The sequence below is a fragment of the Legionella fallonii LLAP-10 genome (assembly GCF_000953135.1).
Classification (GTDB): domain Bacteria; phylum Pseudomonadota; class Gammaproteobacteria; order Legionellales; family Legionellaceae; genus Legionella; species Legionella fallonii.
Genome location: NZ_LN614827.1, coordinates 370,001 through 427,671, shown reverse-complemented (window position 1 = coordinate 427,671; position 57,671 = coordinate 370,001). Strand labels below are relative to the sequence as shown.

Below are 57,671 nucleotides of genomic sequence, written 5' to 3'. Positions count from 1 at the left end.
TTTTTGTTCAGCAATTAAAGCAGATAGAGGCGTTCCAGTTAAATAATAGACCTCTAAGGCTCTTTGAATTCGTTGCGCATCATGGGCATGAATACGAGCAGCCGTATGAGGATCTAAGTGGGCTAACTTTTGATGTAGAGTTGACCATCCATGTTGAGAGGCCTCATCCTCTATTTGCTTACGTATCGACTCATTGGCTTCTGGTAATGCAGACAATCCCTTTTGCAATGCATTAAAGTACATCATTGTCCCACCAACCAGCAAAGGAATTTTTCCTTTCTCGGCAATAGCCTCGCATAATGCAAAAGCATCTGTACAAAACTGGGCTGCGGAATAAGATTCAACCGGATCTTTAATATTAATCAAATGATGCGGAGCTATGTTCAACTCATCAACAGATGGCTTAGCCGTACCTACATCCATATCCCGATAAATCATTGCTGAATCAACACTAATAATCTCAAAAGGATAGTGTTGTACCAACTCACAAGCTAAAGCGGTCTTCCCTGAAGCAGTCGGTCCCATCAAACAAAAAACTCTATTAGACATGCAGTAACATCCTACAATCATCAGCTGATAGAGCCTTAAAGACTCCATGGAACTGGGATTTCTGATTTTGAACTTTTAATAAGAACTGATTTAATGCCATACGCTCTTCAATAGCTAATAATTTAGGATCAAAACGCTGCATCTGGCTCATTAATTCAAGCAAAGAACTAATCTGGATACATTGTAAATCTGCAACAGCTTCTAAAAACAAGCGTAGATCCAGATAAGGTACGTAAATAGGAATACTACGAATCAACAATTTATCCTCTTTAATAGACCATTCGCTACGTATCCCCAATTGTTCTATATAGTGTTGTAGTTCCTCGATTCTTTCTTTTAACTTGAGTGAAAGGGAATAGCGTACTGGCACTAATAAAGGCCGACTCTCCAATGGAGTACTTGCTTGCTGTAATTGTTCCAATAGCCATTTTTGCTGTAAGACCAATACATCGACGATATAAGGCTGTTGCTCTATGAATACCAAACTGTATTGATTATTTAGAGCAACCCAAGAACATTCATCAATATCTGAATAGAGGTTTTTTTTAGCTTGCGCTGAACCCAATGGCCTTAATGGAGCAACATATGATGCTTGAGATGTTAGGGGCTCGGCTAGTTCCAATTTATTCTGATAAAAATTAGATTCATAGCGTTCGTCTGACTCTTCGAGAAAACGATAAGGTCGTCCAACATCCGATGTTTTATTCGTGGACTCAAACGAGTATGCCATGTTTATAGCTTCCCCTGCTACGTCATAAAGTTTCGAATTGAACGAGGAAGTGACGCCAGATGAATCGTCTTGCAATGTTTGCTCTGTATTGTTTTGTCCATCGCTTTGCAAAGCAGCGGATAATTGTGATGTAAAAAAATCATGGACCAAACGAGGCTGTTGAAATCTAACTTCATGTTTCGTTGGATGGACATTGACATCAACCTCGGCCGTATTGATAGTAAAATAGAGTAAACAGGCAGGGAAACGTCCAGGATAAAGCATCCCATCATAAGTTTGTTTTAAAGCATGATTGATCAACTTGTCCTTAATCATGCGCTGATTAATATAAACCCATTGTCTATCATTCTGGCTACGCTGGTAATTAGGGCCGCTAATCCAACCATAAAGGCGCATTGCTCCTCGCTCTACATCCAGGTAAATCGCATCTTTAATAAACGAAGAACCAAATATTTTAGCCATCCTATCTCGTTTTGCTTGTTCGTGAATAGCAGCAGGTAACGATAAAACGAGCTTACCATTATGTTTTACTATTAAATTGATATGAGGCGCACTTAAAGCGAAACGTTTAATGACTAATTCTATGGCTTGAAACTCTAATTTCTCATTTTTAAGAAATCGTTTCCGAACCGGCGCATTAAAAAATAAATCAACAACATCAATCGTTGTTCCTATAGTTCGAGCACAAGGAGAAAGAACATGCTGTCCATTCTGAACCTGCAACATCATTGCATGTTCTTGATGGGCTGTTTTTGAGCTTATAGTCACTTTAGCCACAGAAGCTATGCTCGCTAAAGCCTCCCCTCTAAATCCCATACTATTAATTGCATACAAATCATCAAGTGTTGTGATTTTGCTGGTCGCATGCGCGGCAACCGCCAAGGGTAAATCTTCAGCAATAATACCATGGCCATTATCGCTGATTTTAATTTGATTCAAGCCACCGTAACCTATTTCAATGGAAATAGCATCAGCTCCTGCATCTAAAGAATTTTCTAATAACTCTTTCACTACAGAAGCAGGTCTTTCTATGACTTCACCTGCAGCAATTTGATTGGCAATTGCAGAGGATAATTGATGAATTCTCATGCCCATGAAGAGGATACAACTAATCTTTGTCCAGGTCGCAAGTTTGTTTTACCTGACAAATGGTTCATCGTTTGTATAGAGTGAACGGAAGTATGGTAACGAGCAGCTATTTGGGGCAAAGTTTCCCCGGCCTTTACAATGTGAAATTTATTGTTAATCATTGCTTCTATACGGCTACCATGAGGAGGATTCTCCCAGAAATAAGCCTTAACCCCTTGAAATATTGCCTGACTCAATCGATTTTGGTACGCAGAGTTGGTTAAATTGCTTTCTTCTCTAGGATTAGAAATAAATCCAGTTTCTACTAAAATGGATGGGATGTCTGGTGATTTCAACACGACAAATCGCGCCTGTTCTACCTTGTTATTATGCAATGCAGTAAAACCACTTAATTGCCCTAACACTCGCCCCCCCATTTGCAACGCTGAGTTGATAGTTGCTGTTTGCGATAAGTCAATTAATACAGAACGCACTACCCCATTAGAGTCGTCCAAATCCCCTAAATTCACACCGCCTAATTCAGAATAGTTCTCCTTTTCTGCAATCCATCGTGCCGCTTCACTGGTTGCTCCACTTTGAGATAAGGCAAAAACCGAAGCCCCATTTGAATGAGGATTATTAAATGCATCGGCATGAATGGAAACAAAAACATCGCCATTATATTTTCTTGTAATTTCCAATCGCTCTCTTAGGCCAACATAATAATCACCAGAGCGTGTTAGAACGGCACGCATACCTGGCTGTCGGTCTATTAATTGTTTCAACTTTAGAGTAATGGCTAAAACCACATTTTTTTCCTGGCTACGCCTTGGCCCCTTGGCTCCGGGATCTTTTCCACCATGTCCCGCATCCAAGACGACAATCACATCACGTAAATATTTATTCGAAGGACTATGTGGTACTTTAATGGGTTGTTGATGTGTAATAATAGGCTGTTTGTGCACCACCGGCTGATTTTTTATTGGTGCTTTGGCTTGTTTGATTACAGGTTTCAGTGGTTTATTAATCACTGGGGATTTTGCCTTGCTGACAACACGACCATTGTCGCTACCAATTAAATCGAGGCGTAAACCATTAACGGATCCATTATATTGCCAAGGAGCAGATCTAACTTGTACTTGTTGATTGAGATCAAGCACTAACCTTGTCGACTGAGCATTAGGAGAGCCGCTTCGTACCTGCTTAATCATAGAATTAATTAAGCCTAATCGATTTACATTAACTCCCATCTTCGTAGAATTTAAATCCAGGACCACTCGATTGGGATTAGTCAGAGTAAATAATCGATGAGTAAAGGGACCATTAATGGTTATATAAAGAGTCGTTTGACCGGCTTGCTGCGATACTGAAATATTATTAAGTTGCGCTGCAAATAGAGCAACCGAACTAATCCACATGATGACAAACAAACCCCATGCGCGCTTAATCATTGTTCACCTGCCATGCAAAACAAAATCTCTACAAAAAAGTCATAAACACTATCGCTCAACATCGCTGTACGGTATAGATCAGCGGCGTGACTCAAAAAAAAATAGCGAGGGATCATTTTAAATAGAATTTGTTAACAAGATCTAAAATACTTTTGCCAGCTACACTTAATGCCTGTATTTGCATTTCGCGACCAGCCCCTTTAATACTTAAGTTAAAACGAATATCAACTTGTGGCAAGGATTTTCCCGCATGTTCCGCCCATTCTACAAGACAGACACTTTGGCTAGAAAAATAATCCCTAAATCCCAGATACTCCAATTCATCTTCATGGTGAATTCGGTATAAATCAAAATGATGAATATTAATATTATTGCAGATGTAACTTTCCACCAAAGAAAAGGTAGGACTTTTAATCGCGGACTTAACACCCAAGTTTTTAAGCATTGCCCGAACGATTGTAGTTTTACCTGTACCTATATCGCCACTCAATGCAACCACTAAAGGAGGTGTTAAGCAAAAGGCCCAATGAGCAGCAAATTGCTCGCTGGCTTTTTCATCAATTAAATCCAGGGTGATTACGTTATTATGTTCACTATTTATCATTTTTACTGCAGTTCAAAATACCAGGTAGAATATCAAACAAATCACTAGCTAATATTCCTGCCCCTCCTAAAGTTTGAGCTATCTGATCTCCTGCGACAGCATGGACCCAAACACCTAACTTTGCCGCATCAGATAAAGATAAACCTTGAGCACAAAGACCGGCGATTATACCGCTTAATACGTCCCCCATGCCAGCAGTAGCCATACCTGGATTACCCTTGGGGCACACAAAGGTATGTTCCTCATCAACTTGAATAATTGTTCCTGCTCCTTTTAATACCACTACACCACCATATTGTTGTTGAATGCTTACGGCAGATTGGTATCTATCTGCTTGTATTTCAGCGGCAGAACAGGAAAGCAAACCACCCGCCTCACCTGGATGAGGAGTTAAAACCCAATTGTCATCTTTTTGTGGATGTTCGGATAATAGTCTTAATGCTGAGGCATCAATAACCATGGGCAATTGCGACGTAATCGCCTGTAAAAATAACCCCCTTGCCCAATCGCTTTCCCCAAGACCCGGACCAAGAATACAGACTGTTGCTTTATCTAAAAGAGGCTTCAAGTCTTTTGCTGCTTTCACTCCCCATATCATCGCCTCAGGTATCAGCGGTAATACCCCATGAGCATGCTCGGGCCAGGTTGCTATATTGACTAAGCCGGCCCCTGTCCGCATCGCGGCCTTAGCAGCCAAGCTTACCGCACCGGGCATTCCTGGGCCACCACCAATAATAAGGATACTGCCATAATTTCCTTTATGAGAATTTTTCTTTCTCTTTGGCAAAGGTATTGGCAAGCTATTGCTATTCAATAAAAAAGCACTTGGTTTTAACTTGGCAATACAGGCATCGAGCTGTAAACGCCGACAATGAACTTCACCACAATATTCGGGACCTTCCATGGTATGCATGCCGGCTTTAAATGCAATAAAAGTCAATGTTGCAGAAGCCTTAACACAGAAATTCTCCACAACTCCTGTATCAGCGTTCAAACCAGAAGGAATATCCAAGGAAATGACAGGGAGTCCACTAGCATTAATTTGATGAATTGCTGTAGCAATAACACCATGAACTGGACCTTTTAACCCTATGCCTAGAAGCGCATCGATGATTAATTCAATCTCTGGTTCAAGCGGCTCGTCTGCTGACTGACACTCGACTCCAGCGGCCAAAGCCATTAATGCGGCGGCTCTAGCAGCAGGAGGCAAATCCTCAACGGCTTTGCACTGATATACAATGACAGAAAAACCATGTTCATGAGCCAGACGAGCCAAGACATAACCGTCACCTGCATTATTTCCTGAACCACAAAATATCGCTATATGCTGCACTTGCGGATACAAACGTTGCATGAAAAAAAATGCCTCGGTTCCTGCCTGAGTCATCAATTCGTTTTCATCCAATTGATACAAATGCTGCGCTTGCTGTTCGCAAATCCTAATTTGATCACAACGATAAAGGGCATGATCTGGCTTAATCACTTGTTTGCTCCAAACTCGTTACTAGACCTTTTGCATAACCACAATTTTTGAGTAAGGCTGCATTAAGCATTGGGTTATACGACTTACATCATTGGCTTGGTAGTATTTAGAATATAATCCAACGCAGAGATGTTGATGTTTCATTATAAATGACCTGTTTGGAATATCAATGCACTACATTCGATAAAGAGGTTCAATAATGTTTTACCTAATGTACCACGCATTATACGTAGCACATTAGGTGTATAGTAGAGCAATTATCAACAATCTATGGCAACACGTTACTTCACTAATTTGAGTGATGGTTTATTTCTTGAGCTACCCTCAGAGTCAGGAGAGCTAGAAGACGGAGGCGGCTCTTCACTCTCCTCTATTTCAAAAACAATACCTCTACCATTTTCTTTAGCATAAATTTCTAATACCGCATTAGGAAGAACAAAAATTTGTTCTGTTTCTCCCGCAAATCGTGCAGTAAACACAATGCGATCATTTTCTAACAAAAGCCCTCGTGTTGCAGAGGGGGAGATATTTAATACAATGCGATCATGACGAATGTGTTCTTTAGGAACCTGAACACCAGGATAGGTGGTATCAACAAGTATATATGGTGTTAACTCGTTATCTACAATCCAGTCATAGAAAGCACGAATTAGGTAAGGTTTACTTGATGTCATTGCCATAATATTAAGCCGCCCTTATTTGTCTCTCAGCATCGGTCAAACTTGCTTGAAATGACTCACGTTTGAACACCCGTTGCATGTATCCTATCAATCCCTGGAATTTAGGTTCAATCTCCAGACCTAATTTAGGCAAACGCCATAATAGCGGTGCTAAAGCACAATCTAATAAAGAAAACTCATCACTCAAAAAATAAGGCTTATCAGCAAAAACAGGATCAAGATTGGTTAAGCTTTCCAGTAAGTTGGCTCTTGCCTGATCAGTATTCTCATCTCTATTAATGTAACTCATTAAATAATACCAATCCTGTTCAATTCTGTGCATCATTTTACGAGTTTCTGCACGAGCAACTGGGTAAACAGGTAATAATGGAGGATGAGGGAAGCGCTCATCTAAATACTCCATAATAATACGTGCTTCATAAAGTACAAGTTCTCTATCAATCAGCGTTGGAACAGTCCCGTATGGATTTAAAGCTAAAAGATCTGCTCCAGGCTCATCCTGTTTTACAGGAAGAATTTCTACATTAACACCTTTTTCAGCCAACACAATACGTACTTGATGGCTATAAACATCATCAACGTCCGAAAATAAAGACATTATGGTGCGTTTCGCGACAATTGCCATTAGCAACTCCTTGGATTCATTAAAGCCGGCATCAATAGCATTACCATGCTACAGAACAAAGAACAATATTCTAGCACAGTTTTAACTCTCTGGGTTATTTTGTACTTAAATCAACTCATTTTAACAATTAAAGTACAAAAAGTCGGATTAATAGCTCCCTCATCCTTCTCTGTCATCACTTGTTTTTTAATTGTCGCCAATAAATTTGGTTTAAACAATAAACCACTATAAAGAAAAAAATTAAAAACAGAACAACAAAAACACCTATACGATAACGAATTAAGCGAGCCGGCTCGCTGACGTAGACTAAAAAAGTCACCAAGTCTCTTAAACTGCTATCAAAATCTATTGGTAACATTTCACCTTGTTTTACTAAAAGTAAAGAGTCCCTATGTGTTTCACTATCTTTTACCAAAATCTGTTGTCCCATTAAAGACTCAAGAATATTAGGCATAGCCACATTAGGCACTAGAAGATTATTCACTCCAAAAGGGCGAGAGGCATCGTTGTAAAAACTTTTTAAATAATGATATAACCAGTTAGCTCCTTTTTCTCTAGCGCTTAATGATAGGTCAGGAGGGATAACGCCAAACCATTGCTGCGCATCATCCATAGGCATAGCGATTTGAATGGGGTCATAGATGGCTGCTTTGGTAAAAATTAAATTGTTTAATAAATTCTCATTCATTTGACCAGAAAAATCAATTAACCCCAAATCTTCAGCCATACGATTATAACGCATATAGCGTAAAGAGTGACAACCAGAGCAATAATTCATGAATAATTTCGCCCCTCGTTGCAAACGGTCTTTATCTTGTATATCGATGGAAATCGACGGCATGGACATTTCTGTTGCTGAGACATTTTGCATGAGCAATAATGAAATGAAACCGATTAAAAAATATCCTATACCCCTCATCGTTGCCCTATCCTTTCTGGTACCTGTCGACATACCTCAAGTCTGCTATAAAAAGGCATCAATAAAAAATAAGTAAAATAAATTATTGTACCAATTCGAGCCAATAACAAGCGGAGTGGATTAACTGGAACAGTCCCCAAATACCCTAAAAGAAAAACGCTCATTACAAAAAGCACCAAGCTTGTTCTAGAGAAAATTCCCTTATATCTTATAGAGCGTACAGGACTTCTATCTAACCACGGCAAAAAAAATAAAACGATCAGAGTTAACCCCAGACAGATAACTCCCAGTAATTTATTAGGTATAGCACGCAACACCGCATAAAAAGGAGCCATATACCATAACGGTGTAATATCATCAGGTGTTACTACTGGATTTGCTGGGGTGAAATTAGCGCGTTCTAAAAAATATCCCCCCATCTCCGGCATAAAAAATACTACAGAGAAAAATAAGATCAAAAATCCAAGCACACCAACTGCATCTTTAAGAGTATAATAAGGGTGAAAAGGGATGCCATCCTCGGGTTTTCCTTGCTTATCGAGTATTTTGTTAATTTCTATTCCCTCAGGGTTATTTGAACCAACTTGACGCAAGGCAACAAGATGTAAAAAAACAAGAAAGAATATCAGTGCTGGAATACCGATCACATGTAAGGCAAAAAAACGCTGTAGTGTGGCATTAGCAACAGAGAAGTCTCCTCGAATCCAGGTCACTAAGCCCTTACCTATGTAAGGTATGGCACCGAATAATGAAGTAATTACCTCTGCCCCCCAATAAGACATCTGTCCCCAAGGTAATAAATAACCAAAAAAGGCTTCTGCCAGCAGTAAAATGAACAAAAGCATACCTAAAATCCATACGAGTTCTCTTGGTTTCTGATATGATCCATAAAGTAATCCTCGAAACAGATGTAAATAAATTACGATAAAAAACGCAGACGCTCCTGTAGAATGCATATATCGTAATAGCCAACCAAAATGGACATCTCGCATGATGTATTCAATAGAAGAAAAAGCAAGATCGGTATTCGGTGTATAGAACATGGTTAGCCAAAGCCCTGTAACCAGCTGACTGAGCAAAATGACAAGGGCTATTGAGCCCAATAAATAAAGAAAATTTAGATTTTTAGGGACATAATAATGACTAAAATGCCTTTTCCAAGTAGCAATTAAAGGCAATCGAGCATCTAACCAATAAAATAATCCTTTCATGATGTAACCTTTTATTCAGTATCTTCACCTATCACAATAATATGATTATTAATAAAGCGATAAGGCGGTACCTCCAAATTGATAGGGGCAGGAACACCTTTAAAAACCCGTCCTGCTAGATCAAAAGTAGAACCATGGCAAGGGCAAAAAAAACCTCCCGGCCAATCAGCTCCTAACTCACCTAGAGTAGGTTTATATTTTGGAGTGCAACCAAGATGCGTGCAAATGCCTACCAAAACTAAATACTCTGGATTAATAGAACGGAACTTATTTTTTGCATATTCGGGTTGTTGATCAACTAATGAATCTGGGTCACGTAATAAACTCTCAGCTTGAGTTAAATGTTGCAGCATTTCTTTGGTGCGTCGAATAATCCATACGGGCCTTCCTCTCCATTGGACTACAACTTGCCCTCCAGGCTCCATTTTACTTAAATCAACTTGAACAGGAGTCCCCTTCGCTTGAGCCTTTGCACTAGGCAGCCAAGAAGATATTAATGGGGTAAAAGCACAAAGAGCCCCTATAGTTCCTAAAACGCCGGTAGACGCTAATAAAAAACGTCGCCTACCTTCATCAATGGCGCCGTCTTTATCGTTTTGATTGAGATCAGTAATTTCATTTGTCATGATGTTACCCTTCTCTATACACCTAATGCATGCAGTTAACCACTACTACATGCATTAATGATGTTGAATCTGTAAATAAAAAAACCCCGCATAGCGAGGTTTTTTCTATAATAAAACAAATTAACGTTTTGAGTATTGAGTAGCTCGACGAGCTTTGTGTAGCCCTACTTTCTTTCTCTCAACACGACGTGAATCACGAGTCAATAAGTTGCGAGCACGAAGTCTTCTACGGAATGAATTAGGATTAGGTTCAGCATCTTCAACCAGACCTTTTTCATCATAGGCAACTAACGCTCTAGCTATTCCTAAACGAACTGCGCCAGCCTGACCAGAAACCCCACCACCTGTTACAGTGATGTAAATATCAAACTTGTCAGTTAGATCAACAGTTTCTAAAGGCTGCATAACAACCATACAAGCAGTTTCACGACAGAAATACTCTTTCAAGCTGCGATTATTAACTTTAATCTCACCTTTACCAGGACGTAAAAAAACGCGAGCTACTGAACTTTTTCTACGGCCAGTACCGTAGTATTGCTGCATTTCAGCCATAATACTATTCCTCAATCTCTAGTTGCTTGGGTTGCTGAGCAGTATGTGGATGCTCGTTACCAGCATATACCTTCAACTTACGATACATCTCTCTACCCAATGGATTTTTTGGTAACATGCCTTTTACAGCAAGTTCGATAATTTTCGCAGGATTTTTATCCTGCATTTTTTCGAAAGTGACTGATTTGATACCACCAGGATGACCTGTATGACGATGATACATTTTGTTATTAAATTTACGGCCAGTTACAGTAACTTTTTCCGCATTAGTAACAATGATGTAATCCCCGGTATCAACATGGGGCGTATACTCAGCTTTATGTTTGCCACGTAAACGACGGGCAATCTCAGTCGCTAAGCGACCCAAAACCTTATCGCTGGCATCGACCACAAACCAGTCACGTTTGACTTCATGGCCTTTGGCACTAAATGTCTTCATTAAATAAACTCCGAACCGCCTAAATTGGTAATCTTTCTATCATGGACGGGCGATTTTAACCAAAACAGAAAAATCCTACAAGTAAAAAAGGATAAAAATTTACGATCAATTAATTAAATCCCTATAAAAACACCTAATTCCACTTCTAAAATTGCATTAAAACTTATGCAGAATCTCTATCTATTCATTAAAATTTAATTTTAACCTGGCTATTTAGCTAACTAAATCCCATAGTAAAATCAAATTTCACATCAACTTTAATACTTTGCGTAAGCTTTATTATTTGTATTTTATTACAACAACAATACATTAACTTTTATTCCTCCTCATCCATCTCAGAATGTAGGATGACAGATGAAAAGCAATGCATGTTTTTAATTTATTAATATACTCATTGATCAATCAAAAGCTGCTCTGCAACTTTTCCGGCAATTAAATGGCTCTCAATAATTTGATCGATATCGCTAAATGATGCGTAGCTATACCATACGCCTTCAGGATAAATCACTAAACATGGACCGGAGGCACAACGCCCAAGACATCCCGTTTTACTAATGCGAATCTTTCCCGGACCATGCATATCTAATTCCAGTAACCTGGTTTTCAAATAATCGAAAAAAGGTTCCCCTCCGGAATTAGCACAGCATTGCTTACCAGCAGGTTTCTGATTTGTACATAAGAATACGTGTTTTGTATAATAAGTCAACGAATTATTTTCCTATTGCTTCAATTTTTGTTTTTAACTTCAAACCCGGTTTAAAGGTCACCACTCTCCGAGCCACCACAGGAATCTCTTCTCCGGTTTTAGGGTTTCTACCTGGGCGCTGAGGCTTATCCCTTAAGGTGAAATTCCCAAATCCGGATAGTTTGACATGTTGGCCACTTTCTAAGGCATGCCGCAACTCTTCAAAAAAATTTTCTACTATTTCCTTAGATACTGGTTTAGATAACTCTAATTCGTCACACAAGTTTTCTGCCATTATAGCTTTGCTTAGTGCATTCACGATTATTCCCTCAGTATGATTGAAAATTCATTTTGTAATGTCTTGATTATAGCACTAATTAACGAGTTGATCTCTGCGTCAACTAAAGTCCTACTATCATCTTGCAATGTCATCGCTACGGCTAAGCTTTTTTTACCATCAGGAATACCTTTCCCCATGTATACGTCAAATACGTCAAAAGACTTTAACCAATTTTCTTTGATACTTGCTCTAATAGCCGTTTCAATTTCCATGGCATTAATCTGTTTATCAACTAAAAAGGATAAGTCCCTTCTAATTTGAGGGTACTTTGAAATAGTTTTATAGCGCGGCGCGCTGGAATTAATTAAAACGGCTAAATTGATTTCAAATAATATAACATCATGCTGAAGATCGAGCGCATCCATTAATTTGGGGTGGAGTACACCTATCCATCCGGCATGTTGGCCATGAACAATTATTTGTGCTGATTGGCCAGGATGCAATGCATCATGAGTAGCAGGGATAAACTCAGCTTGCTCTATTTTTAATGATGCGAATAATGCCTGCAGGTCTCCTTTTAGATCAAAAAAATCAAAATAGCGCGTCGTTTCGCTCCAGTTTGCATTTCCTTGTTCGCCCACCAATAAACCAGCAACACAAGCTCTTTCCTGCAATTGTCCTTGATTGACATCAAAGACGACACCTACCTCAAAAAATTTAATCGCATTCTGCTGTCTATGAATATTATAAATCATAGAAGCAAGTAATCCAGGCCACATCCCAACACGCATTTGCGATAACTCTGATGAAATAGGATTAAGCAATTGCATAAACTCTTGCTGCGGATAAATGGCTTGTTGTAATTCCGGATCCACGAAACTATAACTGATGGTTTCATTGTAGCCGCGGCTACGAAACCAGGTTGCAAGTTGTTGCGCAATTCGCTCATTAGAACTTGACTGTCCCGCCTGAACCAACGTGTTCATAGGCTGAGCCTTTAAATTGTCGTAACCATAAAGTCTAATGATTTCCTCAACCAAATCAACATCTTGCTGAATATCAAATCGATGCGTAGGAATTTTCACATCAAAAATACCGTTCATATCCTGAAGAAGGGTAACACCTATCCCCTCTAACAAGCTCTTCATTTCTTCTAGAGAAATAGAAAGTCCAGTTATTTTCTGCACTTTAGCGGTATCAAATGAAAATGCATTTTTTACAGGCAAATACTCTGTACTACAAGACTCAATCACCGGGCCAGCTTCACCACCAGAGATAGATAAGATCAATGATGTTGCTCGTTCAAGCGCCCTTGTTTGCAAGTATGGATCAACACCACGCTCAAAACGTTGAGAGGAATCGCTAAATAAACCATACTTCCTAGCAACACCGGCTATGGTTACTGGATGAAAATAAGCACTTTCTAAAAATACATTTTGCGTGTGTGCTTGAACTGCACTGTCAGCTCCCCCCATAATACCTGCCATTGCTAAAGGCTTCTCGTCATCAGCAATGACCAATACTTTATCACTTAACGTAATTTCCTGCCCATCTAAAAGTTCTAAATGTTCCGATTCGTTACTAAAACGAACATTTATTCCTCCTTTCAGCTGAGACAAGTCAAATGCGTGCATGGGCTGGCCTAGCTCAAGCATCACATAATTCATCACATCAACAACAGGATGAAGTGTCCTAATGCCACCTCGGCGTAACCGTTCAGCCATCCATAAAGGAGTCGTTGCCTCTGAGTTAATATTACGAATAATCCGCCCACAATAACGAGGGCAAGCTTCAGCATTTTTTAAATTAATAGCAAGTACATCATCTACTGATGGGGTAACAGTATCAATAGACGGTTCAATTAAAGGCAATTTATTTAATACAGATAGTTCGCGAGCAACACCCAAAACGCTAAAACAATCAGCACGGTTAGGGGTTAAATCGATGTCCAATACATGATCGTCTAGAGAGAGATATTCACGTAAACTCATACCTACTGGAGCATCATCCGCTAACTCCATGATGCCATCAGACTGTTCAGCAAGACCTAACTCGGTAACGGAACACAACATCCCTTGAGACAACTCTCCGCGTAACTTAGATTCTTTAATTTTGAGGCCACCAGGTAATTGTGCGCCGACCATTGCCAAGGCGACCTTTAGGCCCGGTCTTACGTTTCTGGCACCACAAACGACTTTTAATACCTGATCTGCTCCGGCGTTAACATCACATAATGTCAATTTATCAGCATCTGGATGAGGTTTAGTACTGAGTACTTCAGCAACAACCACCTGAGTAAATTCTCCAGCTACAGGACTTACAGAGTCTACCTCTAGACCTGCCATAGTCAATTGAGCGGCTAACTCCTGCTCAGTTAATGAGAAATTAACCCATTCATGTAACCATAATTTACTTACTTTCATCTATTGTCCCCATCACCTATCATGACTGTTCGGAAAAGTAACTGTAGATAGAGCCTTAGCTCAACATAAAATGGCTACTTCAACCAAGCAGTAATAAATTACTTATGCGACCACTTGCTTTACAACGAGTGCGTTAAAACTGGCTTAAAAAGGTTAGATCGTTTTCAAACATCATGCGTAAATCATCTATCCCATAATATAACATGGCTAATCTATCCATCCCCATCCCAAAGGCCCAGCCTTGATATTCATCAGGAGAAATGTTGACCGCTCGCAACACATTAGGATGTACCATACCGCAACCTAATACCTCAAGCCAGCCTGTATACTTACAAGAGCGACACCCTTTTCCATAACATTGAGTACACTCAATATCGACTTCTGCTGAGGGTTCAGTAAAAGGGAAATACGATGGTCTAAATCTAAGCGCAAGCTCACGTCCAAAGAAATGGGCAAAAAAATCTTGGAGTAGCCCCTTTAATCCAGCTAAAGTTGCTTGTTGATCGATTAATAAGCCTTCTACCTGGTGGAACATTGGAGTATGGGTCAGATCGGAATCACATCGATAAACGCGACCAGGAGCAATTAACCGAAAAGGTGGTTTACGTTGCTCCATAGTACGTACTTGCACAGGAGAAGTATGCGTGCGCAATAAACGTCCATCACCAAAATAAAAAGTATCATGCATTGCTCGAGCAGGATGATGGCCTGGAATATTTAATGCTTCAAAATTATAAAATTCAGTTTCGATTTCAGGTCCATCAACTATATCAAAACCCAAACGACTGAAATATTCATTAATGCGATGTTTCACCTGAGTGACTGGATGTAATGAGCCAGATAATTTATTGCGACCAGGAAGAGTGACATCAATTTTTTCTGCTGATAGTTTTGCCAACAATTGTTGTTCTTTTAATTCCTGCAGCTTCGTTTCAATTAAGGCACCAATGTCACGTTTTGCCTGATTAACTAACTGCCCTACTTTAGGCTTTTCTTCAGCAGATAAACCTGCAAGCCCCTTTAAAATCTCTGTGAGCTTTCCTTTTTTACCTAGAAAGTCAACACGAATTGATTCTAAAGTTGCAATATCTTGAGCTTTATTAATTGCATCAGAAGCCTGTTCTTGTATGGTGATGATATCTTGCATATTTTTACCCACAAGTAAAAAGGAGGCCTTAGCCTCCTCGATATATTTATTTGTAACTGCTTTGAGCTGAGTTACATTGGACCTTATTACGATTTATCTATGTTTTTTAAAACACGTTCTTGCAATAAAAAGTCCATCTAATAACAAATTAATCTTTTAATGCAGCTTTAGCTTTTTCAGCAATCGCAGCAAATGTTACTTTGTCATTAACGGCCATGTCAGCCAGTATTTTCCTATCCAATTCAATAGATGCTTTTTTCAAACCATCAATCAAACGGCTGTAAGACATGCCACACTCACGAGCTTGCGCATTAATACGAACTATCCATAATGCACGGAATTGACGTTTTTTCTGACGTCTGTCTCTGTATGCATATTGGCCAGCTTTAATTACCGCTTGCTTTGCTACTCTATAGGTTCGGCTACGGGCGCCGTAATAACCTTTAGCTAGATCTAAAATTTTCTTATGACGCGCTTTTGCTGTCACACCACGTTTAACTCTTGGCATTTTTTATTCCTCCCCTTAACTACCGTGCAACATACGCTCTGCTAAACGAGCATCGCATGACTTTAATCTGCTTGCACCTACGCGTAAGTGGCGTTTTTGTTTAGTAGATTTTTTAGTGAGGATATGATTCCTATAAGCACCACGACGTTTAATCGCGCCACTTGCTGTCTTACGGAAGCGTTTAGACGCTCCACGATGTGACTTTAACTTTGGCATAACATTATACTCCGCATTAATATTTGTCATATCACAACAAATATAATTAGTTATTTAGTTTTTTTAGGTGCTAATACCATCAGTAATTGTCTTCCTTCGCGTTTAGCATGTTGCTCAACTATTGCAAATTCAGCAGTATCTGCCTGTAAACGCTCCAGAATTTTCATACCAAGTTCCTGATGAGCCATTTCACGACCACGAAAACGTAGTGTAATTTTGACCTTATCACCATGATTCAGGAAACGGATCAGGTTGCGTAGCTTGACCTGATAATCTCCATCTTCCGTCGTAGGACGGAATTTTAGTTCTTTAACCTGAATTTGCTTTTGCTTTTTCCTTGCTTCAGCTTGTTTTTTATTCAGTTCAAAGACAAACTTACCATAGTCCATTATACGGCAAACTGGCGGCTTGGCAGTGGGAGATATCTCCACTAAATCCAACCCATCCTCTTCTGCTGCACGTAATGCTTCCCTTGTAGATACAATTCCTGCCTGGTTACCATCGACATCAATTAAGCGTACCTCAGGTACAGTGATCTGTTCATTAATTCGTGCGCGATCATTTTCACGCTTAGTTGGTGCACTAATGGTTTCTTCCTCCAGTTAGTTATTTATAAAGATCCTTTGCGGGCAATTTCCTGCAACAAAGTATCGCTAATTGTATCTATCGTCATCACTCCCAAGTCTACGCCCTCACGGCTACGTACAGCGACTTGGCCAGTTTCGACTTCTTTATCACCTATAATCAATAAATAGGGTACCTTTTGTAAGGTATGTTCACGAATTTTAAAGCCAATCTTCTCATTTCTCAAGTCAAAATTTGCACGAATACCTTTTTTTTGCAAAATTTGACTCACTTTTTCTGCGTATTCATTCTGTTTTTCACTAATAGTAAGAACACATGCCTGTATAGGTGATAACCATAATGGTAGTTTGCCAGCATAATGTTCTATTAAAATTCCCATGAAACGCTCAAAAGATCCTAAAATAGCCCTATGCAACATGACTGGAATTTGTTTGCTACCATTTTCAGCAACATAACTGGCCTCTAAACGTGCCGGCATAGAAAAATCGACTTGTATCGTGCCACATTGCCAAATTCGCCCCAAACAATCAGATAAAGAACATTCTATCTTGGGACCATAAAACGCGCCCTCACCAGGTGCATCAATCCACTCGATATTTCTTCCTTGCATTGCAAGCTTTAAAGCATTTTCTGCTTTATCCCATACGTCATCTGAGCCAACTCGTTTCTCAGGGCGTAACGCTAAACGATACTTAATCTCATTGAAGCCAAAATCAGTGTACACTGATTGCACTAACTCCAACATCATCGCTACTTCGGACTGAATTTGGTCTTCAGTACAGAAAATATGGGCATCATCTTGCACCATATTGCGAACTCTCATTAGTCCATGTAATGAGCCAGAGGGTTCACAGCGATGGCAATTACCAAACTCTGAGAGTCTTAAAGGTAGATCTCTATAACTTTTTAATCCTTGGTTATACACTTGTACGTGACAAGGGCAGTTCATTGGTTTGACCGCATAGTGTCTATTGTCTGTTTCAGTAACAAACATCTCGTCTCTAAAATTGTCCCAATGCCCAGATTTTTCCCATAGCACTTTATCGACTAATTGTGGTGTTTTAATTTCTTGGTAACCAAAATCAGCCAAGCGCATACGCATATAACGCTCTAACTCTTGGTAAATGGTCCATCCTTTGGGATGCCAAAAAACCATTCCAGGAGCAATCTCTTGAAAATGAAATAGCTCAAGTGCTTTCCCTAATTTACGATGATCTCGTTTTTCAGCTTCTTCAATACGAAACAAATAATCAGCTAAAGATTTTTTATCAGCCCAAGCAGTACCATAAATACGTTGTAACATCTCATTATTCGAGTCACCTCGCCAATAAGCTCCTGCTAGCTTGGTCAACTTAAACGCTTTTAAAAAGCCTGTAGCAGGGACATGAGGACCGCGACACAAGTCTTCAAAATCACCTTGTTTATACAAAGAAAGCACTTCATCTTCAGGAATATCAGCAATGATCTTCGCCTTATATTCCTCACCTATACTTTTAAAATAATTTATTGCATCATCTCGCGATAATTCTCTACGCGTAACAGGATAATTCGCTTTTGCCAACTCCAGCATTTTGGCTTCTATTGCTTCTAAATCTTCAGGAGTGAATGGTCTTTGAAGCGCAAAATCATAATAAAATCCATCGTCAATAACTGGGCCTATAGTGACTTGTGCGGTAGGAAAAAGAGCCTTCACCGCCTGAGCAAGCAAATGTGCTGTAGAATGACGAATAACTTCCAAACTTTCTTCTTGCTTTTCGGTCAAGATGACTAAAGAACAATTGTTTTTAATCAGAAAAGAGGTATCTACTAAGCGATCGTCAACACGGCCAGCCAAAGCAGCCTTGGCCAATCCCGGGCTGATATGATGGGCTACATCATAAACAGTTAAAGGGGCCTCAAAATGTTTTACACTTCCGTCAGGTAATTTAATGTCTGGCATAGTCTTATCCGCCTTTAGCATCCGTAAAGCATTTTTCAGGAGCCTCGCAAAACGCGGAACTCCTCACTAAAATTTGATTTTAACAGATTGCTTAATTCCTCTATTAAAATCAACTTGTCGAGTTCGAAATTTTACAAGCCTTTTTATTCAAAAAAAAACCCTGCAAAAGCAGGGTTTTGATCTTCAATATTCGGTGTAGTAGTTGCTCTTGTAGATTCTACTATTATTTCAGGCTACATGGTAGGCACGAGTGGGATCGAACCACCGACCACCACCATGTCAAGGTGGTGCTCTACCACTGAGCTACGTGCCTATTATTCGACCTGCATTCAAATTGGCTTGAATTATATCCAAGGTATGATTATAAAGCAAATTATTTTACTCGTTTTTGGATTAATTATTTATGTGGTTTAAAATTACGAATGAACGTGTCACGTTACAAGTGTATGTTAAACCTAACGCTAGTAAGACAGCACTTCTGGAGATCAATCAAGATGCGTTACACATTGCCGTTCATGCACAGCCCCAAGACGGTAAAGCAAATAAGGAACTTATCCTTTTTATAGCCAAACTATTAAAAATACCTAAAACGCAAATTATGTTGGTACGAGGACAGGAAAGTCGCCATAAATTATTAAGTCTTCCATTAACAGAAACTCTACAACAATTTATCAATAGCCCTTCATCCTTTAAAATCTGAGCGTCTTTGCCCCCTGCCGCAAAGCCCTCAGGGCTTTGCGCTCTTCTTGTAATCTAGTTTTAACTTTTTTTATTCTCTTCAAATGAACCTGATTCTAAAAACCGCTTGATTAACTCCTTTGTGCGAGCATGATTCATAATAAAAGTGTGGGTTGCATTAACGACAACAGGTTCAGGATAACCATCCAAACGAGCGGAGGATGGAGGCACCTTAGCATCAAATCGTCCGGCAATGATTCCTATTTTAATATTGGGTATTGGAACATGATGAACGTAGGCCGCTTGATCGGAACTTAATTCGGCCAAAGGTTTAACGAAATAATTAAGCATCGGCAACACTTTGACTGAGAACTTAGCAAGCGCAGATCCTTGATTAGGTGGTGCCAGCATGACTACAGAATCGACATTTTTTAATTGTTCTTTCGGCAGCCTCCCTAGTGCCTCTCGAATAATGACTCCCCCGAGACTATGAGTAATAAAGTGTATTTTTGCTCCAGGATTTTCTGCTAATAATTTAACAATATATTGATTTAAATCAACTGCATGCTCATGAATGCTGTATCGTGCAGACGTGTATTTATAATAATAAACCGTATATCCTTGCTTCTCAAAATAAGATTTTAATGGCCCCATACTCATGTAGGTTCGCATTAAACCATGGATTAACACGATTATTTCGCCCCTATGTTGGGCTTGGGTATGCAATGACGAGGAACTTGCCTTGGTTTGTAATTGATGATTAGGTAATAAAGCAAAGGCTTGAGTGATACCAACTATAGAAAAAAATAGGATTAGTAAAAATTTTAAAAAAAAATCCTTGTTAATCGATTGATTCAAGGTTACTCCTTTGTATGTTGCTTGTAAAAAAATATCTTTATAATTAATTGTCTTTTCAATAGACCTCGTTCCAAACTCGCTGTGAAGAAGGAAATGCAAGTAGACACGGAGAGCAGAACCTGAGTGTACACGAAAGTCACATGAGGATTCGAGTACTGAATCGATGAAGCAATTTCCCGCCACAGTAGAATTTGCTCGTCTGTTTCGCAGACACTCTGCTTTTTAAAAAGAAACCTTAATGAGTCGACTGTGGCCAGTTTTATTCTTAATCACAAACTCTGTCAATGTCTTTAATCTTAATGGAACGTAAGTAGTTAATTGATTTACCTCTTCAGCTACTGAATATCCGATTGATACCGACACCTTGGTTTGCTCAACGAAGCAGTAACGTGCAACGCATGTTGACAATTCCAATAATCAATATTAGCGTAACTCAATGATTAAACGTAGTAACTCAACTTGTTTTCTCAAAATGCCCGTACAAGCTTGAATCCTTACCTTTAATCAAGTTTATTACCCAACCCCAAAGATCAGCGACAACCTTTAACAGGGAGAAAACATGAAGGAGCGTTTATTGCTTGTACTGATGACAGTAATGTTGTGTTATACCAATCTATCGCATGCCGATTATATTTTTCATTCAAATAACACCAACTCTTGTGAGCATATTTCTGGTAGCTGGGCTGGAAAAGGTCAGGCATATAACTGGATTTTAGGAAGCTGTAAATATCATGGTTCAGGAACAGTCTCTATCCCAGACAAAGACGGAAATTTTGCCATTACAGTGAGTGCATATAAGGATTCGGGTAGCAGCCTTTGTCCTAACCACTCAGCAAAACAGCTCCATGGAGTTTGTATTAATGGAGAGGTCACCATCCATACAGAGTTCGGCAATTTGCTAGGTACTTTTTCGGAACATGAAGGTAACGCTCAAGGCACCTTATATGTTGCCCCTGGAATAGATGCAAAAATAGAGATTCAATTTCAACGTACAGAATAAACGAAACGATTTATTTTGGTTAAAATAATTTCTTAATGAAACCTTTATTCTCATTAAATTAACGTCAGTTTCGGATAAGGAAGTTAGTGTCTAGACATCCCCCTTCTCAACATGAACGGTTCCGATGTAGGTGGTATTCTTATGCGAAAATGACATTGAATTACATTCTTGTACCATTGGATTATCAAATAATCCAATGGTATGTAGCATAACATCTGTAATAGCCCTGACTCCTCATGATAATAATACTTACTCGAACGCCCGAATTGGATCATTCCCTGAGGGAACTAACACCCCAGCGATTAAACAGCCCCACAGCGCTTTAGTAAGATCTCTAAAAGCCTAATACCTAAATCAACTTCCTCTTTGGTAATCAGCAATGAAGGCGCAAGGGTGAATACATTTTTATAGTATCCGCCTATATCCAATACTAGACCGTATTTTTTATTCTCAATATCTAAATCCCCTTTTAATCCTTCATTAAAAATGGCATCCGCCAATTTTCTGTTAGGGGTATAGCCGTCTTCCTCACATAATTCAATTCGTAATGCCAAGCCAAGACCATTAACATCACCAATCATTTTCCAACGGGTTTTCAATCCTTTCAATTGCTCCAGAAAGTAAGCACCTATTTCATTTACTTGATGTTCAAGCGGTCCATTGGTCATTAAATTCATTACCTCTAAACCAACAGCAGTGCCTAGTGGGTTAGAGGAGTATGTGGAATGGGTGGATCCTGGCGGAAATTTTTCCGGTGAAATGAGATCTTCTCGCGCCCAAATTCCTGAGATAGGATTCAAACCATTAGTGAGTGCTTTGCCAAAGACGATGATATCCGGATTCACCCCAAAGTGCTCAAAAGACCAAAATTTACCGGTTCGATAAAAACCCATTTGAATTTCATCAGCTACGATTAATATATTGCGCTCTTTTAACGTTTTTGCTATTTCCTGAAAATAATCAGGAGGTGGAATCACATAACCGCCAGTCCCTTGAATAAACTCAATAAAAAATGCCCCGTATTCTGCCTCACCAGCTTTATCATCCCAAACGGCGTTATATTCTGTATCGAATAGTTTTTTAAATTGATTAGCACAATATAATTTACAGCTTTCTTTTTTCATTTCATAGGGACAACGAAAACAATAGGGAAATGGCTGGAAAAAAGCTCTATCGGAGAAATGACCAAATCGTCTTCGATAGCGATAACTTGATGTAATGCTCGATGCACCAAGAGTTCTACCATGGTATCCCCCCATAAAAGCCAGCATTAAGTTCTTTTTTGTTTCATTGCGTACTATCTTAAGAGCATCTTCTATGGCTTGAGAACCACCTACATTAAAATGCACCCTTCCCTTTTGCCCCGTTTTTTCCTCTATATTTTTGCATAATGCCTCAGCCAATTCGACTTTCTCTTGATGAAGATATTGACAGGCCAGCTGTGGTAACGTATCAATTTGCTGTTTTAATACCTCGTTTAATTGTTTATTTTTATATCCCAAGTTCACTGCGGAATACCACATTTGCAAATCCAAGAAAGGTACACTTTCATTATCATATAGATAGCTTCCCTCACAATTAGTAAAAAATTTAGGTGGATTGGCATAATGCACCGTATCGCCGAAAGAACAATATTGACTATCTTTTTTTAAAAGTGAAGGAATATCCATTGTGACACCTCATAATAATTTAATAACCGTCATAATTTAATAACCGTCTTTTCAGCCCGACTTATGGGCATATTTAAGTTAGAACAGAACTGCCTGTTTCCTCCCATTGTTTCATTACTGCAATAATGTCTTGGAAACTGCTAAATTCACAAAACGGAATATGTTTGCTCATGCAATAGTCTTTGAGCGAGTCCTTGGCAAATACAAAATCTGCCCGCTCAGCCAGACAGGTGTCTGATTGGCCATTACCAATCAAAATGATCTTCTCTTCTTCGTTATAACAGAGGCGTTGACTAACAACACATTTGCAACAACCAGATCTTTTTTTGCATTTAGAAGCATAGGGAAAAGAAATGGAGACCCCATCCTCTGTAAGATGCATCTTATTTGCAAATACAGGTATGTTATTGATCTTATGCTGTTCCAGCATTTTATAAATTGGATAATCAATCCCGTCGCTAGCAATAGCTATTGTTCCCAATTTTACAGCGTAATGGCAAAAGTTAATAAAGGAATAATCGATATCTACATGGTCAAGGAAGCTTTTTAGTGTGTCTTCTTTTACTTCAATTAGCTCAAATTGTAATTTCATGCACTCCATAGAACCTATTTCATTATTTTTCCAGCGCTGTTCAATAGATAAATATTCTTTAGAGGCAAATGACTCTAATAGAACATCAATAGTATCGTTAATTGAAATAGTTCCATCAAAGTCCACAATAAATAACATAATCAATTTACCCCTCTACTGTCGCCAAACCAGCTATTTATTGGCTACTAAAAAATGGAGAACATGAGCCGCCACTTCGTTTTTCTTTTTATCTAAAGTAATGACGTGATAGCAATCGTTCAGATAACATAATTTAATTTGCTTCGTTCCAATTTTCCTTTGTAAGAACTCCACATTTTTAATGCTTGCCATATCATCTTCTAATGAATGAATAATTAACGCCGGACAATGAATATGCGGTAACAAACGTTTTGTATCTCGTATCAAATTATTTACTTCTTTTAAGCTTGAACCAGATATTTTCATAATTCCAATTTGCTCTGAGGCATTGCTTCGTTGATTTTTCATAATCAACTCAATAGATTGCCTTACTCGCTCATCTTTAATTCCATAGGGAGAGCGTTCTTTAAATGCTGTTAAAAATCGTAAGGGTGTATGTATTATAAAAGGCATTAAGAGATTTATTTTTAATTTTGACATATTCCAGCCATCATAAAAAAATACAAGACTCAACAAGATCACTCCAACTAATTTCTCTTTCTTCTCTGCGGCTAATTTAAGAGCAAGCAGTCCTCCCACAGAAAGGCCGGCGACATAGATCTGATCGCAATGCTCTGCAAGTAGGTTGTATGCTTTTTCTACCGACTCATACCAATCATGACGATTCGATAATTTTAAATCCTTCTCAGAAGAGCAATGCCCTGCTAATTGTGGTATTGCAATGGTAATATTTTCCTTCCATAGTTGATTACCAAACTCGAGAACCTCGCCCGGGGTCCCACTAAAACCATGAATGATAAGGATTCCTGTTTTTCCTGCCTTCTTAAATACTCCTTTTTCCCCAACACCATTGCTAAATTGATTATTTATCTTTTGTACTGAAATTGAACCTGGGGCAGTAGCAAAGTAATCGGCTATCATATTGATCGTTGGAAAATCCCAAAATAGGCCTAAGTCTATTTTTTTATTCAGAAATTTCTCTAACTCATCAACTATGCCTACCAGTTCAAGGGAATCAATGCCAAATTCAGTAAAAGCCTGGTTACAATCAACAGACTCTGGTTTTATTTGAGAGCGAACTGCGATTTTATTAATTAACCAAGCTCTTAATTCATTCGCTTGCACAAGCTGCATTTCATCAGATCCAGGTACAATATGTTTATCATTTGTTATTTGATCGACAAACCATAACTTCACTATTGGCAAATCACGTTTGCATAATAGTTCTCTACATAGTCTTCTTTGAATTTTTCCGCTAGTAGTTTTTGGTAGTTCTCTAGGTTTTATCAACGCAATAGTATGTACTGCAAGCTGATGATCTCTAGCAATTGATTGGGTAATGGAGTGAATTACTGAGTCATAGTCATGAAACTCATTCACCTCACATACTATGGCCAATTTTTCTTCATATTCAACTTCCATACTGAACGCCGCAACACATCCCGCTCTTACGGCTGAATGCGCATAAGAAACAGTTAACTCTAAATCTTGAGGATAAAAATTTGCACCATGAATAATGATCAAATCCTTAATTCGACCACAAATAAATAGTTGGTTCTGATGAATAAATCCTAAATCCCCTGTTCTTAGATAAGATGCATTAGAATGATCATCGGCTAATTTCGCCTGAAACACCTCCTTTGTTAACTCAGGTTGGTTCCAGTACCCTTGTGCAATGCTCTTATTATGCTCTATCCAAATTTCGCCTACTTTATTTTCAGCTAAAAGCTGAAAATTGTCTGGATCTGCAATTTTTACATTAAACGACGGCCTACCAACACCCACTAATAATTTTGCATCTTTATCGTTTAAAGCAATATGATCCACTTCTCGTTTCTTTAATGAAGTATTAGAAAAAGAGCCTGATAAGTAATTCTGACTTGGTCCAACCGCGCTAACAAAAACAGTAGACTCAGCTAGACCATAGCAGGGGCAAAAGGCTTCATGGCTTAACCCACACTCCTTAAAATACTCATAAAATTTTTCTATTGTGTCCGCATGTATAGGTTCAGCACCACAAAATGCAATTTTCCAAGAGCTCAAATCCAGTGATTTTTTCTGTTCAGGGGTAATTCTATTGACGCAGTATTCATAAGCAAAATTGGGTCCCCCCGTGATCGTTACTTTATGCTTGGTAATCATTTCTAACCAGGATAGAGGTCTTCGTAGAAAGTCCATAGGGGAAAATAGAATAGATGGGCTCCTGGCAAAAATTGGAGAAAAGATACCTCCAATCAAGCCCATATCATGATATGGCGGCAACCAGAAACAGGCAACCAGGTCAGATTGGCTACCACACATACCCGCATGTATAGCCTCAAGATTATGCATTAAATTTTGATGTGTTAGCATAATCCCCTTAGGCTGACTTGTTGAGCCAGAACTGTATTGAAATAAAACCACCTGTTCGGGCTCAATCTCTATAGGATTATAGACAGTCTCTTTTTTCAATTGATCGGTTACCACCCATTTGAGACTATCCACATCCCAATTGGATAACTCAAATACCTTGTGCAGCATTCGTTTTGATAGATGGTGAACGAGGGGAATTTTAAATAGTGATTTTGCTAACTTTAACTGATTGAATTTAACTGAGAAATCTTTCACACATAAAGCGAGACGTGGTTTAGCGTCTGCTATAATATGTTGTATTTTTTGCACAAATTTATCATTCAATGGAGGGTAGGTTAATATACATACTCCTCCTACATACATACAGGCGAACATGGCAATGATTAATTCAAAACCAGGAGGATATACCAACAACACCCTATCGCCAGGTTTAATTGTCTTCTGTAATAGTCCCGCAACTGCAAGTGCTTTATCCCTCAGTTCCTTGTAAGTCAATGTTTGTAAAATTCCTGATTTCGCATCGTAGAATTTAAATGCCACCTGGTCGGGAAGTTCGGATGCTCGTATGTCTATAAGTCGTGTAAGAGTAGGAATAGTTTTATTCTCAGCAATACTCATTGGTATTTCCTTCTAAGTCAATTGTGAACCATTCCAGGGTATCCCTTCTTTATCCTGGTTTATTTGACTTATTCCATTACTGGTTAATTATAGGACAATGATTTCATTTAGCTAGCATTTGCACAATAATATTTCACACATGAATACTATTGCGGGAAGAAAGGTCTGAATAGAGGGGATTCTATTCAGACCCAATTGGTGCGAGGTTGGCTTACTACGGTTACGCCACTTTCCTCTGTTTTGGACTTTTAAGTGATACTTGTTCCATCGTGTATCACTTCCTTCCTTGTTTGTTTGTTTGGACTTTAGAAACTTTTTCCTTCGTTTCGCAGGAGATTATAATCGATTGGTTTCCAATGTCAACATTTAATTTCCAAACGAAACTCAAAGTTTCCAATGATATCCTAATTTGCAGGTTGGCCTTCCCTTTGTTACACTTTACCTAGTTCTCAGTATTCAGGTCGTTTGTATCCTCATGGAAAAAGTCAACTTAACCAAACAGTTTGCTTATCGTCTTCGTGATGCCATGATTGCTGTAGGATTCAATTCGCAACGCTCCACTTCGGGAGTTTGCATTCATAAGTTAGCAGAGATAACGGGGTATTCGGTTCAGATATGTCGAAAGTATCTGCGCGGAGAAGCGATACCTGAACCAGTAAAGCTCATGGAAATTGCAGAGAAACTACAGGTTTCTCCTGGTTGGCTGCTATTCGGCGATGCCCATAATGATCAAGGTATCGCGCAAAATAAGATAACGATAAGCAAAAATTTACTTCACTATATTTTCACCAGAGCAGCATGTCTATATAATGGCGATCTGGAAAAACAAGAGATACCTAATTTTTTGATGGAGTTGATTAACGATATTAGTCTAATCAATGCCAATGAAGAGCAATCTAAAAAAATTATAGATCTAGCTTTATCTTCAGTGAAGCATTTTAGCCATCCGCAAGGAATGTAGGATAAGAACAAGTCATGGACAATAGCCGTAATGATTTAGTACCGCACCCACACTTTTTAGAAATCCTTTTTGCTTTTAAAAATAAAGTCTCCACTGTATTTAGGGATGTATTAGGAATACATGAAATTCACCATATCGCTTTAACACGTATCAGTGGAAACAATCAGATAATTACGTTTTCCTCGACTCCAGCAATGGAATTTAATTTATTCAGTAGTCCACTGTGGCGTTATGACCAATCCTATAATCCCTTATGGTTTACTCTATGCAGCCAAGCCTATTGGCAAACTTTATATGACCAAGACAGGTACGATGAGCTTTATTACCTCAAGCAAATCAAACACGCTTTTCCAATAGGTTTATCTCTTGCAGCAAAAATAGATCAACATTATGTGGTTTACTCTCTGGCAAGCCGCAAATCATGTGCACATACACACGAATTATTCTCTAATAAACGAGAAGACTTTTATAAAATAGGACAATATTGTTCCAATATATTAAACCCTCTATTTAATCATTGTGACAGGTTAGCTTCTCACGTGTCCTCGAAACAAGGTGAATATGAAACATCAGAATAAAGCGATACTAGGCGGGCTTATGGGAAATATCGTAGAAGCCTATGATATGTCCATTTGTTATTTTTTGTCTTCTGAATTATCTCAAGTCCTTTTGGGTGTGAATAAAGACAAACCTACCGTCATGTTATCTCTCATTTTTATCGCCTATTTAGCAAAACCAATTGGTGCTTTCATCTTAGGTTTACTTTCAGACTTGTACGGCCGCAAAAATGTTCTTATGGCATCAATTGTTATCATGGGAGTATCCACTTCTTTAATTGGAGTCATTCCTGGATATGACCGCATAGGTTTACTTGCTGCAGCTTTTTTACTCACTTTAAGAATTATCCAAAGCATGGCTTTAGGCTCTGAATTTCTAAACTCCTCTTCATTACTTGTGGAAAGTGGTGATGAAAAAAAAAGGGGCTTTAGAGGGTGCTGGTCTTCAGTCGGGGTAAAAGCAGGTTATTTAATCGCATGCATCATAGTCGAGGGAGTTCGTTATTATTCCAATCGTCACCCGGAGTATGTCAATCTTTGGCGCATTCCGTTCTTATTTGCCTTGATAACGACTGGTATTGGATTTTATATCCGAGCCAAAATGCCTGAAAGTCTGGCTTATATTATTTATTATTCTAATAGGGAAAAACCATCAACTTTAGATATTTACAGACAATCATTACATTTTGTCAAAAAACATCCCTTTATGTTTCATTTTGCATTTTTCTCTAGTTTTTTATCAGTTACCACAGGTTTCTTTTTTTATCTCTATATCCCGCTACATGCCATTCAATATGCTCATATTTCTCGCTCACTGATTATGGCTTCCAATACATTGTCTTTATTATTTGTTACCTTACTTATCCCCCTATTTGGTTGGCTTTCAGACAAACAAGATAGACTTAAAATGCTAACTTTTGCCAGTAGTGGCTTGTTGATTCTGGCTTATCCATTTATGCATGTGATTAATTATGGTAATGCAACTTATTTTATTTTAATGCAATTAGCGATCTCTATTCCTTGTGCTTGCTATTACAGTGTCGCTACAGTCTTATTAACAGAATTGTTTCCCTTACAAATCCGCTGTACCGCTTTGTCCATAGTCTATTCTACAGCAGCAAGTCTTGCAGCGGGACTTCCTCCGTTAGTTTCAGATTATTTAGCAAGAACAACGCAAATGCCAAGCTCTCCAAGTATCATTATTATCCTTTTAGCAACCATAGTATTGATTAATATTAAATTTCTAACCAAACTCTATAGGGAAAAGGAGAATCAATATACTATTTCCTCGTTAGAATTTGAGAGACCCGTTTTTACTGTACAGTATCAAAAACCAACCAGTATTTAGCGAACCGTTCAGGTAATGGAGTCAACTTAAGCTTTTATACGTACTTCCATCTGGGCTACGCATTCTTAATTTGACACCATTAAGCGTTTTATGTGTCGTTCGTAATAACTCAGCCGCTAATGCTTACTCGAACGGTCAGATTTGAGTGCCGGTTGTGAGAAATTTTTTCTAATCAAGCACCGCATACATCCGTGTCGACTTTGCCCCTATCCGAATTGCCGACGAAAGTCGGCATCCATAAAATGTTTAAACAACCTCAGTGTCATCAGGTTGAGGAAGAAATAAGGTAAGCATAAATTAAAAATTAGCTTTAATTTCGGCAATCTTTTCTAGATTCTCAGATATCATTTCACCAAATTTTTGCATTTCTTCACTTTGCAAAAATTGATTCGTAATTGCTTTATCTTGGGAAGAAACTAAATTAACTAAGCTCTCTATACCCGCAATTGCAGCATTAATTTCTTCAGAAATAACAGATAGTTTCTGAACAGACTCATCACGACTTTCCTCTGCAAATAAAAAAGGACGCTCCAATTTTGCTTCTATCTCAGCACGTAAGCCTTTTAATTTTTGATCCAACCTGATAATATTTTCTCGTAAACTGCGATCCATATTATCGAGTAATGAGTACGACTGATTTTCAGTATTCATATCCATCAACTAACTCCACTGCCATTGAAGGCTTCTTATATAGTACCTATTATTTAAATTCTAGCCAAAGAACAGTATTTCGTCATTTGTTTTAAAAGTGTTATCATTGTTTTTTTTAACAGCAATGAACCTTATGTTACTCCATTCTCTTTTTATTATGGGCATTTGTGTCGAAGCTATAACAGGAGCTTTGGCTGCCGGCCGCAAAAAAATGGATTTTTTTGGCGTAATGCTCATCGCATGTATTACAGCTTTAGGCGGCGGTGCCGTAAGGGATGTCTTATTCGACACATATCCGCTTACTTGGGTCGCTCATCCTGAGTATTTATTATATACCTCCTTATGCGCCTTTTTAACTATATTTATCGCTCATTCTTTAGTAAGGATTATGAAAATATTTTTAATCCTTGATGCCCTGGGATTGTCTACATTTGTCATTATTGGCACTCAAAAAGTTCTCTCTCATGGTATGTCGGCTAGTGTAGCGATAATTAGTGGAATGATTACGGGTATTTGTGGTGGCATGTTACGTGATATCTTGTGTAACGACATCCCTTTGGTATTAAGAAAAGAATTATATGCAGTCATTGCTCTAGCAGGCGCCCTCCTTTTCATTATCCTCACCTTTTTCAACGTTCCCAAAAATATTAACGTTATCATCACATTAATTAGTATTTTTACAGCAAGATTATTTGCTATTTTCTTCCATATAGAAATACCTATATTTGACTATTCAGAAAGCATAAAAAAACGCAAAACCAAATAGCCAATTGAGAATTGACAGCTCCTGCCAATGCAAGAGCTGCTTCATCATTTATGCTTCTTTAGCTTCAATAATACTAATTTCTTCAACAGGGACATCACCATGCCCCATCCGTTGGCCCGTTTTCACCTTGGCAATCGCATCAACGATGTCCATGCCCTCTATTACTTCACCAAAGACACAATATCCAAAGCCTTGAAGAGTATCGTTACTATAATTAAGAAAACCATTATCAGCAACATTAATGAAAAATTGAGCGGTCGCTGAATGAGGATCCATGGTCCTCGCCATCGCTATGGTACCGCGCTTGTTAGATTTCCCTTGTTTTGCTTCATTGCGGATGGAGGCTTGTGTTGTTTTTTGTTCCATATTAGCAGTTAACCCGCCCCCTTGAATCATAAAACCATCAATCACTCGATGAAAAATCGTATCATTATAAAAACCGCTGCGAACATAATTTAGAAAGTTTTCAGCTGTTACTGGCGTGTTTTCTTCATCTAATTTTATGTGAATATCACCTTTAGATGTACTAATTATAACCATCATTTCTCCTATTATCTTTTGAGGTTCGGCCATCATTTTGACCATTATGGATTACTGGATGTAATGCTTTGGCCCCTATAAACGCATGCTAATGTCTATACTACATGCGGTACTCAACTCATCTCGTTTACCCAAGTTAGTGGCAAATTGACCCATATTAATTTGTTAAGAACTCATTATTAAGTCGCGCATTTTAGCACAAACATCATGCAATACGTGGACGTTATGGATGCTTGCAAGAGCAGTAAATAAATTCGCTTTTTGTTTCGATAAATGATGCAAACAAGCTCGTGAATAATTAAGACAAGTATAACAACGGCAAGTCTTCATCACGGGAGATAGATCATTGGCAAAACACGATTTTTTTATTTGAATTCGCTCATTGTCATACTCGCTGGCAAAACGCAACCAGCTCCCATCAGTAACAAGCTCTCCACAGTACAAAGCCCCATGTCGCGCGTTGCGAGTCGGAGCAACACAATCAAACATATCAATTCCTTCAGCCACTACGTCTAAAAGATCTTGAGGAGACATTCCAACGCCCATAGTATAGCGTGGCTTATATTCGGGTAAATAATCTCTAACCCAACGGATCACCTCTACTGTAGTGTCCATGTCAAATCCTATAGTCTCACCACCTATAGCAATACCGTCGGTATCCATAGAAGAGACAAAATCAGCACTTTCTCGACGCAAGTCTTCAAAAACGCCGCCTTGTACTATCCCAAATAGTGCCTGAGGATAGTCGTAGCGGGAATTAGGATGTTGTTGATGATAGGCTACGGATTGCTTCAACCATCGATGCGTTCTGGTCATAATCAACCTGACCTCATCTTTGGTACAACTATCAGGAGTACATTGATCAAAGGCCATAATGATATCAGCGCCAATGATTTTCTGTGTCTCAAGCGACATTTCAGGAGTCATATGAATCAAACGTTGATTGCCAGGTAATTTAAAATGAGCACCTTCCTCATCTATGGTACAAATCTCTTTATTCTTAGACAAACTAAATACTTGAAACCCACCACTATCAGTTAGCATAGGGCCATGCCATCCCATAAAATGATGCATACCCCCTGCCTTTTCAATAACAGACATCCCTGGCGCACATAACATATGGTAGGTGTTACCGCCTAAAATGATCTGACTCCCAGCAGCTTGAAGTTCCGTTGGCGTCATATTATTCACCCCTGCTCGAGTACCAACAGGCATGAAGACTGGAGTAATAAATTCACCATGGGAAGTTGTGACACGAGTTACACGGGCGTTAGTACCTGAATGCCTATAAAGCACTTCGCAAGAAAAGGATTTCATTAATAGAAAAACAACTCAAAAAAAGGCCCATGATAACTAAATCGCATTGAGATTGCCAGAGCTAGAGTTCGGTTCAAAAAGTTTCACAGGGAACTCTATACCTTACTGATTATACCGATTTCCCCACGAAAATGAGCCTTACTTAGCATAATTAACTTGGAAAAAATCGTTTGAAAACATTGCGCTAATTACTAAAGAATCAATCTTAACTCCCTTGTCCTTAAGGAAACCATAATCATTTTAAGGTATTATGATGAATATATTTAAATCGAACTGTGTAAATGGAATCAATATGACCCCTTTATTCCCAAACGACAATACATCTATAACGTTAAACCAAGGCAAAGCTGGAGATTGTTACCTTTTAGCAGCTTTAGATTGTGTTTTTAATTTAGGGAGTGAAGGGCGTGACTTGATAAAATCCCTATTTACCGAAACTAAAGATGGCGTCACTGTACGAATTAAACGAACCAATCAAAGTGCCTTTCTTAAGCCCGAAAAGATGGAAGGAAAATACGGCTATTTTCATGATACCAATACAGATGAAGATGTTTTTACAATCAGCACGGTTAGATTACAAGAAATTGATAAGACAACGGTTGGCGTACAGTCGAATTCACTCGCAGTAAAAATTTTAGAACGCCTTAGTTCTTATTATTATGTAGCAGATTGGAATAATGATGTAATGTTGGCCAGCGTTTTTGCTCATAATACCAAGCTAAGGCATAGTGATACATCCACGGCGTTTGTTGGAAAATTATTAGGGATTGATGCTTATGATACTAAAGATATTGATCAAATTATCAAGCTAAAAGCTATTAATCCGCAATTACCTGTTTATATAAGCATGTCCTATGGTGAACGAGATATCTTCGGTCAATATCATGGTCGTCATGCCTTAAGAATAGAAAGCATAACCCCTAACCCTCCCTCGAGTTATACATTTGTTTTAAGAAATCCATGGAATAACCAAATAACAGAGTCTTATACTTTAGAAGATATAAAAAAACGCAATTATCGATTTTGCACCTACAGTACCAATAAGCATCAGTACGAACTAACTCGCATCTTACTCCAATGCTCGGAAGATATAGGGAGATATGTATTTGCTAATACGGCGTTGTTGGCTCTTTTTACGACAATGCAAGAAAAGGGACTATTATTAAACTCCAAAAATATTGAATTGTGCATTAATTTGCATAAAAGAACCCCTTACCTGCATGCACTTTTTAATATCGTACCTATCACGGATCAAAAAACCATAATGCGTTGTATGTTAGACGCTGGCGGTAATAAAGAACAATTTATTGTGAGGGTAATAACCCAAGTTCCTCACATTGAATTAATCCAACTCTTATTACAAGAGGAAAATGCTAAAGAAGATATGAAGTCAATTCTTGCATTTGTAGAAGAAATAAGGATAGCAAAAGACCATAATGATCATCCACTACACCCAATCGCTACGAGCCAAGATTTTTCCCTGTTAGTTATCAATGCGGCAATCACTCATAAGGCAAGAGAATTTAAAGGAGCAAATAATAGGGCTGAAGCGGAGCAATTCGTAACAGCAGGCCTGCTTAACTATTTCTTTAATGTTCCTAATCCAACAATCCTGCCGACTCGGCATGTCGGATTACAAATGTTAGTGAAGAAGCAAGTAGTCACAGAGGATACCGTCAAAGTATTTTTAAAGCCCGAATCATTTCTAGCTTTTGCAATAGCCAAAGTAATAGACACCTATCCTATTTTACCCTCCGCACAGGAATATATTGAAAAAAATCATGAAGCCTTAGTAGATGAAGCACTTCTGGATAAAGTCATTGCCACAACCACTGTCCCCAATTCTCGCCACTTTTTTGAAGGTCTAAAAAAACTAAGTGAACGAAATCCTGAGCTGACAAACACATTATTTACTATTGCGACTAAAAAACACCTTTTTGGAATGTCGTTCCAACAATTAAAGAGACAGATTGAGTTAGAAGAAACGACAGAGTTTAAAACATGGTTTTTATCGATGCAAAAGTCAGAGCAAGCTCCATCAGAACAGGAATTATTACTGCAAAACCAAGTAGTCCAACATTATGTAGAAAAAATAAACTCTTTTAAAATAAGGCCTAATAATGGAACAAGCGTTGAGAATATCGAATTACAACGCGCTACGCTCATCACCGAGATAGAATTAATTGCTCAAAATAAAACCGACTTAAATAAAGCATTGCAAATCTTAGGTATCACTGAACAACATCCTCTTATTATTCAGGAGATCAAAAGAAAAACTGATTTAATTAATCAAGAGGCAGAACAACGATGCTTAGTTATTACAAAAGCCCAAGAAACAATAAGAACTGTGGTGCAACAAATTGACCTATCTCCTGTCTCGTTTATTAATATAACCTCCGCTGAACAGGTGACAATACGTCGTGATGAATTGCTCATTCAAATGAAACGACTAACAACAAATAGTGAGTTAAGCCAAGCGCTACAAACCTTGGGTGGTTTAAGCCAACACCATTTAATTGCTCAAGCTCTTCTAAAAAAGCAACAATTAATCCAAGAGGGTGCAGACAAGCAGCTACGTATTCTTGAAGAAAATCACGAGCAAAAACAGGCTCACCAAATTATCTCAGGTTGCCTGCAGCAAATCCATTCACTCGAAGTCTCGTTCCGTGAAGCCACTACCGCTGAAGCTATAGAACTACACCGTAAAAACCTCAGGGAGCAACTTGTTCAAATCAAAGAGCAATCAAGCTTAGTTCAAGCACTCAGTACCGTAGGCATAGACCAATCTCTTCAGATTACTACAGCCTATGAGACAAAAATAAAAGAGATACAAGAAGCTGCGGAGCAAAAACGCCTTACTTTAGAAAAACACCAAAAGGCAAAACATCTGATCACCCGCTATGAACAACAAACTAACTCACTCCAAATATCATTCATTGATATAACTACAGCTAAAGCGGTGGATGCTCATCGTAAAAAACTTATTGAGCAACTAACTAAAGAACAACAAGATTTCATTCAAACACTAAATCATTTGGGCATAATAGACCGAGAGTCTCGCGTTGATAAAGCACTGCAAAGCAAAATAAAACTCATACATCAAGCGGCTGAACAACAATTACACTCTCTAAAAACGCAAGCAGAATTGGTGATTGAAAAATACAGGCAACAAATCAATTTATTCCCAATAACATTTGCCCATGTAGGCTCTGCTGAAGCAGTAGAGATACATTGCAAAAAACTTATTGCAGAAGTAGAACAACTAACAACAAATAGCGAGTTAAACCAAGCACTACAGACCTTAGGTAGTTTAAACCAACACCATTTAATTGCTCAAGCTCTTCTAAAAAAGCAACAATTAATCCAAGAGGCTGCAGACAAGCAGCTACGTATTCTTGAAGAAAACCACGAGCAAAAACAAGCTCACCAGGTTATCTCAGGTTGCCTGCAGCAAATCCATTCACTCGAAGTCTCGTTCCGTGAAGCCACTACCGCTGAAGCTATAGAACTACACCGTAAAAAACTCACGGAGCAGCTTGTTCGAATCAAAGAGCAACCAAACTTAGTTCAAGCACTCCATACCGTAGGCAGCATAGACCACTCAGTTCAGATTACTACAGCCTGTGAAACAAAAATGAAAGAAATACACGAGGCAGCCGCACAGCAATTACATACTCTAAAAGAGCAAGCAGAATTGGTGGTTGAAAAATACATACGGCAAATCAATTTACTCCCAATAACATTTGCCCATGTAAGCTCTGCTGAAGCAGTAAAGATGCATTGCGCAAAACTTATTGCTCAAACAGAGCAACTAACAACAAATAGCGAATTGAGACTAGCGCTACAGACCTTGGATGGTAGCTTCCAGCACAATTATCTGCTCACTCAAGCCCTTCTAAGAAAGAAAAAGCTAATCGAAGACAACGGAGCTGAGCAACTCCTCATTCTTAAAGAGAATCAAGAGAAAGAGCAAGCGCATCAATTAATTGACAATTATCTACGACAAATCAATGCGTTTGACATTACATTTATTAATATCACTACTATTGAAGCAGTAAGAGTCCACGCTCAAGAACTCACGAATCAACTCCATCGGTTAACGACAGGTAAAGATGATCTAATCCAGGCAAGACATACCTTGGGCATACCAGATCAGCAGAACCAGATTACTATGGCTCTTGATGCAAAAATGCAAGAGATACATAAAGCAACCGAGCAACAACTACACACTCTGAATCAAAAACAAGAACATGCCAATCTTGTCATCACCTATTTCATACAGAAAATTAACTCTTTTGATGTAACATTTATTAATGCCCCTACAGTTAATGCAGTAGAAATTCAATATAAAAAACTGATCCATGAATTAGAGCAACTGACTACAGACAAAGATGATTTAGCGCAGGCACTGCGCACTTTAAGTATAGTGGGTCAACATCCTCAGATTACTAGCGCTCTTGAGGGTAAAAAGTGCCTAATAGAACAAGGGGCAGAACGACAACTCCTTAATTTAGAACAGGAAAGAGACCAACAATTAAAACAAGCGTTTGAGCAAGAAAAAAACGAAGCTCTGCGTATAATTATGAATCACGAGCAACAGATTAACTCGTTTGCAATATCATTTAGTAAAACCACTACTCGTGAAGCTGTAGAGACACACTCGCAGGAACTGATGAGGCAGCTTGACGACCTGATTAACAACAATGATGAGTTAACGCATGCATCACAAGCTTTAGCGCAAAAAGCCCAACATCCTAGAATTACCCGAGCGCTTGAAGACAAAAAGCAAAGACTCATTCTAGCAGCACAGCAACAACTATCGACTATTAGTCGAGACGAAGAAAAAGAGCAGGCTCGAGCCATAGTTGCTCAATGCAAGGAAAAAATAAACTCTTTTGAGGTAACCTTTAGTCATATAACCTCGTCAGCATCTGTAGAGCGACATTCTCAGGATCTTTTAAACCAACTTGAGCAATTAACCAGTGAAAATAGCGAATTAGGTCACGCTCTGCATGCCTTGGGTATAATAAATCAATCGGAAATTACTAAGGCTATTGAAAGCAAAAGGCAATCGATACATCAAGCAGCCAGAGCTCAGATCCAAAACCTCGATGACGCTGAAACGGTCATAGCAAACTATGTGAAGCAAATCACTTCATTCTCGTTTGATCTGAGTAACATCGCGAATCAAGAGCTCATTGACGCGCATAGCGGAAACCTTATTCGACAAGTTGAACACTTAATAAAAAATAAAGTGGACTTGATTCAAGCACAACAAACCTTAGGCATCAATGGAACGGCACCTAGCATCAAAATAGCGCTTGCTCATAAAATCCAAGCCATACGTTCTGCTGCCGAGCAACTAGTCGATGCCCAAGAGCTTGCGGAAAGAATAATACAACGCTATGAACAAGAAATTAGCAATTTCCCTATCACTTCCCTAGCGCAAGCAAAAACTATTCAGGAAATAGATAGGATCAGTAAAACGCTCACTTTCCAGCTTGAAAATAAAGTAATCAATAAAGATGATTTAGAAGAAGCACGAACTGTTCTCGGCCTAACAAGCTTACCTCCAGTTCTATCCTCTGTGCTGGCGAATAAAAGACAGATAATCAGAGAAGAAACTCAACGCACCAAAAATAAGATTGCCTCCCGAGAGGCGGCTGCAAAAATTATAGACGAAACTCGCTTTGCAGAACATTTATCAGTTATAGAAAATATGACGATTATAATGGAGCAACAAGCCGAAGAAAAAGAAAATTACCAAGATGCGGCAAAAGCTGCTCGTTCACTTTACACTAAGCTAAGTAGGGCTCAGAAAGAGTTTTTAAACTCTGATAAACCGCAACAGGTCAGTGTAGATAATTTTAAAACCACTTGTCTGCAGGCCATTGCAGATGAGTTACCTGTCTTAGCTAAGCATCGTGGCTGGAAACAAGTTTTGGCGGATATAGCAAGCATACTGATCTCAATAAGCACCCTAGGCTTGATTAATTTAGCAACAGGTCGATGGGGATTATTTAACACTCAAACAAACTCAGAAAAAATAACAAAAGAATTAGAGGTTGTCTGCCAAAGCATCAGTGTTGGTGCATGATACCTTGTTAAAGCACTCTATTCCCGGTTGCTTACAACAGGGAATAGAGTGCTAGCTATAGATTACGAATAAAGCGTTCGCGTACGAATAAATAGAAATAAACTCATAACGGCCATGAAAAGAAAATACAATGCCGACCAACCCGCCATAGAAACGCCAAACATGGACCAAACCACTTCAGCACAGTCACCGGCTCCCAAAAAAAGAGCTCGGGCCACATCAGTCCACGGAAAATAACGAATCAAAACATCCAGACCGGGCATACAGGCAGGGGCTTTTCCTGCAGGTAATGATTGCAGCCATAACTGTCGTGCTGCAAAATATAAGCCGGCACAAGAAATTAATATTTGTAATAAACAAACAAAATGAGCCTTTCTCAAGGTATTTAGGCTAAGTCCCAACACCCCCAATAATAGAAATACACAAAGTCGTTGCATAATGCATAAGGGACAGGGATGCAGCCCTAGATAATATTGAAAATATAAAGAAGCAAATAATACAAAAACGGTGGCGAATACCAAAAACAGTTGGATTCTTTTATAGGTAAGTTTATTCATGATTTAGGTAACATGTATTGTATTGCCGCCTTAAGATCCTGATCAGTACACTCAATACAGGTACCTTTAGCAGGCATAGCGTTTAATCCGTTAATAGAAGAAGCAACTAAATCCTGAATTGTTCTCCCAGCCAATCGAGGCTTCCAATCTTTTTCATCTTGCACTTTGGGCGCCCCAGCTAATCCATCACGATGGCAAACAATGCAATGCTTTTCATATACTTCCTTGCCAACTTCTTTTTTTACTTCTACAACCGCTTTATTGTCAACCTTCATTTGAGGTGAAATGTCATTTTCTGCTTGAACATGCACTTGTCCTATAGGTTGAATTCTCTGTTGTATTTCGTTTAACTCTGTATCGTCAATTGCATAGAGAGAAAAAGAAGAAAAAACTAAACATATCGCCATACTCAACCGCATACTCAAACATCTCCCCCTAAAACAATGTCAAAATCATACCGACAAGTAATGTTTTTTTCCAGTATGATTTTAATAGGCCTAGGCTATTCGTAATTAATTCTATAAAAATAAAACTATAGAGAGTACTTGCGCACATCCCTGTACAAAAAATAAAATCGAATGATCCTTTTTAGCTGAATTCGTTAAGAAGATTAAAAAACCCAAGAATAAATAAAAAACAGTTATGCTACACTGTATGCAATGGAAAAAAAGTTAGGTTATCAATGGTCATTCAAAATAATAACAACGCCAAGGATTCTCTATTTGAAAATCCCATTAGCACACTAAAAGTGGAGCATTATCCTAATTTTATCAATAAAGCGCTAGAGCAATATTTTGAAGAGCGAATAAAAAAGACTTGGCATGGAGAGCATATCCTTCAAGGAAAAACGCCCACGTCAGAATCGCTTGTTTTTTCAAGCAATGATTATTTAAACATCAGTAAACATCCCCTGTTGATTGAATCTCAGATAGCTGCAATGCAAGAATTTGGTAATGGTCAAATGCAGTCTGTCGTATTTTTAAATAATCACAGCGTGTTATTTGAGAAGTGCGAGCGTCAATTCAGCCAATTTCTCAAACTCCCATCCAGCGTTTTGACTCAATCAGGTTGGTGTGCCAATATGGGCTTGATTCAGTCTTTAGCTCAACCTCGAGTGCCAGTCTACTTAGATTTTTATACTCATATGTCTTTTTGGTCTGGCGTTAAGGCAGCAGGAGCCCAGGCCGTTCCATTTCAGCATAACTCATTAAATTCTCTGCAAAAAAAATTAGAACGCCATGGTTCAGGGATTATTGCTGTCGACTCAGTCTACAGCACTCTTGGTACAGTTAGCCCAATTCAAGAATATGTAGCGCTAGCTCAAGAATACAACTGCCTGCTCATAGTGGACGAGTCTCATTCGTTGGGAACTCATGGTCCTAATGGCAGTGGTTTAGTTGCACAATTAGGTCTATCAGAGCAAGTGGACATCATTACCGCCAGTTTAGCTAAAGCCTTTTCTGGCAGAGGTGGTCTTATTGCAGGAAAAAAAGAACTCGTAGAACTAGTTCGTTATTCCTCCTTACCCTCTATTTTCAGCTCAGCCATACAACCTCATGATTTGGCCGGATTTTCCTCTTCTCTGCATATTATTGCGAATGAGGAATGGCGGCGAAAACAATTGCATGATAATGCTAATTATTTGAGGAATACCCTATTAGATCAAGGATTTGATTTATGTAATAGCGCATCACAAATCATTCCAATAATGGCTGGTACGGAAGAAAATATTATTTGGTTAAGAGATAAATTGGAACAAGAAGACGTCTTTGGCGCGGTATTCTGCTCTCCTGCGACGCCTAAAAATAAAACGTTGATACGATTATCAATAAGCGCAAACCATACTCAAAGTGATCTAGATAGAGTAATTGATTGCTTAGCTCGCTTAGCAAAACAGTATCCAGAATATCTCTTTTTAAAAAAAGAGTAGGCGATTGTTACATCAATCGTTGATTCAAGCATATCAATGTAATCGTTAAGCCCTACCGTAAATCAAGCTCATAGCCCGACTTATTGCTTCATTAAGATTTTAATAAATTCTAAAATAATTAACCGATAAATAGTTCTTCAGCATCCAACTGTTCTAAATGCTGATGGTAAGACAAAATTTTATGTAAATGAACATCAAACAGTACTGCCCCTTGGACGTAAGCATAATAATAAGTTTCATCTGAAACGAACTTATGTGCTGCCACTAAGCAATTGGCCCACTCATTCCACTGAGGCGTTGCTGAATTCAATTGCCAAAAACAAGGAATTTTTTCACCATTAAGCAGTTGGTCAAGCACTTCCTCACTTGCTCCATTATCTAAAGCCAAATCATAATGCAAGCGCATATCCTCTTCATTTTTAACAATTAAGAAACTGACATTCGCATCATCATCTAACATTAAAAAACTTCCTGAGTTATCAGCAAGATAAAACTCTATTATGCCTTTATTACGGCATATTTCCCAAAAAAGCTCGGCAAATTTTTTATCATGTAAACAACTTGGAGAAGTGACAGATAACATACGTACTATCATGTCAGACATCCCTTGAAAATAGAGCCGCTGTAAATCATGAATACTTTTGGTTATCAAATTAGCTACATCTGGGTCACTTTTTTTTATATAACGATGAATTAGCCCTTCATTAAAGGCCTCAATTGCCAGTTTTTCGTCTGCTTGACCAGTGAGTAATATTTTTTTGATGTGAGTATTTTCTATACGCCGGCAAAACTCCAACCCATCCATGCCTGGCATAGCATAATCCACAACGACCACAGAAACTTCAGAAAAACGTATGGGATTATAAACCTCTGCATGGATAGCGGCTAAATCCAAATTAATCGTATGATTAGTCAACGGACAATTTTTAGCCTCGGTATACTCGCTAATACAGCGTCGACTTAATGACTCGAGTTCGCAGCGCTTCTTATGAATGCAATCAAGCGCCTCAAAAGGAGAATCAAACACGCGATAAGCTAATCCTTCATCCAACTGCAGCACAAAATTCAATAGAAAATCACGGCTATCATCCACAAAAACCGCAGTGCTTGGAAAGTAACAGGTAGGTATAGAGAAATGTTGCATAGCTCCTCCTGAGCTTAACGTTCCAATGTCCATTAGACCTGGTGATAAAATATCATGATTGCCCTCATTAGCCAAATGATTTAGTCAGCTCGAACAAACAAATGAACAAAGAGAATTAGCTCAGAGGTTCCCGAGTAGTCGACAACTCATTGAAAAATAGTCTATATTAGAGTAACTGAGTTAGCCCTATCTACAACCAATCAATAAGGATATTATATGGCCAAGACGCAAGAAGTGTCCAAGTCTGATCTACGGGAATTAAAACGCAACTGGGGTTGGATATTAGGCTTTGGGATACTATTCCTCATTTTAGGATGCATTGGTTTAGGAATGGTTGTTGGGCTTACTCTGGTAAGTATGATTTTTTTCTCCGCTTTATTAATTATTGCTGGCATTACTCATATTGTTGATGTTTTTAAACATAGAGACTGGAAAGGAATTATCTGGCAGTCTTTAATCGCTATTTTATATATTGTTGCTGGCAGCATCATCTTTTACGATCCATTCTTAGCATCCACATTAATTACTGCAATCTTAGCCGGTCTCTTAATTGTTATTGGCGTTACCCGAATTATCATGGCATTTGCCTTAAAAGACTCGACAGGCTGGATTTGGCTACTACTAGCAGGAATTACCGCTATTATCCTTGGCATACTGATCTTAATTCAATGGCCAATTAGTGGGTTATGGGTTATTGGATTATTTATTGCTATTGAAATGATAGTTACCGGATGGACCTATATTTTTATTGCTCTCTCGTTAAGAGCTTAGCAATACGCCCTCAAGTAGCCATTCACATAGAGCATCAACATGTAGCTTGGTTGCAAGCAACCAGGCCACATGGTCACCAATCAACGGGAAAGCTTAATATAAATAAAGCATATTCTCCTTCCTCCGACTCACAAACAATATTGCCCCCAAAACTATGCATTACTAATTTACAAAATGATAAACCGATACCTGTTCCTAAGAAATTGGTCGTATAAAAATGATTAAATAATTGTGATAATTGCTGGTTAGTCATCCCTTTCGCTGTATCCTTGAAATATAAGTAATTGAATTTATCTCCTAAAGTAGTCCAAATATTTATTTCTCCACGTTGGGTTGTAGCAATAACATATAATGCGTTTTTAATTAAATTAAATAGGACATGCTGCATTAACAATTTTGAGCCTTTAAATTGAAAGTCACCTGACCAGGTTATTAAGGCTCGTTCTTTAGGTGATTGAAATGGATAACGGGCTATTGCTTCAGTTAAACACTCCTCTATAGAGCAAATTTCTACAACGCAATTATGGAGAGAGTTTTCCCTACCCGCTTTAACTAATAACATATCAATTATGGTGTTAGCATAATTAATTTCGCTGATAATACGACTACTGACTCCTTCAAGTTGTTGCAATCGCCTTCCCCTTAGCGGTGCAGTAATTAATTCACTCTCTTTAGCTAATTGATATCCCTCAGTCAGCGCAGGTAAATAGCGTACCAGTGCCTGAGCTCCACTTTTAATTCCTAATAAGGGAGTACGCAACTCATGAGCAATCATCCCCGCCGCAGCCGCCATTCCTGCCAGCTTCTGTTGCTGTAACATGGCTGTTTTATAATTCAATGTAGAACCAACAACAATAGTGAAGAGGATAATCAATGCCATTTCTATATGTTCTTCCCCTAAATAGATATGAGGAGAACATAAATAATAACCTATCAAAGCGAGACTAAATCCTAGAACTAAAATTATAGATAAACTTAGTAAATCCAGTATTAATACTAAAAAAAATACGGCACATAATAAGGACATCGCCGATATTACACTGGCTTGACTCATTAAAAACATAAATGTAAAAAAGAAAGAGAGGCAAAAAAGAACAGCTAAAAACCAGTACAAGGATAAGTATTTTTTATATTTAATTGGCCAATAGGGGGTGACCATTAATCCTAATCCTAAAAGACTGCCAAAAAGACGTAATTGCAAGTTTTCATAGGTTTGAGGAAACCAATAAGTCCAAATCAAATAAAACAAAGGAAATCCAATAAACGCTAATGCGCCAACAGCAACTAATTGGTGAGACGAATTAGACAAACTTCGTTGCATAGAGTCATCCAGGTGTCCTACAATTTTTCTAATCTGCCACATCCGTGATCCTGCGTTTAAAAATAACAGCCAAGAGGAAATGATTACAAAAGTTCCTCACATCCTACATAGCTTATAGTGAAGTTATAAATTATCCTCTAATTTTCCTGCAAATCAATGATATGATGTTCTTCATTGAAGACTTTAATACACTCATGATGAAAAAAATACGTATTGCAACACGCCAAAGCCCTCTTGCCTTATGGCAGGCCAACCATGTTAAGGAGTTACTTTTAGCACAATGGCCCAATATGACTGTTGAATTATTGCCGATGGTAACTTCTGGTGACAAATTTCTTAAAGATAAGTTATTAGCCGCAGGTGGAAAAGGATTATTTGTTAAAGAACTGGAAGAAGCGCTATTAAACGACACAGCAGACATCGCCGTTCACTCAACCAAAGATATGCCTGCTGACCTTCCACAGGGTTTATGCTTAGCGGCAATTTGTGAACGACATAATCCTTTTGATGCATTAATTAGCAAACGATTTTCCAGTCTTAATGCTCTGCCACCCAAAGCAATAATTGGAACATCAAGCCTCAGAAGACAATCGCAACTATTGGCCCACAGACCGGACCTGCAAATTAAGACATTACGTGGGAACATTAACACACGCCTCGCAAAACTGGAGGCTGGAGAATACGATGCCATAATACTTGCGGCAGCAGGTCTCGAACGCATGGGTTTCGAACAGCTTATCACTGAACTTTTATCTGCAGACATTATGTTGCCTACTTGTGGTCAAGGCGCATTGTGTATTGAATGTAGAACAGATGACCAAGAAATACAGCAGCTCATCGCCGCATTAAATGATCCTATATCAGCTCTTTGCGTACAAACAGAGCGCAGCGTCAATGCTCAATTAGGCGGTAATTGCCACGTACCTTTAGCTGTCTTTTGTACTGTAACACCATCTAACCAACTTTTTTTACGTGCAAAGATATTAAGCCTTGATGGAACGCAATCGATTCAAGACCATCAAACAGGCAATATGGAGGAAGCGCAAGCTATTGCACAATTATGTACTCAAGCTTTATTAGCCAAGGGAGCTACAAACTTACTTAACTCTATCCCCTATGAATAAAACACTGAAGGGGGTTCGCGTTTTAAATACTCGCCCCACAAATCAAGCCCACGAATTGAGTAAGAATATCATAGCTGAAGGTGGAGTGGCCATTGAATGTCCTACCTTAGAAATCCAAGCAACAAATAATGCATGGATAAATGCCCTACCTAATCTGTATAACGTGAATCAAGCCATTTTTATTAGTGCTAATGCCGTTTATCATTGTTTTACCCAACTAAAGTTACATCATCTCGATTGGCCTACTTCAATAAAAGTAATTGCCATTGGTCATGGCAGTGCAAAAGCACTTAGTGAGTTTAATATTCCAGTCCATCACATTCCTGAAGTACCTGACAGCGAGCACTTACTCAATATTTCCTCTTTACAACAAATTAAAAACCAAACCGTGTTACTATTTAAGGGCGAAGGAGGGAGAACGCTTATAGCAGAGGGATTATTACAGAAAGGGGCTCATGTAATTCCCATCAATGTTTATAAAAGGGGCATTCCGCAAATTCGCCAGGAATTTATCAATTCTTTATGGCGAGAAGACTTAGTGGATATTATACTGTTAACAAGCGAGCAATCGATACACAATCTTTTTAAGATATTTAGTGAAGAAGCGCACAACTGGCTACAAGAAAAACCAAGCCTGGTTATTAGTGACCGCCTTGCCAAATCAGCCGCATTATTTGGCATGAAAAAAATTATAATAAGCCATCCCAATGGGATAATGAATACATTATTAGACTATTATCAAGGATTAATCCATGGCCAATAGCAGTGAAGAACACAAAAAAGAAACTAAGCCAATAAAACAAAATCCAACTATAGAGCCCCAAAAACAAACCTCCCAAAATAAGAATACAGCTCAACGAAAAAATCATACTCTCCTCAGTGGCTTATCTATTGCTCTTGCCATTGTGGCCATTATCGTTGCCATGTGGGCCATGCATCACTTACAAAATAAACTGAACGATGAAAAAACTGGTTTAATCGCTGAAATAGCGCAAATAAAACAAAAACAAATAGACAATCAAAAACAAATAGACAATCAAATAGATACTAAGACTAATAATATTGAACAATCACAAAATGCATTACAAAGCAAACTAGATGATCTCAACAAGCAATTACAAATAGCAATGAACCAAAGACTCTACCAAAATCAAGATTGGTTATTGCTCAAAGCACGATATTATCTAGAATTGGCACAAATAAACGCTCACTGGAGCGATAATTATAGTGCAGCTATCTCATTACTCCAACAAGCGGATAAATTATTAGGGCAATTATCCTCACCTAAAATATTTAATGTCAGGCAGGCTATAGCAAAGGAAATAGCACAATTAAAAACGATACCTAAGGTAGATATTGTCGGCTTATTAAGTCGATTAGATGCCGCTCAAGACAGCATCAACACAATCACCCCCAAAGCAACTGGAGATAAAAATAAATTAGGAAGCGATTCTGCAACAGGAAATACATCAGAAAAAAGCAGTAATCGTTCAGCATGGCAAATTCGATTGCAAGATAGCGTCAATTTATTGGAAAAAATGGTGGTAGTACGTCGAGATGATGAGAACATTACACCATTAATATCCCCCTTATATGAGTCAGTTGTAAAAGAGAGCATTCGCCTTAATTTGCAAGAAGCGCAATGGGCCATTCTCAATAATAATCCCGAGGTCTATCAATTAGCACTCAAACAAGCTATTTTAAATCTTCAACGGACTTTCAATAAAACATCACAAAATACAGATACTTTACTAAAACAATTGGCTGAGCTTCAACAAGTAAAAATTACTCAAGAAAAACCGGTAATTGAATTAGCGCTCCCACTCCTAAATCAAATAATAGACAATCAAGAATCGCTCGTTAAACCAACAAATGATGGCGACAAAGGAGAACACTAATAATGATGCGTATTCTAATCGCTTTTCTTGTTTTATTAGGCTCTGTATCACTGGGTATTCAACTCAATAAAGATCCCGGGTATGTATTGATTACTATTAATCATTGGGTTATTGAATCCACGGTATGGTTTACTGTTTTTGCTTTGATTTTATTGTTCCTAATCATCCATATTTTATTACACTTAGGTAGCAAAATATCGAATACGCCTGGTCTAATACATCAATGGAATATCAAGCGTCTTGCTCAAAAAGCACAGGCAACCACCAGAAAAGGTCTAATTGAGTACAGTGAAGGTTATTGGCAGAAGGCAAAAAATCATTTAATCCAGGCATTACCCAATACGGACACCCCTCTACTTAATTATCTAACCGCAGCCCGTGCAGCACAAAAAATGGGCGATAGTAAACTTAGAGACCACTATCTACGCGAAGCACAACAGTCCATGCCTGAAGCCAAAATTGCCGTTGAACTAACCCAAGCCCAATTACAATTAGCAAACCATCAATGGGAACAGGCTTTAGCAACGCTAAAACATTTACATGATATGGCTCCCCGCCATCCTTATGTTTTAAAATTACTCATGAATCTTTACAAAGAAATCAGGGATTGGCCCCAACTCATTGCTATCCTACCTGATTTAAGAAAAAACCATGTCATTTCTGAGCAAGTTTTCGAACAATTACAACAAAATGCCTACCTCCAATCTATAATCGATCTGGCGAAACAAAATCAACCCGATGCTGTATCCGCTTTATTTGACTCGTTACCCAAACAGCTGAGAAATAATCCAGAACTTGTAGCCGAATACATTCGTTTCTTACTAAAAAATAACGAGCAGACAAAAGCAGAAGCGTTACTAAGACATTGCTTACGTAAAGAGTTCAGTTCTCAATTAATTGAACTGTATGGACTCCTACCAGGAAATATGAATCAACTCGACTTTGCTGAATCCTTACTTAAAAAAAATCCGCATTCTGCAGCGTTATTTTTATGTTTAGGGCGATTATGTTTATCTCAACAATTATGGGGTAAAGCAAAACATTATCTAGAGCAATCCAACGAACTCCATCCTACCCCAATGGCCTATGCTCAACTGGGTGGGTTGCATGAAAAACTGAATGACTCGTTCCTTGCCTGCGACAATTACAAAAAAGGCTTAGAACTAGCCACCAAGCAACACGAATAAATTAAAGGTCACTGTAAGTTGGGTCGTCCCCTCAAGTCCTTGATCCACCAAGAGGTGTTGAGTTAAACAAAAGCATTGACATTATTCTAAGCCCCTCTCGGCCAACCTACTCCTTAGCCTGAGTCCGGTTACTTGCACTGTCTTTTCTACACAAGTCGGTATAGAAACCACTCAAAATAATATTAAAATCTATGTTGAGATCTAGAGAGGAAATTTAATGTTTATTAGTCAATGTAGCCTTGATGGAAACGCAGTCGTAATCACGGTTCTCATGCTCCAACAAGGACATAGATTAGCAGCAAACAGTAGGAGGTAAGTCTATGAGGAAAACCTTGATTACGACTGCGTTTCCATCAAGGCTACTCTGGCTAAAAATTTAGCTGAGATCTGATCAAGAGACAACTACCTGTAACCGGGCTACAATTAGACCAAGCAAGATTAATTTACCTGAGTTCTATAAAAAGGGTCTTCCTGAATTAGGATCATGGCAAGCATCATTGCAATCAGTCTCTGTTTTTTCGATCTGGATTGTGCAATGTTGGATACTAAATTGTCCCTTCAGCTGCTCAACTAAAGCCACTCGTGCTTGGTCAGTTAGCTCATCGTGAGGCATATATAAATGAACTGACATAGCATTTTCCTGGGTACTCATTGCCCAAATGTGTAAATCATGAACGCCTTGTACCCCCGGTCTCGCCATGAGGAAATCACTTACCGCATTCCAGGAAATATTATTAGGGACGCCATCAATAATGAGTCGGAAACTATCTGCAAATAAAGACCACGTTCCCCTAAGGATAACTAATGCGATTAACAGACCAACCACTGGATCGATCCATAACCAACCAGTCCAATATAATAAGCCCGCAGACAAGACGACCCCCACAGATACCAGAGCATCATAAAATAGATGCAAATAAGCCCCACGAATATTAAGATCATCAGAACCGCGTAAAAATAACAAAGCGGTGCCGCTATTAATAATAATACCTATACCAGCAACTATCATAACAGAAACAGCTTGAACCTCCGCAGGAGAAAATAATTTATATACTGCTTCGGTGGCAATAATTCCACAGGTAAATACTAATAAAATACCATTAGTCAATGCAGCGAGTATAGACGCTTTTTTTAAACCGTAGGTTGTTTTCTCCGTGGGTTTTCGCTTCATTAGATTAGTCGCAATCCAGGCTAAAACCAGCCCTAATACGTCACCTAAATTATGAAAAGCATCTGCTAGTAAACTGGTCGAATGAGCCACATAAGCAAAAATAATTTGCAAAATGACAAAGACGCCATTAGCAACTATAGAAATTAAAAAAGCTTTATCATAAGTTACAACACCATGATTATGGCTATGATTGTGACCATGATGCTCATGTGACTCATGGTGAGAGTGCATATTCATAACGCTCCTGTTACTGTTCTTCCGAATAATAATTAACACCTATCTTAATTCTGTCACGAGTTTTCTGTCTACGCCATGCATTGGTGTCTCGTAAAGAATAAACACAGCCACAATATTCCTGTTTATAAAAATTTTCTCGTTTGGCAATTTGGTACATTCGCTCAGAGCCACCATTCCTCCGCCAGTTATAAGTCCAATAAACGAGCTCAGGATAATGGCTCGCAGCACGGACTCCTGAATCATTAATTTGCTCCATATCCTTCCAACGAGAAATCCCTAAAGAACTACAGATAACAGGAAAACCATGCTCATGAGCATATAAAGCCGCTCTTTCAAATCGCATATCAAAGCACATGCTGCATCGTTTACCGCGTTCAGGCTCCCACTCCATGCCTTTAGCTCGAGCAAACCAATTGTCTTTATCATAGTCTGCATCGATAAAAGGAATATTATGTTTCTCAGCAAAGGATATATTTTCCTGCTTTCTAATTTCATATTCTTGAATAGGATGAATATTAGGATTGTAAAAAAATATGGAGAAATTTATTTCTGAATGAATTAAAGCCTCCATCACTTCACCTGAGCATGGGGCACAACATGAATGCAATAAGAGTTTATCTGCGTTATTAGGTAATTCTAATCGTTCTCGTTCTATCATTTTTTTACTTCCGACAAATTAATAAAATGTTGGCGATAATAAATTAATTCATTAATCGAGTCTTTAATATCATCCAAAGCTAAATGTTTAGACTCTTTAACAACACCACTCAATAATTCTGGGCGCCAACGTATAGCTAATTCCTTTAACGTACTGACATCCAAGTTACGATAATGAAAAAATGCGGCCAGCTCCGGCATATACTTATAGAGAAAACGTCTATCTTGGCATATGGTATTACCGCACATTGGAGATTTACCTTTATCCAGATACTGACTCAAAAAAGTTAATGTTAACTGTTCTGCTTGAGACTCATTCAACTCACTTTCCAACACTCTTTTAACCAAGCCTGATTGGTTATGTTGTCTGGTATTCCAAGAATCCATGCCATCAAGCACTGCTTTAGTTTGCGATACAGCAACCACGGGTCCCTCAGCCAAAATATTTAAATGGGCATCTGTTACTATTGTTGCAATTTCTATAATCCTATCTTGTTCAGGATTAAGACCTGTCATTTCCAGATCTATCCAGATTAAATTGTGATTATTTTTCATTTAATTTCCACGAGTTTAATATCAGTTCAACACAAGCCACGCGACGTTGATGCAAGGCCTCCTTAATTGCTTTTCCTTCATACCCTTGTGCTACTAAATCCTGAGGATTGACCTTAGCACATTCAGATAATATATAAGACCATGCTTTGGCCTGAGGGTATTTGAATTTACTCCCTCGTCCCTCCATATCGGCCTGACAAGCAATTAACAAATTATAAAATAATTGTGGACGCCTAAAGGCATCACACTGCTCTAAAAGTTTTACTATAGTTGAAGCGCGCAACTCAAATAAACGATGAATAGTTATATGAACCCGAGATACCAGTATAGCTAAAATACGATAATCATTCGGAATTCGTAAACGAGAGCATAATGATTCAATCGCTCCAACGCCACGTTCCTCATGTCCATGATGCCGTGGCCATGCCCCCATTGGCGATAATGCTTTACCTAAATCGTGAACTAATGCAGCAAAACGGATAGTTGGCTCTTGACTGAGTGCTGTAGCCGCCTTCAACACCATTAACGTATGAATCCCGCTATCTATTTCTTGATGATATTCGTACGGATTCGGCACACCAAACAAAACATTAAGCTCCGGTAGCACCACTCTTAACGCATCACAAGAACGTAAGGTCAAAATAAACTGTTCAGGATTTTTTTCACCCAGACTACGCGCTAATTCTTGCCAAACACGTTCTGGCACTAAATGCATTAATTCCCCACGCTTCACCATTGAATACATTAGGGAGCGGGTTTCGTTCGCCAATCTAAATCCCAGAGAATGAAATCGAGAGGCAAAGCGAGCCACCCGCAATACACGAACAGGATCTTCAATAAAAGCGGGTGAAACATGACGCAGGATTTTATTATTTATATCATTCTGGCCGGAATAAGGATCAATAAGGTGACCGTGTTCGTCCATAGCCATGGCATTGATGGTTAAATCCCGACGTCCTAAATCTTCTTCCAAGGTAACCGTCGAACTGAAATCGCAATCAAAACCATAATATCCCGGTGCTGATTTTCTTTCAGTTCTTGCTAAAGCGTACTCTTCATTAGTCTCTGGGTGCAAAAACACAGGGAAGTCGCGGCCTACTTGCCTAAAGTTTTTCATTAATAGTTGCTGAGGCGTTGCACCCACTACGACCCAATCACGTTCGTGAACGGGAATACCCAATAATTGATCACGAACGGCACCACCCACCAAGTAGACTTTCATTAAATACGATTTACCTTCATACTGTAGCATTAATAAAGTGAATCATTATAGTATAGATCCTAACCATGAGTAAAAGACGGATTAATAAGCAACAACTAGCACGAATTGAAAAGAATCAACAAAATTACCAAGAAACCAAAGGCAACAATACTAATAGCTTAATCGATGGTTTAGTTATTACTCGGTTTGGTAAGCATGTAGAAATTGAAGATGGTGAAGGTAACCGAATCATCTGCTCTATTAGACCTAATCTCGACACTGTAGTTGCTGGAGACAAAATTATTTGGCAACCTGAGGGTAAAAATCAAGGAGTTGTGGTCAGTTTATATCCAAGAAACTCTATTCTTGCAAGACCAACAAGTAAGGGATTAAAAAAGCCGGTTGCAGCCAATATTAGTCAAATGATTATAGTTACTGCCCCTAAACCAGATATTAGTTGGCCATTACTTGATAGCTATTTGATTATGGCTGAATTCTTACATTTACATGCGATTATTTTACTCAACAAAGTAGATATGCCCTGTGAGGAACTTAAAACTCAGCTACTAGCTGATTATCAGCCTTTAAATTATCCTATTATCATGACCAGCAAAAAGGAGCCTCAAAGTTTTGAACCACTAAAAGAGGCTCTTAATCATCAAATTAGCGTTTTTACGGGGCAATCTGGCGTAGGAAAATCATCAATAATTGCTGAAATTTTACCGCATGAGCAAGATATTGCGATTAATGAAATTTCAAGTGGAGCCGAACTGGGACGTCACACGACGAGTAACTCACGTTATTATCACTTACCTAGTGGCGGTGCGTTAATTGACTCCCCTGGGGTAAGAGAGTTTAGTTTATGGGATGTTGACTCATCGGCTATTGCTCAAGGTTACATGGAATTTAGACCGTTTTTATCATCATGTAAGTTTCGGAACTGCACCCATATAGAAACGCCTTCTTGTGCCATTATCGCAGCGGTAGAGCAGAAACTTATTTCACAAAGACGCTATGAAAATTTTATAAAATTATGTACTCAATTTTGCAAAACCCAATATTAACATTTACTAAAAAATTCTTACGTAGGTGCTCCCAAGTAATCCAAGGCATTCGCGTTGCTTTTCGCATCTTCGTGCTCTTTAGTAGTCAAAATGGGACGACTTATAGAACGTAAATAAGTCATCATTTTATCAGCCAATTTAGGCTCTACAGTAAAATCAGGGGAATAAAGTTTAGACTTAAATGCATCAATAATAGTATTTAAATGTGCAACACCAACCGTTGAAATATTTAATTTTGCTACGTCCACTCTGCGCATATCAGAAAAAAATTGAATTGCCCCGCCATCTTTAGCGGTCCCCATCTGTGAGAGACGATGAGCAATGTGGTGGACACAGTTATTGAAAAAATTATTTTGCATATCATGTTTTTGATAAAGCTGAAGTAATAAATGCAAGTATCTTTGCTCTTGAGAAGGTAATTCTTTAATAAAAGAAGCAAATAGAATATTAATCCTTAACCGCTTATGCAACTCAGAACTATCTTGCGTATAAGTATGAACTAACTCATCTAAGAACTTATTAATCTGTGACATTATCTGTGGTGCACTTTGTTTATATTTTAACAAAGCGTGCGTAATTAATTCTGGCTCATACCAATTAACACCTATTTTCGACAAGGTATTACTCTCTGCGCATACATACCAATCATGTACATTTTGATATCGAGTAAACCAAGTATTTATACTTGAATCAGCACGGCCAGGGATCACATATTGCTCCATTACCTTTTGATAATGAGTTACTAACTGAGAGGGCTGATTATTAGCTAATGCAGGAGCCAATAAAGAGAACATTTCGTTTGCTTCAGAAAAGACCGATTTAGATATATCCCAAAAACTAATTGTTTTTCCGGTAAAAAAAATAAAATCAAAACTTGCAGTCAATAAGGATAATAAAAAATTAAGGCAATGATTTAGTAAACTGTCACCAGATTCATCATCACTTGACTCATTTTTATCTCTAGCGAGGAGATTTTTATATAAAGGTTCTAACTTGACATTAATTACTTTTAAAGCAGAATTATATGTATATAACCACTCCATGAGTGCATTAAAATGTTCGTCAAGAACATAACTATCAGCCTTATGAATAACAATTAAGAAATCTAACAAATAAAATATTTTTCCCTTATAGGGGATCTCAATTCCATAAAAATAATTAATGTCTTCTAATTTATGTTTATAAATACACTTAAAAAAATTATCAACGGATTGTCTAAATAAACTATAACTCTCATTATTATCTTTTAAGGTATGATATTGCTCTATTAATATTAATAAATGAGGTAATAAATCTAAGGGCATTACCCCCTGATCTTGTAAACGGGTAAAAACCTTCTGTCTTAAGAAGTCGGCAAAATCAATAAAAAATTCTCCATCAACAGAAAACTCTCCATTCTCTTGCTTGCAATATTGTAATCGACTAAGTTCTTTTATGCTCAAAGCGCTTAATTTGCTCGAACGTAATTCTCTGCAAGTAGACAATGCATAATTTTTATCAATCAAATGCTCACATAGCCCTCGTTTTCTATAAAGAACTCTATTTGCATGGCCAAGATAGAAATTTTGTAATCTCACTGTTTCAGTTAATGCAGTTAAGTTATTAAAATCAACAGTATTAGTTACTGTTGGTAGCAATATCTGTAAATAATTTTTATCTGTAAAAGGAGCGAGTTCTTTGGCAAATGCAATCCATCGTTGATTAATTACTCCTGGATTTAGCATATAATCATACTCAGTATCTATAGTTTCTTCCCAACGAATATAAAAACAGTCAAGCAAAAATTGTAAATCGGTATCAGCTAGCTGCTCATCCTTAGGGCGATACCCAATACGGCTTCTTAAGCTATCTAATATGCGAACATCAGTCGATGGTAAGTTTTTAAACTTCGTAAGATCTTCAATGAATTTTAAAATAGATTGAACTAACATGAATTGAATACACCTACCTTGGAAACAAAAGTTGAACTTGCAATCTTGTTCAATTAATCCTAAATGCTCATATTACTTCACACTTCTGAAGCATAGTTAACAACATCAGCTTCATGTCGTACAGCTTCATGTCGTACAGCTTATTGTTCTCCAACATAGACTAGGTCTTTGACCCAACGCGAGATTCTTCCTTAACTCAACATCAACTGTTGGGTAATGGCCCAAACCATCTACATATTGTATGAGGTTCACATCCTATAGATACCGTAAATAATTAGGAAAACCTCATCGCATCCCCTAGGGATGACAAAACGCAGAACAGGTACTTTATTTTTGGTAAAGCAAAAAGCCGAATTGGTAAAACAAAAAAAGCGGCTAAAAAGCCGCTTTCGGAATAAAACCCTGGCGATGTCCTACTTTCGCATGAGGAGACCTCACACTATCATCGGCGCTGATTCGTTTCACTACTGAGTTCGAGAAGGGATCAGGTGGTTCCAAATCGCTATTGTCGCCAGGAAAACTGTTTAACCCCCAGAGGAAGGTGCTAATGACTCATTAACAACCGCCCGACAGGGTCTGGTAAATCTTGAGGTAACACATCATTCGTATCATTCTCTAAGCGCCTATTGTAAAGCGACTCAGATTATATGGTCAAGACAATCAGCCAATTAGTACAAGTTAGCTTCACACATTACTGCGCTTCCACACCTTGCCTATCAACGTCGTAGTCTTCAACGGGCTTCATGGGAAAACTCATCTTGAGGGGGGCTTCCCGCTTAGATGCTTTCAGCGGTTATCCCGTCCGAACTTAGCTACCCGGCGATGCCACTGGCGTGACAACCGGTACACCAGAGGTTCGTCCACTCCGGTCCTCTCGTACTAGGAGCAGCTCCTCTCAATTTTCCTACGCCCACGGCAGATAGGGACCGAACTGTCTCACGACGTTCTAAACCCAGCTCGCGTACCACTTTAAATGGCGAACAGCCATACCCTTGGGACCTGCTTCAGCCCCAGGATGTGATGAGCCGACATCGAGGTGCCAAACACCGCCGTCGATATGAACTCTTGGGCGGTATCAGCCTGTTATCCCCGGAGTACCTTTTATCCGTTGAGCGATGGCCCTTCCATACAGAACCACCGGATCACTAAGACCTACTTTCGTACCTGCTCGAGCCGTCACTCTCGCAGTCAAGCACCCTTATGCCTTTACACTCTTGGTACGATGTCCGACCGTACCGAGGGTACCTTTGTGCTCCTCCGTTACTCTTTGGGAGGAGACCGCCCCAGTCAAACTACCCATCATACACTGTCCTCATCCCGGATTACGGGACCAAGTTAGAACCTCAATAACAACAGGGTGGTATTTCAAGGTTGGCTCCATGAGAACTAGCGTCCTCACTTCAAAGCCTCCCACCTATCCTACACAGTGATTATCAAAGTCCAGTGCAAAACTATAGTAAAGGTTCACGGGGTCTTTCCGTCTAGCCGCGGGTACACTGCATCTTCACAGCGATTTCAATTTCACTGAGTCTCGGGTGGAGACAGTGTGGCCATCGTTACGCCATTCGTGCAGGTCGGAACTTACCCGACAAGGAATTTCGCTACCTTAGGACCGTTATAGTTACGGCCGCCGTTTACCGGGGCTTCGATCAAGAGCTTCTCCGAAGATGACCCCATCAATTAACCTTCCGGCACCGGGCAGGCGTCACACCCTATACGTCTTCTTACGAATTTGCAGAGTGCTGTGTTTTTAATAAACAGTCGCAGCCACCTGGTCTCTGCGGCCCTCACCAGCTTTGTTTAGCAAGTAAACTAACCAGCAAGGGCGTACCTTCTCCCGAAGTTACGGTACCATTTTGCCTAGTTCCTTCACCCGAGTTCTCTCAAGCGCCTTAGTATTCTCTACCTGTCCACCTGTGTCGGTTTGCGGTACGGTTCTCTATAAGTTATGGCTAGCAGCTTTTCCTGGAAGCCGGGCATTAATGACTTCTCTGTACACCGAAGTGTCAGAACCACTTCGCACCTCAGAGTTAATAGTAAACCGGATTTGCCAAGTCTAC

The 57,671-nt window shown here is 38.7% G+C and carries 50 protein-coding genes, 1 tRNA gene and 2 rRNA genes (2 of these 53 running past the window's edge); 14 read left to right on the top strand and 39 right to left on the bottom strand.

The genetic code is table 11. The features are described 5' to 3' along the window. From miaA to LFA_RS01545, 21 genes are all read right to left on the bottom strand, one after another. A protein-coding gene (gene miaA, locus LFA_RS01645; RefSeq protein WP_045094643.1) for a tRNA (adenosine(37)-N6)-dimethylallyltransferase MiaA crosses the window boundary here: on the bottom strand, nt 1-549 show its 5' portion. 390 nt of this gene lie to the left of the window's left edge; only the first 549 of its 939 coding nucleotides appear in the window; it begins with the start codon at nt 547-549; its stop codon lies off the left edge, out of view. Then, nucleotides 542-2,374 (bottom strand): DNA mismatch repair endonuclease MutL, encoded by a 1,833-nt coding sequence (gene mutL / locus LFA_RS01640; RefSeq protein WP_045094642.1) that lies wholly within the window; start codon nt 2,372-2,374, stop codon nt 542-544. The genes miaA and mutL overlap by 8 nt, the downstream gene beginning before the upstream one ends. Beyond that, nucleotides 2,365-3,798 carry an N-acetylmuramoyl-L-alanine amidase family protein gene (locus tag LFA_RS01635; protein ID WP_045094641.1) on the bottom strand — a complete coding sequence of 478 codons (1,434 nt, stop codon included), beginning with the start codon at nt 3,796-3,798 and terminating at the stop codon, nt 2,365-2,367. Before LFA_RS01635 ends, mutL begins: the two co-directional genes overlap by 10 nt. A 112-nt stretch (nt 3,799-3,910) precedes the next feature. After that, nucleotides 3,911-4,402 (bottom strand): tRNA (adenosine(37)-N6)-threonylcarbamoyltransferase complex ATPase subunit type 1 TsaE, encoded by a 492-nt coding sequence (gene tsaE, locus LFA_RS01630; RefSeq protein ID WP_045094640.1) that lies wholly within the window; start codon nt 4,400-4,402, stop codon nt 3,911-3,913. Then, the gene (locus LFA_RS01625) at nt 4,392-5,885 is read right to left on the bottom strand and encodes a bifunctional ADP-dependent NAD(P)H-hydrate dehydratase/NAD(P)H-hydrate epimerase (RefSeq protein WP_045094639.1); all 1,494 of its coding nucleotides are present in this window, start codon (nt 5,883-5,885) and stop codon (nt 4,392-4,394) included. The genes tsaE and LFA_RS01625 overlap by 11 nt, the downstream gene beginning before the upstream one ends. A 281-nt stretch (nt 5,886-6,166) precedes the next feature. Beyond that, nucleotides 6,167-6,565: a ClpXP protease specificity-enhancing factor gene (locus LFA_RS01620; RefSeq protein WP_045094638.1), complete on the bottom strand. Its 399-nt coding sequence runs from the start codon at nt 6,563-6,565 to the stop codon at nt 6,167-6,169. Nucleotides 6,566-6,569: 4 nt separating this feature from the next. Beyond that, entirely contained in the window at nt 6,570-7,190 is a 621-nt protein-coding gene (locus tag LFA_RS01615) for a glutathione S-transferase N-terminal domain-containing protein (protein ID WP_045094637.1), read from the bottom strand. Between the two features lie 175 nt (nt 7,191-7,365). Next, nucleotides 7,366-8,061, bottom strand: a complete 696-nt coding sequence (locus LFA_RS01610) for a cytochrome c1 (RefSeq protein WP_231865918.1) — start codon at nt 8,059-8,061, stop codon at nt 7,366-7,368. Between the two features lie 44 nt (nt 8,062-8,105). Further along, nucleotides 8,106-9,320 (bottom strand): cytochrome b, encoded by a 1,215-nt coding sequence (locus LFA_RS01605; RefSeq protein ID WP_045094635.1) that lies wholly within the window; start codon nt 9,318-9,320, stop codon nt 8,106-8,108. A gap of 11 nt (nt 9,321-9,331) precedes the next feature. Then, nucleotides 9,332-9,946: a ubiquinol-cytochrome c reductase iron-sulfur subunit gene (gene petA / locus LFA_RS01600; protein WP_045094634.1), complete on the bottom strand. Its 615-nt coding sequence runs from the start codon at nt 9,944-9,946 to the stop codon at nt 9,332-9,334. A 120-nt stretch (nt 9,947-10,066) separates the two neighbouring features. Then, nucleotides 10,067-10,498, bottom strand: coding sequence for a 30S ribosomal protein S9 (rpsI, locus tag LFA_RS01595; protein ID WP_045094633.1), 432 nt, complete (start codon nt 10,496-10,498; stop codon nt 10,067-10,069). A gap of 4 nt (nt 10,499-10,502) precedes the next feature. After that, nucleotides 10,503-10,937, bottom strand: a complete 435-nt coding sequence (rplM, locus tag LFA_RS01590; RefSeq protein ID WP_045094632.1) for a 50S ribosomal protein L13 — start codon at nt 10,935-10,937, stop codon at nt 10,503-10,505. A 391-nt stretch (nt 10,938-11,328) separates the two neighbouring features. Beyond that, nucleotides 11,329-11,643, bottom strand: a complete 315-nt coding sequence (locus tag LFA_RS01585; protein ID WP_045094631.1) for a (2Fe-2S) ferredoxin domain-containing protein — start codon at nt 11,641-11,643, stop codon at nt 11,329-11,331. 4 nt (nt 11,644-11,647) lie between these two features. After that, entirely contained in the window at nt 11,648-11,941 is a 294-nt protein-coding gene (locus LFA_RS01580) for an integration host factor subunit alpha (protein WP_084602084.1), read from the bottom strand. Nucleotides 11,942-11,943: 2 nt separating this feature from the next. After that, the gene (pheT, locus tag LFA_RS01575; protein ID WP_045094630.1) at nt 11,944-14,325 is read right to left on the bottom strand and encodes a phenylalanine--tRNA ligase subunit beta; all 2,382 of its coding nucleotides are present in this window, start codon (nt 14,323-14,325) and stop codon (nt 11,944-11,946) included. 133 nt (nt 14,326-14,458) lie between these two features. Further along, complete coding sequence (gene pheS / locus LFA_RS01570) at nt 14,459-15,472, bottom strand: phenylalanine--tRNA ligase subunit alpha (RefSeq protein WP_045094629.1); 1,014 nt, start codon at nt 15,470-15,472, stop codon at nt 14,459-14,461. A gap of 148 nt (nt 15,473-15,620) precedes the next feature. Continuing rightward, nucleotides 15,621-15,980: a 50S ribosomal protein L20 gene (gene rplT, locus LFA_RS01565; protein ID WP_045094628.1), complete on the bottom strand. Its 360-nt coding sequence runs from the start codon at nt 15,978-15,980 to the stop codon at nt 15,621-15,623. 15 nt (nt 15,981-15,995) lie between these two features. Next, the gene (gene rpmI, locus LFA_RS01560) at nt 15,996-16,196 is read right to left on the bottom strand and encodes a 50S ribosomal protein L35 (RefSeq protein WP_045094627.1); all 201 of its coding nucleotides are present in this window, start codon (nt 16,194-16,196) and stop codon (nt 15,996-15,998) included. A 50-nt stretch (nt 16,197-16,246) separates the two neighbouring features. Next, on the bottom strand, nt 16,247-16,783 hold the full coding sequence (gene infC, locus LFA_RS01555; protein WP_045094626.1) for a translation initiation factor IF-3: 537 nt from the start codon (nt 16,781-16,783) through the stop codon (nt 16,247-16,249). Between the two features lie 23 nt (nt 16,784-16,806). Further along, nucleotides 16,807-18,720, bottom strand: coding sequence for a threonine--tRNA ligase (gene thrS / locus LFA_RS01550; RefSeq protein WP_045094625.1), 1,914 nt, complete (start codon nt 18,718-18,720; stop codon nt 16,807-16,809). Between the two features lie 238 nt (nt 18,721-18,958). After that, nucleotides 18,959-19,033 (bottom strand) — tRNA-Val (locus tag LFA_RS01545). 90 nt (nt 19,034-19,123) lie between these two features. On the opposite strand from LFA_RS01545, the gene LFA_RS01540 reads away from it, so the two are divergent. After that, nucleotides 19,124-19,420, top strand: coding sequence for a DUF167 domain-containing protein (locus tag LFA_RS01540; RefSeq protein ID WP_045094624.1), 297 nt, complete (start codon nt 19,124-19,126; stop codon nt 19,418-19,420). A gap of 59 nt (nt 19,421-19,479) precedes the next feature. Here LFA_RS01540 and LFA_RS01535 read toward each other — a convergent pair whose 3' ends face one another. Further along, on the bottom strand, nt 19,480-20,256 hold the full coding sequence (locus LFA_RS01535) for an esterase/lipase family protein (RefSeq protein ID WP_045094623.1): 777 nt from the start codon (nt 20,254-20,256) through the stop codon (nt 19,480-19,482). 559 nt (nt 20,257-20,815) lie between these two features. On the opposite strand from LFA_RS01535, the gene LFA_RS01530 reads away from it, so the two are divergent. Further along, entirely contained in the window at nt 20,816-21,256 is a 441-nt protein-coding gene (locus tag LFA_RS01530; protein WP_045094622.1) for a hypothetical protein, read from the top strand. A gap of 302 nt (nt 21,257-21,558) precedes the next feature. On the opposite strand, the gene LFA_RS01525 is transcribed toward LFA_RS01530, so the two are convergent. The 3 genes from LFA_RS01525 to LFA_RS18715 form a co-directional block, all read right to left on the bottom strand. Continuing rightward, nucleotides 21,559-22,926: an aspartate aminotransferase family protein gene (locus LFA_RS01525; RefSeq protein WP_045094621.1), complete on the bottom strand. Its 1,368-nt coding sequence runs from the start codon at nt 22,924-22,926 to the stop codon at nt 21,559-21,561. A 73-nt stretch (nt 22,927-22,999) separates the two neighbouring features. Then, nucleotides 23,000-23,656 (bottom strand): MtnX-like HAD-IB family phosphatase, encoded by a 657-nt coding sequence (locus LFA_RS01520; protein WP_045094620.1) that lies wholly within the window; start codon nt 23,654-23,656, stop codon nt 23,000-23,002. Nucleotides 23,657-23,689: 33 nt separating this feature from the next. After that, nucleotides 23,690-26,626, bottom strand: a complete 2,937-nt coding sequence (locus LFA_RS18715) for an alpha/beta fold hydrolase (protein WP_052673813.1) — start codon at nt 26,624-26,626, stop codon at nt 23,690-23,692. Between the two features lie 475 nt (nt 26,627-27,101). On the opposite strand from LFA_RS18715, the gene LFA_RS01510 reads away from it, so the two are divergent. The 3 genes from LFA_RS01510 to LFA_RS01500 are packed head-to-tail and all read left to right on the top strand — an operon-like array spanning nt 27,102 to nt 29,492. Continuing rightward, the gene (locus tag LFA_RS01510) at nt 27,102-27,587 is read left to right on the top strand and encodes a helix-turn-helix domain-containing protein (protein WP_045094619.1); all 486 of its coding nucleotides are present in this window, start codon (nt 27,102-27,104) and stop codon (nt 27,585-27,587) included. A 14-nt stretch (nt 27,588-27,601) separates the two neighbouring features. After that, entirely contained in the window at nt 27,602-28,165 is a 564-nt protein-coding gene (locus LFA_RS01505; protein WP_045094618.1) for a hypothetical protein, read from the top strand. Then, nucleotides 28,149-29,492 carry an MFS transporter gene (locus tag LFA_RS01500; protein ID WP_045094617.1) on the top strand — a complete coding sequence of 448 codons (1,344 nt, stop codon included), beginning with the start codon at nt 28,149-28,151 and terminating at the stop codon, nt 29,490-29,492. The genes LFA_RS01505 and LFA_RS01500 overlap by 17 nt, the downstream gene beginning before the upstream one ends. Before the next feature lie 297 nt (nt 29,493-29,789). Here LFA_RS01500 and LFA_RS01495 read toward each other — a convergent pair whose 3' ends face one another. Next, on the bottom strand, nt 29,790-30,149 hold the full coding sequence (locus LFA_RS01495; RefSeq protein WP_045094616.1) for a hypothetical protein: 360 nt from the start codon (nt 30,147-30,149) through the stop codon (nt 29,790-29,792). Between the two features lie 127 nt (nt 30,150-30,276). On the opposite strand from LFA_RS01495, the gene LFA_RS01490 reads away from it, so the two are divergent. Then, complete coding sequence (locus tag LFA_RS01490) at nt 30,277-30,909, top strand: trimeric intracellular cation channel family protein (RefSeq protein ID WP_045094615.1); 633 nt, start codon at nt 30,277-30,279, stop codon at nt 30,907-30,909. A 48-nt stretch (nt 30,910-30,957) separates the two neighbouring features. Here LFA_RS01490 and LFA_RS01485 read toward each other — a convergent pair whose 3' ends face one another. Both LFA_RS01485 and tgt read right to left on the bottom strand, forming a co-directional pair. After that, complete coding sequence (locus tag LFA_RS01485; protein ID WP_045097339.1) at nt 30,958-31,449, bottom strand: peptidylprolyl isomerase; 492 nt, start codon at nt 31,447-31,449, stop codon at nt 30,958-30,960. A gap of 165 nt (nt 31,450-31,614) precedes the next feature. Continuing rightward, nucleotides 31,615-32,766 (bottom strand): tRNA guanosine(34) transglycosylase Tgt, encoded by a 1,152-nt coding sequence (gene tgt, locus LFA_RS01480; protein ID WP_045094614.1) that lies wholly within the window; start codon nt 32,764-32,766, stop codon nt 31,615-31,617. A gap of 292 nt (nt 32,767-33,058) precedes the next feature. On the opposite strand from tgt, the gene LFA_RS01470 reads away from it, so the two are divergent. Next, nucleotides 33,059-38,863 (top strand): sbcc family protein, encoded by a 5,805-nt coding sequence (locus tag LFA_RS01470; protein WP_052673812.1) that lies wholly within the window; start codon nt 33,059-33,061, stop codon nt 38,861-38,863. Nucleotides 38,864-38,925: 62 nt separating this feature from the next. Here the strand turns inward: LFA_RS01470 and LFA_RS01465 are convergent, their stop codons facing one another. Further along, entirely contained in the window at nt 38,926-39,420 is a 495-nt protein-coding gene (locus LFA_RS01465; RefSeq protein WP_045094612.1) for a disulfide bond formation protein B, read from the bottom strand. After that, a complete protein-coding gene (locus LFA_RS01460; protein WP_045094611.1) occupies nt 39,417-39,839 on the bottom strand; it encodes a c-type cytochrome in 423 nt (140 codons plus the stop codon). The genes LFA_RS01465 and LFA_RS01460 overlap by 4 nt, the downstream gene beginning before the upstream one ends. A 263-nt stretch (nt 39,840-40,102) precedes the next feature. On the opposite strand from LFA_RS01460, the gene cqsA reads away from it, so the two are divergent. Continuing rightward, the gene (gene cqsA, locus LFA_RS01455; RefSeq protein WP_065814353.1) at nt 40,103-41,350 is read left to right on the top strand and encodes an alpha-hydroxyketone-type quorum-sensing autoinducer synthase; all 1,248 of its coding nucleotides are present in this window, start codon (nt 40,103-40,105) and stop codon (nt 41,348-41,350) included. Between the two features lie 118 nt (nt 41,351-41,468). Here the strand turns inward: cqsA and LFA_RS01450 are convergent, their stop codons facing one another. Further along, nucleotides 41,469-42,494 (bottom strand): response regulator, encoded by a 1,026-nt coding sequence (locus LFA_RS01450; protein ID WP_045097337.1) that lies wholly within the window; start codon nt 42,492-42,494, stop codon nt 41,469-41,471. 216 nt (nt 42,495-42,710) lie between these two features. Between LFA_RS01450 and LFA_RS01445 the strand changes: the two genes are divergently transcribed. After that, nucleotides 42,711-43,265, top strand: coding sequence for an HdeD family acid-resistance protein (locus LFA_RS01445; RefSeq protein ID WP_045094610.1), 555 nt, complete (start codon nt 42,711-42,713; stop codon nt 43,263-43,265). A gap of 73 nt (nt 43,266-43,338) precedes the next feature. Here the strand turns inward: LFA_RS01445 and LFA_RS01440 are convergent, their stop codons facing one another. Then, a complete protein-coding gene (locus tag LFA_RS01440; protein WP_045094609.1) occupies nt 43,339-44,628 on the bottom strand; it encodes a sensor histidine kinase in 1,290 nt (429 codons plus the stop codon). A gap of 152 nt (nt 44,629-44,780) precedes the next feature. Between LFA_RS01440 and hemC the strand changes: the two genes are divergently transcribed. The 4 genes from hemC to LFA_RS01420 are packed head-to-tail and all read left to right on the top strand — an operon-like array spanning nt 44,781 to nt 48,795. Beyond that, a complete protein-coding gene (gene hemC / locus LFA_RS01435) occupies nt 44,781-45,710 on the top strand; it encodes a hydroxymethylbilane synthase (RefSeq protein WP_045097336.1) in 930 nt (309 codons plus the stop codon). After that, nucleotides 45,703-46,473 carry a uroporphyrinogen-III synthase gene (locus tag LFA_RS01430; RefSeq protein WP_045094608.1) on the top strand — a complete coding sequence of 257 codons (771 nt, stop codon included), beginning with the start codon at nt 45,703-45,705 and terminating at the stop codon, nt 46,471-46,473. Before hemC ends, LFA_RS01430 begins: the two co-directional genes overlap by 8 nt. Beyond that, nucleotides 46,463-47,608: a uroporphyrinogen-III C-methyltransferase gene (locus tag LFA_RS01425; protein WP_045094607.1), complete on the top strand. Its 1,146-nt coding sequence runs from the start codon at nt 46,463-46,465 to the stop codon at nt 47,606-47,608. Before LFA_RS01430 ends, LFA_RS01425 begins: the two co-directional genes overlap by 11 nt. 2 nt (nt 47,609-47,610) lie before the next feature. Then, complete coding sequence (locus LFA_RS01420) at nt 47,611-48,795, top strand: heme biosynthesis HemY N-terminal domain-containing protein (protein WP_045094606.1); 1,185 nt, start codon at nt 47,611-47,613, stop codon at nt 48,793-48,795. 454 nt (nt 48,796-49,249) lie between these two features. Here LFA_RS01420 and LFA_RS01415 read toward each other — a convergent pair whose 3' ends face one another. Genes LFA_RS01415 through LFA_RS01400 form a run of 4 tightly spaced genes read right to left on the bottom strand, consistent with a single transcriptional unit; the run spans nt 49,250 to nt 52,637 of the window. Then, nucleotides 49,250-50,203 carry a cation diffusion facilitator family transporter gene (locus LFA_RS01415; protein WP_045094605.1) on the bottom strand — a complete coding sequence of 318 codons (954 nt, stop codon included), beginning with the start codon at nt 50,201-50,203 and terminating at the stop codon, nt 49,250-49,252. A 10-nt stretch (nt 50,204-50,213) separates the two neighbouring features. Continuing rightward, a complete protein-coding gene (locus tag LFA_RS01410) occupies nt 50,214-50,861 on the bottom strand; it encodes an epoxyqueuosine reductase QueH (protein ID WP_045094604.1) in 648 nt (215 codons plus the stop codon). Next, nucleotides 50,858-51,415 (bottom strand): oligoribonuclease, encoded by a 558-nt coding sequence (orn, locus tag LFA_RS01405; protein ID WP_045094603.1) that lies wholly within the window; start codon nt 51,413-51,415, stop codon nt 50,858-50,860. The genes LFA_RS01410 and orn overlap by 4 nt, the downstream gene beginning before the upstream one ends. After that, nucleotides 51,405-52,637 (bottom strand): multifunctional CCA addition/repair protein, encoded by a 1,233-nt coding sequence (locus LFA_RS01400; RefSeq protein WP_045097335.1) that lies wholly within the window; start codon nt 52,635-52,637, stop codon nt 51,405-51,407. The genes orn and LFA_RS01400 overlap by 11 nt, the downstream gene beginning before the upstream one ends. 65 nt (nt 52,638-52,702) lie before the next feature. Here LFA_RS01400 and rsgA point away from each other — a divergent pair, with 65 nt between their 5' ends. Continuing rightward, a complete protein-coding gene (gene rsgA, locus LFA_RS01395) occupies nt 52,703-53,680 on the top strand; it encodes a ribosome small subunit-dependent GTPase A (protein WP_045094602.1) in 978 nt (325 codons plus the stop codon). A gap of 17 nt (nt 53,681-53,697) precedes the next feature. On the opposite strand, the gene LFA_RS01390 is transcribed toward rsgA, so the two are convergent. The 3 genes from LFA_RS01390 to LFA_RS01380 all read right to left on the bottom strand — a co-directional run. After that, the gene (locus LFA_RS01390; protein ID WP_045094601.1) at nt 53,698-55,611 is read right to left on the bottom strand and encodes a hypothetical protein; all 1,914 of its coding nucleotides are present in this window, start codon (nt 55,609-55,611) and stop codon (nt 53,698-53,700) included. Nucleotides 55,612-56,011: 400 nt separating this feature from the next. Further along, a 5S ribosomal RNA gene (gene rrf, locus LFA_RS01385) occupies nt 56,012-56,127 on the bottom strand. Between the two features lie 131 nt (nt 56,128-56,258). Next, a 23S ribosomal RNA gene (locus tag LFA_RS01380) occupies nt 56,259-57,671 on the bottom strand; it runs 1,484 nt beyond the window's last position.

What these genes read in the sequence shown, in the direction of transcription:
- LFA_RS01510 (WP_045094619.1), top strand. Translation starts at nt 27,102, where the DNA reads ATGGAAAAAGTCAACTTAACCAAACAGTTTGCTTATCGTCTTCGTGAT.
- LFA_RS01530 (WP_045094622.1), top strand. Translation starts at nt 20,816, where the DNA reads ATGAAGGAGCGTTTATTGCTTGTACTGATGACAGTAATGTTGTGTTAT.
- tgt (WP_045094614.1), bottom strand. Translation starts at nt 32,766, where the DNA reads ATGAAATCCTTTTCTTGCGAAGTGCTTTATAGGCATTCAGGTACTAAC.
- LFA_RS01635 (WP_045094641.1), bottom strand. Translation starts at nt 3,798, where the DNA reads ATGATTAAGCGCGCATGGGGTTTGTTTGTCATCATGTGGATTAGTTCG.
- thrS (WP_045094625.1), bottom strand. Translation starts at nt 18,720, where the DNA reads ATGCCAGACATTAAATTACCTGACGGAAGTGTAAAACATTTTGAGGCC.
- LFA_RS01500 (WP_045094617.1), top strand. Translation starts at nt 28,149, where the DNA reads ATGAAACATCAGAATAAAGCGATACTAGGCGGGCTTATGGGAAATATC.
- rsgA (WP_045094602.1), top strand. Translation starts at nt 52,703, where the DNA reads ATGAGTAAAAGACGGATTAATAAGCAACAACTAGCACGAATTGAAAAG.
- pheS (WP_045094629.1), bottom strand. Translation starts at nt 15,472, where the DNA reads ATGCAAGATATCATCACCATACAAGAACAGGCTTCTGATGCAATTAAT.
- LFA_RS01465 (WP_045094612.1), bottom strand. Translation starts at nt 39,420, where the DNA reads ATGAATAAACTTACCTATAAAAGAATCCAACTGTTTTTGGTATTCGCC.
- LFA_RS01520 (WP_045094620.1), bottom strand. Translation starts at nt 23,656, where the DNA reads ATGTTATTTATTGTGGACTTTGATGGAACTATTTCAATTAACGATACT.
- tsaE (WP_045094640.1), bottom strand. Translation starts at nt 4,402, where the DNA reads ATGATAAATAGTGAACATAATAACGTAATCACCCTGGATTTAATTGAT.
- LFA_RS01605 (WP_045094635.1), bottom strand. Translation starts at nt 9,320, where the DNA reads ATGAAAGGATTATTTTATTGGTTAGATGCTCGATTGCCTTTAATTGCT.
- LFA_RS01425 (WP_045094607.1), top strand. Translation starts at nt 46,463, where the DNA reads ATGGCCAATAGCAGTGAAGAACACAAAAAAGAAACTAAGCCAATAAAA.
- LFA_RS01610 (WP_231865918.1), bottom strand. Translation starts at nt 8,061, where the DNA reads ATGCAAAATGTCTCAGCAACAGAAATGTCCATGCCGTCGATTTCCATC.
- orn (WP_045094603.1), bottom strand. Translation starts at nt 51,415, where the DNA reads ATGAAAAATAATCACAATTTAATCTGGATAGATCTGGAAATGACAGGT.
- LFA_RS01445 (WP_045094610.1), top strand. Translation starts at nt 42,711, where the DNA reads ATGGCCAAGACGCAAGAAGTGTCCAAGTCTGATCTACGGGAATTAAAA.
- LFA_RS01470 (WP_052673812.1), top strand. Translation starts at nt 33,059, where the DNA reads ATGACCCCTTTATTCCCAAACGACAATACATCTATAACGTTAAACCAA.
- rplM (WP_045094632.1), bottom strand. Translation starts at nt 10,937, where the DNA reads ATGAAGACATTTAGTGCCAAAGGCCATGAAGTCAAACGTGACTGGTTT.
- LFA_RS01620 (WP_045094638.1), bottom strand. Translation starts at nt 6,565, where the DNA reads ATGGCAATGACATCAAGTAAACCTTACCTAATTCGTGCTTTCTATGAC.
- LFA_RS01485 (WP_045097339.1), bottom strand. Translation starts at nt 31,449, where the DNA reads ATGGTTATAATTAGTACATCTAAAGGTGATATTCACATAAAATTAGAT.
- mutL (WP_045094642.1), bottom strand. Translation starts at nt 2,374, where the DNA reads ATGGGCATGAGAATTCATCAATTATCCTCTGCAATTGCCAATCAAATT.
- rpmI (WP_045094627.1), bottom strand. Translation starts at nt 16,196, where the DNA reads ATGCCAAAGTTAAAGTCACATCGTGGAGCGTCTAAACGCTTCCGTAAG.
- LFA_RS01440 (WP_045094609.1), bottom strand. Translation starts at nt 44,628, where the DNA reads ATGTGGCAGATTAGAAAAATTGTAGGACACCTGGATGACTCTATGCAA.
- rplT (WP_045094628.1), bottom strand. Translation starts at nt 15,980, where the DNA reads ATGCCAAGAGTTAAACGTGGTGTGACAGCAAAAGCGCGTCATAAGAAA.
- LFA_RS01420 (WP_045094606.1), top strand. Translation starts at nt 47,611, where the DNA reads ATGATGCGTATTCTAATCGCTTTTCTTGTTTTATTAGGCTCTGTATCA.
- petA (WP_045094634.1), bottom strand. Translation starts at nt 9,946, where the DNA reads ATGACAAATGAAATTACTGATCTCAATCAAAACGATAAAGACGGCGCC.
- LFA_RS01615 (WP_045094637.1), bottom strand. Translation starts at nt 7,190, where the DNA reads ATGGCAATTGTCGCGAAACGCACCATAATGTCTTTATTTTCGGACGTT.
- LFA_RS01415 (WP_045094605.1), bottom strand. Translation starts at nt 50,203, where the DNA reads ATGAATATGCACTCTCACCATGAGTCACATGAGCATCATGGTCACAAT.
- LFA_RS01525 (WP_045094621.1), bottom strand. Translation starts at nt 22,926, where the DNA reads ATGGATATTCCTTCACTTTTAAAAAAAGATAGTCAATATTGTTCTTTC.
- pheT (WP_045094630.1), bottom strand. Translation starts at nt 14,325, where the DNA reads ATGAAAGTAAGTAAATTATGGTTACATGAATGGGTTAATTTCTCATTA.
- LFA_RS01400 (WP_045097335.1), bottom strand. Translation starts at nt 52,637, where the DNA reads ATGAAAGTCTACTTGGTGGGTGGTGCCGTTCGTGATCAATTATTGGGT.
- LFA_RS01450 (WP_045097337.1), bottom strand. Translation starts at nt 42,494, where the DNA reads ATGCAACATTTCTCTATACCTACCTGTTACTTTCCAAGCACTGCGGTT.
- LFA_RS01505 (WP_045094618.1), top strand. Translation starts at nt 27,602, where the DNA reads ATGGACAATAGCCGTAATGATTTAGTACCGCACCCACACTTTTTAGAA.
- LFA_RS01540 (WP_045094624.1), top strand. Translation starts at nt 19,124, where the DNA reads ATGTGGTTTAAAATTACGAATGAACGTGTCACGTTACAAGTGTATGTT.
- hemC (WP_045097336.1), top strand. Translation starts at nt 44,781, where the DNA reads ATGATGAAAAAAATACGTATTGCAACACGCCAAAGCCCTCTTGCCTTA.
- cqsA (WP_065814353.1), top strand. Translation starts at nt 40,103, where the DNA reads ATGGTCATTCAAAATAATAACAACGCCAAGGATTCTCTATTTGAAAAT.
- LFA_RS01430 (WP_045094608.1), top strand. Translation starts at nt 45,703, where the DNA reads ATGAATAAAACACTGAAGGGGGTTCGCGTTTTAAATACTCGCCCCACA.
- rpsI (WP_045094633.1), bottom strand. Translation starts at nt 10,498, where the DNA reads ATGGCTGAAATGCAGCAATACTACGGTACTGGCCGTAGAAAAAGTTCA.
- LFA_RS01390 (WP_045094601.1), bottom strand. Translation starts at nt 55,611, where the DNA reads ATGTTAGTTCAATCTATTTTAAAATTCATTGAAGATCTTACGAAGTTT.
- LFA_RS01490 (WP_045094615.1), top strand. Translation starts at nt 30,277, where the DNA reads ATGTTACTCCATTCTCTTTTTATTATGGGCATTTGTGTCGAAGCTATA.
- LFA_RS01410 (WP_045094604.1), bottom strand. Translation starts at nt 50,861, where the DNA reads ATGATAGAACGAGAACGATTAGAATTACCTAATAACGCAGATAAACTC.
- LFA_RS01495 (WP_045094616.1), bottom strand. Translation starts at nt 30,149, where the DNA reads ATGGATATGAATACTGAAAATCAGTCGTACTCATTACTCGATAATATG.
- LFA_RS01460 (WP_045094611.1), bottom strand. Translation starts at nt 39,839, where the DNA reads ATGCGGTTGAGTATGGCGATATGTTTAGTTTTTTCTTCTTTTTCTCTC.
- LFA_RS18715 (WP_052673813.1), bottom strand. Translation starts at nt 26,626, where the DNA reads ATGAGTATTGCTGAGAATAAAACTATTCCTACTCTTACACGACTTATA.